Raw genomic sequence first — 57,671 nt, 5'->3', positions numbered from 1 at the left:
GCGGCGTTCGCCCATAATGAGCTCATACCGCGCATCGGGCTGATTATCCAAAGGCTCACTCAGTGGCCGAATAACGATGGGCTGAAGAACGCCCACTTCCTTAATCGACTGTGCAAGCTCCTCTAAATCATCCTCGTCGAAATTGGTACGAGGCTGTGCATGATTAGGAACAATAATAGCTATATCAATTTCGCCGTAGGTCGCACCGGGAACCGCAACAAGGTCAGCGTCCTCCGATGTTTCACGTGAAACATTGCCAGCCGCTCCACTATCACTCTTTGATTCTGATAGGACGCCATCAGTCTTGGAATTTTTACTGGCAGGTTTCTTCTTTGGCATATCAGCAGATTGTTTCGAAGCTACACGCCGAGAGCCGCCCGATGTTTCACGTGAAACATTCTCTCCTGCTGTGCCGTATCCAAGGTCTAAGGGACTAACCTCATCGGAGAGATCCTTCTGGTGCACATCCGCCGCGGGCAAGGAATCTTCCTCCGAAGCAGACAGAATACCACCTTGACCGCTGCTGAAACTCTCCGAATCCTCATCCTTATGCGAACTCTCATCCTTCTTCTTCACAGTTCCGAAAAAGATGTCGATTGGGCTTTCAGTATTCTCTGCCTGTTCCGGTGGAATGAGGGCCCCGAGTCCACTACCTAAACCGCGCCGTTTACGAGTTGCCACGATGATTCCTAACTATGAGAGAGCTGAAAATTCTTTTGCTGCCGCAAGATAGGCGATGGCAGCGCGATTTCGGGGGTCATGGGTGAGAACACTTTTCCCGAAAGACGGCGCTTCCGCCGCCGCCACAGATCGGGGAATCTCCGTGTGAAGCACCCGGTCACCGAAGTGTGAACGCACTTCTTCCGATACGTCTTTCGCAAGATTTGTGCGAGTATCTACCATGGTCACGATAAATGCCGAGATATGCAGCTTCTCGTTTCGTGACGAACGCACATCCTCAACCGTTTGTACCAATTGAGCTACACCCTGGAGAGCATAGAACTCTGCCTGAATAGGAACCAGCACCTCATCAGCCGCGACCAATGCACTTACCGGTAACAACGCCATGCTCGGGGGGCAGTCAATGAATACAAAGTCAAAGGCCTTCCCCTGCGCCGCAAAACTATCCATAGTTTCCCGGATCGCCTCGCGCAAAATAGAGTACCGCCCAGGTACCTGGCCTAATTCAAAATCAACCGCGGCCAAGGTGATACTCGAGGGCGCCACGTAGAGATTCGGGATGTCTTCAAGTTGAATAAGAACATCCTCGAGCTTCGCTTCACCCTTGAATACTTCGTAAACGTCAGTACGTTCCTCTTGCGGGCTAATTCCCAAGCCGGTCGAAGCATTCCCCTGTGCATCAGCATCAACAAGCAACACTCGCATGCCATTAAGAGCAAGGGCTGCCGCCATATTAACAGCGGTCGTGGTTTTACCAACGCCACCCTTTTGGTTAGTCACCGCAACAACACGAGTGTGCTCCGGCTTCTGGAATTTACTCGCTTTTACCTTCTTAAGGCGCTTGAAATCTTCGCGAAGTTCACGGGCGATCGGAGTGTCCCGATCCTGTGGTGCAGGGGCAGGTGCCGAACTCGGTGCAGCACGACGTCCAACTTTTTTCCGGGGATCACTCATAAATAACGCCCTCCTTACCTCAGAATATTCTAGCCGTTATCAAGCGTCCTCAGTGCCGTCGTCAGCTGGGTCACGGCCACCACTCCCGCAATCTAAGCATTACCGATACCGACCGAACATATGTTCGTTATATGGGCCTCCGAAGCTCCTCAACCTATGACTCAAGCCAAGGAACTACCCCGCTAGGACGCCTTTTTAGTTACCTCCACAACTCGGGTAGCCTCCGCAGTTCCGAAGGGAACCACCGCGTGCACTGTCACCTCCACGGCGCCGTAACGCTGCAATTGCGCTGCGGCGTCGTCAATTTCTTGGGCGGCGCGCTCACCCTTGAGAGCGACCAAACGCCCCCCGGGTTTGACCAGCGGCATCGTCCAAGGCAGTAGTTTCTTGAGAGCCGCCACCGCGCGGGCAGTCACAATATCCGCAGCGAAACGACCTTTGAGCTGTTCCGCACGGGCGGTGCGCACCTTGACATTTCGCAAGCCTAATTCGCCCACCACGTAGCGTAGCCATTCGGTGCGGCGCTCCATCGATTCAATCAGAGTCACGGTAACGTCCGGCCGCACAATCGCCAATACGATCCCCGGAAAACCAGCCCCGGAACCCACATCACCCACCGTGGCATTCGCGGGGATGAATTCCTCAATAGCTAGCGAATTGAGAAGGTGACGGGACCATAAGCGACCCAGTTCGCGCGGACCCACCAGCCCGCGTACCTCGCCTTCCTCTTCAAGCAGGCGCGCAAAATGAAGCAAGGTTCCCCATGTCGCCGTGCCGAAGTGTTCAGCACCGGCGGCAGGAGGAACCTCGATCATAGGATGTTCTTCCGCCATGTATGCGTATTAATCCTCGTCCGCGGGCTTGATAACCACGTGACGCCCCGCGCCTACACCTTCGGAGTCGGACACAAGTCCAGCAGCGGCGGCAGCATCATGCACAACCTTGCGCTCGAAGGGATTCATGGGATCCAACTCGATTTCGTCGCCTGTTTCCTGTACCTCGCGGATAGCTTCGGCAGCGATTTCTTCAATCTTGGCGCGCCGCTCATCGCGGTAGCCCGCGATATCCAGCATGAGACGCGAGCGTTCCCCGGTTTTTTCCTGAACCGCAAGGCGGGTCAAATCCTGGAGCGCGTTGAGGGTCGTACCGTGCCGGCCCACCAGGCGCCGCAGCCGCTCATCGGCTTCACCCTCGGTGACAATGGCAATCGTGGCACGATCTTCGTCAATCGAAATATCAATATCGCCGTCGAGATCAGCAATATCCAGCAGTTCTTCGAGGTAGTCAGCCGCAATATCGCCTTCGCGATCAAGCTTCTTAATATCCTCAGACGTTTCGCTCATTCTTTCTCCTGGTATCCGGGGGATCCCCTTCTGGGGCTGCCAAGATGTTGCGCAACCCGTCCGTTCCTTTTCTTTGACTAAGTTTAGCTTGTTCTACACCGGTAGCCGCGTGTTACTTACCGCGGTTTTTCTTATTCTTCTTGGCGCGGGCGCGAGCCCGTTCAGCCTGCCGGCGTTCGTAGCGCTTCCGAGCACGTTCTTCATCCGTCAAACCATCTTTACCGACGGCGGGCTTATCGTCGTCGCCCTCATCTTCCGGCCGCGGCATATACGCATCGGGACTCAGCCCGGCTTTCTTCGCGCGTTCCTTACTCATCGGCTGATAACGCTGGCCGCCCTTCTGCTCCTCAGCTTCCAGTTCGGCAATCTCTTCATCGGTGAGTCCCTTGCGCTTACGCTTTTCCAGAATGCGCTTTTCCCGCTCGATATAGGCCCGCGAACCGGGGGTGGGATTGTGCCGAATGAACCAGCTCTGCTGGCACATATTCCAGAGGTTACCGGCGCACCAGTAGATGAGCACACCCACCGGGAACACCGCACCGGAGAAGACATAAATCAGCGGCATACCGTAGAGCATCATGCGTTGCATGCGCAGAGCCGCGTTATTCGGATCCTTCTGTTCCGGCATATTCTTCGTCATGAGCTGACGCTGCGTCCAGAACATGCTGAGGATCATGATGACAACAAGAACGACGGCGACAATCCGCACCTGGGTGGCATTAGCAAATTGACCCGCGGTGGAAATGGTGGCGGACATAGGAGCACCGAAGAACGTGGTGTCCTCGAAGTCCTGCGCAACCGACTGCGTAATCGGCCCGATGGGGCCACGCTTACCCGTCGCAATGGAGGGGAAGTTAATAAGCACCCGGTACAGGGAGAAAAGAATCGGCATCTGCACGAGCATCGGCCAGCACGAGGCCATGGGGGAGGCCCCGTGTTTGCGGTAGAGCGCCTGCAGTTCTTCCTGCTGGCGCTGCATGGACACCTGATCCCGCTTCCCCTTGTACTTCTTCTGCAGCTTCTGAATATCGGGTTGCAGCACCTGCATCGCCCGCGAAGCACGAATCTGCCGGTTATACAGCGGCAAGATGAGCAGACGAACCACAATGGTCAGGCCGACAATGGCGCATACCCACGCCGGCCCGGCGCCCTGGTTCATACCCAGGAGTACGAGTCCTTCGTGGATGCCGTACATCACCCACGAGACCGCCCACATAAACGGAGCGAGAATTGTATCCACTTAGTTTCTCCTCACGCTATTGGACGATCCTGGTTGGGACTGCCCGTAGCGTTGTTCTTATCGTCTAACGCGTCTTCTTTGGCGTAAAGCTCGAGAAGCTCATCTTGGTCCAATGGTTTCTTTGGCCACTGACCCGGTGGTGGCACTCGATCTACGCCGCCCTTCGTCAATGGGTTGCACCGTAGCAAGCGCCACACGGTTAAAAGTGTACCTTTGCCGGTCCCGTGAATCTGTATGGCTTGTATCGCATAGGCCGAACAGCTCGGTGCGTAGCGGCACCGCGGGGGACGTGCGGCTGAGATGTGGCGTTGGTACCAGCGCACCGCCCGTACCAGCATGCTTTCTTTGCGTTGCTCGTGCGGTTTCCCGCTTGCCCCCGCCGCGCTCACGCTGTGCTCACCGCCCGAGAACGGTGCGCGCGTGCCTTGGCGAGCGCGCGATCCACATCCTCACCGAGTTGCGCGCTGCTGCTTCCCGCCGCGGCGGGAAAAGCGCGAACGACGACGAGATCGCCGTCGTCAAAAAAACTGAGGCGCGCACGCATAAGATGGCGCAGTTGCCGATATACCCGATGCCGCACCACGGAATTACCCACGGTTTTGGATACGACAAAACCGACCCGCACAGGGTGAGGGCCGGTTAGGGTCGATTCCGACTGGGAGCCGAGGATGACTTGGACGCGCCGCGTAGAGCCGCGCGTTCCGGAAAAGGCCGAGTCGAAATCCGCCGAACTCCGCATGCGGTGAACGGCTGGAAGCATTTACTGAGCCGAAATCTTAGCGCGACCCTTGCGACGGCGAGCTGCCAGAACAGCGCGACCCGCGCGGGTCGACATGCGCTTGCGGAAACCGTGTACCTTAGCGCGACGGCGATTATTCGGCTGGAAAGTCCGCTTAACCACGGTGATCCCCTCCACTAGATATTGACGGGCTTATCCACAACCGGTGGCGGCCCTTCCTAACAAATACGCGCGGCTGAACCACGCATGGACTAGATGACTTTACGCGAGATCCAGGCGATGAGTCAAAGGTTTTTAGCGTGCGGTGACCGTTATCTCAAGGATGATCACTGTGAGAAAACACGTACCGAAGCAATTTTTTCGGACTATACACATCTGTGGAAAAGATTGAGGATAGGTTTTTAAGGCTCCACAGCGCGCAAGTGACCTGTGAATAACAGAGGTGTAATTTCCACAGGTGTGGAGAAGCCTGTGGATAACTTGTTAGCGTGTTGCGCGTCATTCACCTACGATAGGCAGACAGAGATAGGGCATGGCCTCACCAGATACCGTGAAACTTACAGTCGTGATCATCAACGGCGCTCGGATCACCTGGCTGCGAGGCTCGCCCCCTTTTTTCTTAGAAGAGTCCTCAGGAGGATGTCATGGCGGAGATGAACCCCGCGCGCGATGCTTGGCTTGCCGCCTTGGAATTGCTGCGTATGCAGGGCGACCTCTCCGATTCACAATCCGCTTTTGTGCGCATGGCCCATCCACTCGCCACCGCCGAGGACATTTTCATGATCGTGGTGGGATCCGAATTCGTGAAGAATTGGATCGAAGAACACGTTGCTGATCTGATGACCGGGGCGCTTTCCAATATCCTTGGCCACAGCATCCGCTTGGTTATTTCCATTGATCCGAGCGTCAATGAATCCCCGCTCCCGGCTGCGGAACGCCGGGAATCCCGCCCGGTGGAGACCGCCCCGGCGCCGCGCCGCGTGGAAACTCCCACCGCTCTTTCCCCGGATTCGGAATGGAATAAGTCCGCTACCTATCGGGATTTCACCCTGGAAGAACCGGGAACTTATCCCGATGTGCCCGCCGAGCCGGTGGCCGCAGCTGCGCCGTCGGCCCGTACTACCCCGCACGTAACCGCACCGGTCGAAAAGCCTGAACCGACCTCGCTCGCAACTTTGGCGATGGCCTCCGGGGAAGAAAAGATCTATGGGAATTCCGCCGATCCTTCTTTTGCGGCGATCTCCACCGCCGCCGGTCTCAACCCGAAATACACGTTCGATAATTTTGTTATCGGCGATTCGAACCGTTTTCCTACCGCCACGTCGCTAGCGGTCTCCGAAGCGCCGGGAACCACCTATAACCCGCTGTTCCTCTATTCGGATTCCGGGATGGGAAAAACCCATCTCATGCACGCGATCGGGAATTACGCACTCTCGCTCTACCCGAATATTCACGTGCGCTATATCAGCGCCGAAGAGTTCACCAATGCTTTTATTAACGCGGTGCGTGACGGGCGGCAAAGCGAATTCAAGGATTCTTTCCGCAAGGTCGACATTCTTCTTATCGACGATATCCAATTCATTGGCGGGCGTGATACCACCGTGGAGGAGTTCTTCCACACCTTCAACGCCCTCACGAATTCCAATAAGCAGATTGTTATTACCTCCGATGTGGCCCCGAATCTGCTCAACGGCTTCGAAGAGCGGATGCTTTCGCGTTTTAACTCCGGGGTGGTGGCAAGTATTGACCGCCCAAATCTGGAAACCCGTATCGCCATTCTGGAAAAGAAAGCGCATGTGGACGGCATTAGCGTCCCGCGCGAGGTGCATGAATATATCGCCACGCATATGACCACGAATGTGCGCGAAATGGAAGGTGCGCTGCGGCGAGTCACCGCTTTCGCGGATCTATCCAAGCAACCGGTTTCACTCACGCTATCCGAGATGGTCCTCAAGGATCTCATTACCAATCCGGATTCGGTGGATATCAAACCGAGCCTCATCATGGCGCAAACGGCGAATTACTTCTCCATCACTATCGACGATCTCACCAGCGCGGATCGCTCCCGAATTCCTGTTACTGCGCGGCAAATCGCCATGTATCTGTGCCGGGAAATGACGGATCTGTCCCTCCCGAAAATCGGTTCACTTTTCGGCGGACGCGACCACACCACCGTCATGCACGCCTATCGGAAAATCGATAAGCAGATGGCCGAGCGGCAGACCACCTATAACCAGGTCTCCGAGCTCTCCGTGCGTATTAAGCAGGCGGCCAGCCAGGCCGGGTAACTTAGGTCGGATAGCTCAAGCCCGGTAACTCTACAAACCAGGCCGGGTAACTCTATACATCTGTAACGCTAACCGCGGCGCACGCCGGGGGAGAATCTGTTTGCCTTGGCACCGGGGCCGGTGCACGCGTGCGACATATTGAGTACGACGCCGCGGCCACCTGCCTCCATAGCCACCTCGTCTCGCAAGTCAGCCTGATATATATCCCTATTTCCTCGCTCACACACCAGGATCAAGGCTATCCACAGGGCTTGCGGATAAGCTGTGGATACGAGCTCAAATTAAGCGGATTGGCGGGATCTAGCGGTGGATAGCATTAGGGCTCAAGTGTCTCATCCCCCGAAAGTACTTCTTATCCACAACGCCGTCCACAGGCTCATCCACAAGCAGAAATCGCATGCGCACGCCGTTTCGAACACATTTCCACAGTGTCCACAGCCCCTACTACTACCACTACCTATTAACACTCGCATGAACAACAACCGGTCGCCGAGGGCCTGTGCACCCGCCGCGATAAACTACACCGTTGTAATTACAAAGCCGCTAAATTCTTTTCCTTCCGGGCCTTCCCTCGCGTAAAGTAGCTCTAGAAGTTCTTGTCATTGGGAGGAAGGTTCGCTGTGAAATTGCGGATTGAACACGATGTCTTCGCGGACGCCGTCTCGTGGACGGCACGCACTATCCCCACCCGCCCTTCGCTGCCCATCCTTTCCGGGATCAAAATCGAAGCTAAAGACACCGGCGTCGTTGCACTCTCCTCGTATGATCCTGATATTTCCTCCTACGCTGAAATTACCGGTGATGTAGAAGAAGCCGGAACCATTTTGGTGCACGGGCGCCTGCTGGCCGAATATGCTCGTGCACTTCCCAATAAGCCCATTGATCTCACGGTCGAAGGCACCAAACTTGATCTCCAATGCGGCTCCTCGCGCATGGTCATGACCTCGATGCCGCTGGAAGATTACCCGGCTGCCCCGCCCCTCGATGGAGTATCGGGCGTGGTAGACGGCGCAGCCTGGCAGCATGCGGTTGCCCAGGCCGTTACCGCCGCCTCCACCGATGACACCCTCCCGCTCCTCGTCTCGGTCTGCATCGAAATCAACGGCGAAAATATTGCCCTCATGGCAACTGACCGCTATCGCCTGGCCATCGCCAACCTCACGTGGGAACCGGAAGATCCGCAGATTTCCGCGCGAATTCTGGTGCGGGCCAGCCGGCTTTCCGATATTGCCAAGTCTCTCGGTTCCGTCGGTAATGTGTGCATGACCCTCGATACCACCGGCCGCACCGGCCTCATTGGTTTCCGCGCCGCGGACCGCCAGAACGTGGCTCGCCTCATTGACGGGGATTATCCGCAGGTCCGGGCGCTCTTCCCGGATACCGTCAACGGGTACGCGGTGATTGACCGCCTGATGCTGCTCGATGCCATTAAGCGCGCGCGGCTCGTCGTCGAAAAGAATAGTGCGGTGCGCCTGAGCTTTACCGAAGGTAGCGTGGTACTGGATGCCGGTCAAAATGATTCGGCGCAAACCAGCGAAGCCCTGCCGGCCACCCTCACCGGGGAAGATATTGCGATGGCTTTCAACCCGGCCTACCTGCAAGATGGCCTGACCGCGGTAGATACGCCTTTCGTGCGCCTCTCCTTCACCAGCCCCACGAAACCGGCCGTTATTACCGGCCAACCCGAAGAAAACGGCTCCGATACGGATGAGTTCCGCCTCCTCCTCATGCCGATTCGCACCTACTCCTAAGGCGCGGGTGTGAGTGTACATCTCTGACTTAGCGCTGGCGGATTTTCGTAACTACCGGCGTGAAGTGGCTCGTTTTCGCCCCGGGGTGACCATCCTCGTGGGCGAGAACGGTCAGGGGAAAACCAATTTGGTGGAGGCTATTGCCTACCTCGCCACCCTCACCTCCCATCGAGTTTCCTCCGATAATGCACTGATCCGCCAGGGCGCGACCGCCGGCGTGGTGCAGGCACGGGTGGTGCGCGGGGAATCACCGACCACCGTGGACGTAGAAATCTACGCCGGGCGCGCTAATCGAGCCCGCCTCAATCGCGGTAATGTGCGCCCGATAGAGATTCTTGGGACTATCCGCGCGGTGCTTTTCGCACCCGAAGATCTTTCCCTGGTGCGCGGGGAACCGGCGGTGCGGCGTGCTTTCCTGGATGACCTTATGGTGCAGCTTCGCCCGCGTCTCGCTGCGGTGAAAAGTGAGTACGAACGGGTGATCCGCCAGCGTGCCGCCCTCTTGAAAACTGCCGGGGCCGCCCGCAGGCGCGGAAAAAGCGTGGATCACGCCGCTATTGATGTGTGGGATGAGCAGCTGGCCGGGCTGGCCGCCCAGATCGTAGCCGCCCGCGCCGAACTGGTGGCGCGGCTCCGCCCGTACGTCACGGAAATGTACAATATTGTGTCCGGTAACCGCGGGCACGCCCGCCTTGATTACGCGGCGAATGCGTGGCGCGGTACCTTCACCCTCCCCGATGCTGCGGCGCTGTTAAACGACGACGACGCCAGCTACCACGCCGTCACCGCCCAGGAAGATGCACTGCGTGATGTAGAAACCGCTCGGGCCTTGCTGCGTTCCCAACTCGATGACCGCCGGGATCAAGAAATTGAGCGCGGCGTGAATCTGGTGGGCCCGCACCGCGATGACCTGCGTTTGTCTTTAGGGACCCTGCCGGCCAAAGGCTATGCCAGCCACGGGGAAAGCTGGAGTTACGCACTGGCGCTCCGGCTGGCCTGCTGGAAATTACTGAGCGAAGATGGCGAACCCATCCTCCTCCTCGACGATGTTTTTGCCGAACTCGATGCCCGGCGCCGGGAGCGCCTGGCTGAGCTGGTGGCCCAGGCCGACCAGGTGATTGTGACCGCGGCGGTGGGCGATGACCTGCCTGAAACCCTGCGCGGGGACCGCCTCCATATCGCGGCGGGCAGCATTACCGAGGAGGTCCGCGATGGCGCGTGAGGCTGGCGACATCTTCGCACTTCATGCTCTGGACGCCGCTCGGGAAGCAGCTTTCCGGCGCGGGGATGTGCGCACCCGCCGGCCCGCCGCGGCTCCCCGTTACCTCGCGGCGAACGGCACGGGCGCACCCGGCGAAGCCGGCGCGGCTGACCGCATCGGTGATCCGGTGGCCACTCCCGGCCCGGGCTGGGGTGATGTGGGATCCGGGGCCCGGCCCTCCTGGCGCGATCCACATCCGGTTGGTGAACTCCTGGCCCGCACCATCCGCGACCGCGGCTGGCAAAGCCACCTCGATATTGCCTCTGTTTCGGCGCGTTGGGACGACATTGTGGGACCGAATGTGGCGCGGCACTGCCGTATTGAAGATTTTTCCGACGACGGCGTGCTCACCCTGCGCGCCTCCTCCACCTCGTGGAAAACCCAGATGCGCGCGCTCCTTGCCACCCTGTCCGGGCGGATTGCCGCCGAAATAGGGGAGGGGATTGTCAAGGATATTGTTATTTTGGGCCCGAATCGGCCCAGCTGGAAGCACGGGCTTCTCTCAGTTCCCGGCCGCGGACCCCGCGATACCTACGGGTAGCTGCGCTGGCTATTCCCAGCCCAGGGAGTGCAGGGCGTCGTCGTCCAAACCGTAAAAATGCCCGACCTCGTGGATAATGGTGACCCCGATTTCCTCCACTAATTCTTCGCGTGTTTCGCACCAGCGCATCAGCGGGCCGCTGAAAATAAAGATGCGGTCGGGCAGCAAGCCGGCGTCGTCACCGCGGTCGGTTAGCGCTACGCCGTCGTAAAAACCAAGCACCGCGGGCTGGCCGTTCTCATCGTAATCTTCCGGGCGGAGCATATCGGGCTCAGGCTCTTTTTCCACTAAAAACACCACATTGGGAAGGGACGCGAGAAAAGCCTCGGGCAGCAGATCGATAGCATCGGCCACCGCCTCCTCGAATTCTTGCTCGGACATCTCCAGCACAGCGGTCCTCCGTCTCAGTTTCTTAGCTGCTTATAGGCTAGAATAGACGAGGGACTCTCCAGCGTAGGTACCTACTAGAACGGCGGTCAACGCGGGAGAGGCCCATTTTTGAGAGTTAGCCTGAAGGAGTGTTCCGCGCGTGTCGGAAACAATGAGTCATCCCGAGCCGGAACAGCGCCCGGTTCAGCAGAGCCCTGCGCATCACGTCGGTGAAGTATCCCCCGATCAGTCCTATGATGCATCGAATATTACCGTCCTCGAAGGCCTCGAGGCGGTACGTAAGCGCCCCGGTATGTATATCGGCTCCACCGGGGAACGCGGTTTGCACCATCTGGTCTACGAAGTTGTGGACAATTCGGTTGACGAAGCGCTGGCCGGCTACGCGGATACCATCACGGTAACCCTGCGTGAGGATGGCGGGGTGCGCGTGGAAGATAATGGGCGCGGCATCCCCGTGGATATGCACCCCACCGAGGGGCGCCCCGCGGTGGAAGTGGTTATGACCGTGCTGCACGCCGGCGGTAAATTCGGCCAGGGCGGCTACGCGGTATCCGGTGGCCTGCACGGTGTGGGTGTATCCGTGGTGAACGCCCTATCCACCCGGATGGAAACCATCGTCAAGCGTGATGGTTATGTATGGCGGATCGCCTATGAAAACGGGGTCCCCACCCAGGAACTTGAACGCGGGGAAGAAACCACTGAAACGGGAACCACCCAAACGTTCTGGGCCAATCCGGATATTTTCGAGACCACGGATTATGATTTCGAAACACTGCGCAAGCGTTTCCACCAGATGGCCTTCCTCAATAAGAACCTGCGTATCAACCTCATTGATGAACGTACCTCGGCTACTTCGGAAGGCGATGAAGTCACCGGGGCGGAAAGCGAAACCGCGGCGGAAGTCCCGGCGAAGCGCGAAGTATCGTATTGCTATTCCGGCGGCTTGCTTGACTACGTCAAGTTCCTCAACTCGATGAAAAAGTCGGAGATCATCAATAACGACATTATCTACTTCGAAGCTGAAGATGATGAGAAACAGATCGAAGTGGAAGTGGCCATGCAGTGGACCTCGGCCTATTCCGAATCGGTCAATACCTTCGCCAATACGATTAACACCACCGAAGGTGGGATGCACGAAGAAGGCTTCCGCTCCGCGCTCACCTCGGTGATTAACAAGTACGCGCGTGAACACGGGCTTCTCAAGGATAAGGACCCGAATCTTTCCGGTGATGATGTGCGTGAAGGTCTCACCGCGGTTATCTCTGTGAAACTAGGTAATCCTCAGTTTGAAGGCCAGACCAAAACCAAGCTCGGGAATACCGAAGCGCGCACGTTCGTGCAGCAGCAGATGTACACCCAGCTCAGCGACTGGCTCGATTCCCACCCGGGCGATGCCAAAGAGATTATTCGCAAGGGCACCCAGGCTTTTGCCGCCCGTGCCGCGGCCCGCAAAGCCCGCGAAGCAACCCGGCGTAAATCCGTGCTGGAATCGGCCTCCATGCCGGGCAAGTTGAAGGATTGCACCTCGAATAAACCCGAAGAATGTGAAATCTTTATTGTGGAGGGTGATTCCGCGGGCGGTAGCGCCGTCAACGGGCGCGATCCGGAACACCAGGCCATCATGCCGATCCGCGGCAAGATCCTCAACGTGGAAAAAGCCCGCCTGGATCGGGCACTTTCCTCAGATACCATCCAATCGCTTATCACCGCTTTCGGTACCGGCATTGGCGATGAATTTGATATCGATAAACTGCGCTATCACAAGATCATTTTCATGGCCGATGCGGATGTGGACGGCTCGCATATTGCGACCCTTCTGCTCACCCTGGTGTACCGCTACATGCGCCCGCTTATCGAAGCCGGGCATGTTTTCCTAGCTATGCCCCCGCTCTACCGCATCAAATGGACGAATGCCCCGCATTCCTACGTGTTCTCGGATCGGGAACGCGATGAGGTGCTCGACGAAGGTAAAGGGAAGGGCTGGCGGCTACCGCGCGAAGAATCCCAGCGCATCCAGCGCTACAAGGGTCTGGGTGAAATGAACGCGGAAGAACTGTGGGATACCACCATGAATCCGGAATTCCGCACCCTCAAGCAGGTCTCCATCGGGGAGGCCGCCGCAACCGACGAAACCTTCAGCGTTCTCATGGGCGAAGATGTGGATTCCCGCCGCGGCTTCATTCAACGTAATGCGCACGACGTGCGCTTCCTCGATATCTAGGATTTGTCATTATTATGAGCGAAAGCGAAACGACGTCCACGTATAATCACGGCGCGATTATGGAGGTGGATCTCCAGCGTGAAATGGAGAGCTCCTACCTCGATTACGCCATGTCCGTTATTGTGGGCCGCGCGCTGCCGGACGTGCGCGATGGCCTCAAGCCTGTGCATCGGCGCGTTATTTACGCGATGTACGACGGCGGATACCGGCCAGATTCCTCTTTCTCCAAGTCCGCGAAAATCGTGGGCGATGTTATGGGGCACTACCACCCGCACGGTGATGCCGCGATTTATGACACCATGGTGCGCCTGGCCCAACCCTGGTCCATGCGCTATCCGCTGGTGTCCGGGCAGGGTAACTTCGGTACCTCCGGTGATCTCGGGGCGGCCGCCCCGCGTTACACCGAGGCGCGCATGGCGCCCCTCGCCCTGGAAATGGTGCGGGATATCAAGGAAAATACGGTTGATTTCGAGCCGAATTACGATGGCTCACTCATGGAACCGTCCATCCTCACCTCCCGTTTCCCCAATCTCCTGGTGAACGGCTCCGAAGGTATCGCGGTGGGTATGGCCACCCGCATTCCGCCGCATAACCTCCGCGAAGTCAATGACGGTGTGCAGTGGTACCTCGCCCACCCGGATACTTCCCGGGAAGAACTCCTCGGTGAGCTCATGCGCCGCATTAAGGGTCCGGACTTCCCCACCGGGGCAACCATTCTGGGTACCCGCGGCATTGAAGATGCCTACCGGACCGGGCGCGGGTCCATCACCCAGCGCGCCGTGGTGGAAGTGGATGAGATCGGTGGGCGCACCTGCCTGGTTATCACCGACCTGCCCTACCAGGTCAATCCGGACCGGCTACTCGACAAAATGGTGGAGGGCATCAAGGATGGCCGCCTCCCGGGCATTGCCGATATTCGCGATGAAACGTCCGGGCGGGCCGGCCAGCGTATCGTCGTCGTTCTTAAACGCGACGCGGTACCGAAGGTTGTTCTCAACAATCTCTACAAGCACACCCAGCTGCAAAATAATTTCCCGGCAAATATGTTGGCGCTGGTAGACGGGGTGCCGCGCACGCTTTCCCTCGATGGTTTCGTGCGGCACTGGGTCACGCACCAGATGGATGTGATCCGCAGGCGCACCGAGTACCGCCTCAACGAAGCTCTCAAGCGCATGCATATCCTCGAGGGCTACCTCAAGGCTCTCGATGCCCTGGATGAAGTTATTGCGCTTATCCGCGCTTCGGCCACCGTGGATGTGGCCCGCACCGGCCTTATGGAGCTCCTCGATATTGATGAGGACCAGGCCAATGCGATTCTGGAAATGCAGCTGCGCCGCCTGGCCGCCCTAGAACGCCAGAAGATCCTGGACGAATACGAAGAAAAGCGGGCCCTCGTGGAGGACTACCGCGGTATTTTGGCTTCCGAGGATCGCCAGCGCTCCATTATTTCCGAAGAACTGCAGGCTATTACCGATAAGTACGGTGATGACCGGCGCACCACCATCCTCCCCTACGACGGAGAGATGAGCGTGGAGGACCTCATCCCCGAAGAGGACGTGGTGGTCACGGTCACCCATTCCGGGTACGTCAAGCGCACCAAGGTAAGTGAATACCGCGCCCAGCATCGCGGCGGTAAGGGTATTCGCGGTGCTTCGCTGCGCGTAGACGATGTGGTTGATCATTTCGGGATTGCTTCCACTCACGATTGGCATTTGTTCTTCACGAACCTCGGGCGGGTCTACCGCCTCAAGGGATACGAATTGCCCGAAGGTGGGCGTGATGCGAAGGGCCAGCACGTGGCGAATCTGCTGGCTTTCCAGCCCGGCGAAACCATCGCGGCGGTCCGTTCGATTCGCAGTTACGACGATGCGAAGTACCTGGTGCTCGCCACGAAGTCCGGGCTGGTGAAGAAGACCCCGCTCGCGGATTACGATTCCCCGCGCTCGGGTGGTCTGATCGCGATTAAGCTGCGCGAGCTGGCGGATGGCAGCAGCGATGAGGTGGTGGCCGCTTCCTTCGTGGATGAGGCCGATGACCTCTTGCTCGTTTCCCGCCACGGGATGTCTTTGCGTTTCACCGCGAATGCGGAATCGCTGCGGCCTATGGGCCGGGCGGCCTCCGGGGTGACGGGCATGAAATTCCGCGGGGATGATTCCCTCCTCACCATGGACGTGGTGCATGATGATTCCCAGGTGTTCGTGATGACGGAACAGGGCTTCGCCAAGCGGACCAGCGCGGATGAATACCGGGTGCAGGGGCGTGCCGGCATGGGTATTAAGGTGGCGAAGCTGACCGAGGCCCGCGGGGACCTGGTGGGTGCGCTCATGGTGTCCAGCGGTGACGAGGTGCTCGCTATTATGGAATCGGGCAAGGTGATGCGTGCCGCGGTTGATGAAGTGTCGCTCACCGGCCGCAACACCCAGGGCGTTACTTTCGTGCGCCCCGATAAGGGTGACAGAATTATTGCTGTCGCGCGTAATGCTGAGGTGGAGATCGAAGAAGATGAGGTCCCCGCCGCCGGTGCGCAGGCGGCAGCGGAGGAACCGGCTACCGAATCGGAGCCGGCGCAATCGACGCAAGCTGCGGAATCTGCGGAATCGACGCAACCGGCCGCTGAAACCTTGGAGAACTGAGATGACAGAAACACAACACACTCCGGAACATCAGCCCGGCCGCGGGCGTGATCGTGCGGGACTGGAGGCAACCCGGGTGCGCGGCGCCATGCCCGCGGCTGCGGAGGGTCATAGCGGTCCGGCCGTTGCTTCCGCGCCTGCGCCTGCGCATTCTTCTTCGCGGCCGGGTGGCGCAGCTGGCGCGGCGGTGCGGGGCGCCAGCGGGTCAGCCGCCGCGGCGGGGCACACGGCGGTTAGCGGGCAGCGGGCGAGCGCCTACCCGCGGGTATCCGCCCCGGAAGGTGCTGCTCCCGCGAAGCAAACGGTGGGAATCCGCCGAATCCGGATGACCATTGCCAAGGTGGAGCCGATGTCCGCCATGAAAATCGGTTTCCTGCTCTCCGTGGCGATTGGCATCATGATCGTGATCGCGATGATGCTTATCTGGTTCGTGCTGGACGGCATGCACGTGTTCTCCCAAATGTCGGATCTTTTTGACACCCTCGGCAATGAAGAATTGCTGCGGGTGGGAGAATACATGGAATTTGGCCGCTGGATGGCTTTCGCCGTGCTGGTGGGGATTATTCATATTGTGCTTTTGACCGCGCTTTCCGCGATCGCGGCTCTTATCTACAATCTCTTTGCGGCCCTGGTGGGAGGACTGCGCTTGACAGTCACCGATGAGTAGGGCGCATGCCCCGTGGTGGCTGTGGGTTATCCGCTACCTTGTGTTGGCCCTGGGCCTATTCATTATGGGCTTTGGTATCCAGCTGGCTATCGCTTCTGACCTGGGTACCTCCCCAATTTCCTCGCTCCCCTACGTGGTATCGCGCATGACGCCCATCTCGGTGGGCACCCTCACCGGGTGCATGCACGTGGTGTTCATTGCGATCCAGCTGGTGCTGCTGCGCCGGGAATTCCCGCCGCTGGAATTCCTGCAACTACCCATGGCTTTCCTTATGGCCACGGGAATCGACGCGGCCGGCGCCATCCTCGGGCCGATCACCTATTCGAGCTATACCCAACAGTGGCTGCTCTGCCTGGGCGGGGTGGCGGTGCTCGCGGTGGGAATCTGCGTGGAAGTGAGCTCCGGGGCGGTCGTCAACGCCGGCGAAGGCGTGGTGATCGCCATCTACCGGAAAACAGTGCGCCGCTTCGGCGTGCATCGCTGGACTAATTTCGGCGCCATCAAGGTCTATAACGACGCCGCCCTGGTTGTTCTGGCCAGCGCATTGTCACTCGCGGTACTCGGGGAGCTCGTGGGCGTGCGAGAAGGCACCCTGGCGGCAGCGGTGCTGACCGGCCCCGCCATCCGCCTGGTGACTCCCTGGATAGGGGTGCCGCTCCGCCGGCTGCTGCGGCTGAGTTAGCCAAGCGGGGAGCGCGCGCCGGCTTCGCCGGCGCCGGCGTCGTCGTAACAGATACGCGCGAGGGTACGGGAAAACGCGAATTGGGGTGCGGGTTCCCGTGCGTGAAAAGGGTGTTTACGCACGCCATCGGGCCGGTGTGACGCGAAACGCAAGCGAAACGATTTGGAAACAGCGGCTCGTCGGTGTAAACTCATGTGGTCACCGGGCCTATAGCTCAGTTGGTTAGAGCGCAGTCCTGATAAGACTGAGGTCGATGGTTCGAGTCCATCTAGGCCCACGGTTACGAGGAGGGTTATGAAACGGATTGTTTTCTTCCTCGGCTCACTTGCTGCTGGATGTTGTGCTGTCGCTGCCCTGGTGCACGTGATGGATGAGCATTCTCGTTGGCACCGCGTTCCGGATCCTGCACCGGAATCTTAGGGGCTATGGCGCAATTGGTAGCGCACCTGCTTTGCAAGCAGGGGGTTAGGGGTTCGAGTCCCCTTAGCTCCACCAGATTTTTTGATGCTCAGCCTTTAGTCTCCTTTGGCTTCCTCCCGTAAAATGCAACCTGTCGGCACTGGTACCGACACATAGCAACATAACAACGCGCGGGCTTGCAGGATGCAACTTCTCGACGCGGACGGTCTCAAAAAGCAACGCCACAGCACGGAGGCTCTGCAGAATGCAACGCCTTGAGTGAGGAGCTCATAGAAAGCAACGCCAGCACCCGATTTGGAAAAGTTAATGTAGTTGTGGTTGCTTTTTGTGAACCAGCCCGCGCTCCAAGGCGTTGCATACACGGATCCCCTCATTGAGATTGCCCGTGCGCTATAAACTGACGACTGGAATTCCCACAAACTGACGACTCGATTTTCGATAAACTGACGACTGTCGGGTCTATAAACTGACGACTCGGCCCTAAAAAGCGCGCGATACCGGTTTGGCGCGTGATTCAGTGCGTGAATACCTCGTTCTTTCATCAGGAGTTTTCCAGCGCCCTTCCAGGCCGCGCGGTACCCTAGAGCTACCGGGCAAGGCAGCCCGAGCTAAGAACAGTGAAGTCCAGGAAGCGATGGTGAGGAACCATGCCTAATGAGTCCCCGACTCTCGACCGCAGCGCCCCCACTCCCATTTTTCGCCAGCTCGCTACCTGGATGCGTGAACAAGTAAGTACCGGTGCGTGGCGGCGCGGCGATCAGCTTCCCATGGAAATTACCCTCGCGGAACAGCTCAATGTGGCCCGCGGAACCCTACGCAAAGCCGTGGATCAGCTCATTGACGAAGGTCTGCTGGTGCGGGTGCGCGGGCGCGGCACTTTTATCGCCCACGATATTGTGCGTTCGCCGCTCACCTCCTCCCTCACCACCCTCGCTGAAGAGCTTGAGCAGCGCGGAATTGACTACACCACCCGCGTCCTCACCCAGGAGGTCATTCCTGCCCCGCCGCCGATTGCTGCCGCGCTGGGAGTTGAAGGCAGTATTTTCCACCTGCGCCGCATGCGTGGCGACGGCGAAGGTTCCATCACCCTCCTCGATAATTGGGTGGTTCTGCCCCCGCTCTGCGCGGAACGTGCCATCCTCGTCAAACAGGATTACGCGGAAAATTCCCTCTTCGGCACCCTGGAAAGCGATCTGGGCATCGCCCTCTCGCACGGCAGCCGCACTATTTCCGCCATCGGGGCTGATCGCAATCTCGCGCGGATCCTCGGAGTTCCGCACGGATTCCCGCTCATCGATATGAAGCAGGTAACCTACGATGCTTCCGACCGCCCGGTCGAAACCTCGCGGATCTGGATTCGCCCGGATCGCTTGCGTATTCACTCCATCGTGCATCGCGCCCCGCTACCTTCCTAAACTTGTTCACTAGCTGTACCTACTTGTATATGCTTGTTCACACTGCTACCCTCGCCTTAACGCACGAGTTCGAGGGGGAGCAATGCGAATACTTGTTGTCGGCGGCTACGGTGTCGGCCTGTCATTTTTCACCGAGCGCCCGCCCGCGGATGGCGAAACCATTTCCGGGGCCCGCTTCAGCCAGGAACACGGTGGCAAAGCATCGAACCAGGCTGTTGGGGTAGCTCGCTTAGGTATCCCGGTCAGCTTACTCACCGCTGTCGGTTCGGATTGGTACGCGCATGCCGCGCGTGAAATGTGGGCGGCCGAAGGGGTGGACGCCTCCGCCGCGATCACCAAAGACGGCGTCACTATGGTCGGTGCGATTATTACGGACGCCACCGGAGAGAATCGCATTATCCTCGCCAACGGGGTTTTGGACCAGCTCAGCCCGGCGGATATCGGCGCGCACGCCGCCATTTTCGAAAGCGTGGATACCGTCCTCATTTCCTGCGAAATTCCCGCGGCGAGCGTGGCTCGTGCCATCACGTTCGGGCGCGCGGCCGGGGCGCGCGTTATTCTCAACCCGGCTCCGGTGCCGCTCCTGCCCGAGCATGTCTTGCGGCAGGTTGACGTCATCACCCCGAACGAAACAGAAGCGCTTGCGCTCCTGCACATGCTAGGGAGCGACGACGACGCCACCGCGCTCGCGGCCCTCTCACCCCAAGAAAAGGCCGCACGCATCGCTCAAGCTCTGGACTGCACCGTGGTGCTCACCCACGGGGCGGAGGGCTGCTATGTGTGCGAAAGCGGCGGCGAGCCGGAGAAAATCCCCGCGGAGAAACCGCGGGCGGTTGTGGATACCACCGGGGCGGGGGATGCCACGAATGCGGCGCTCGCGGCGGCGCTCACCTGCGGGGCCGGACCGGTGGAGGCGGCTCGCTTCGCGAATTGTGCTGGCGCACTTACCGTAGAAAAGGAAGGAGTACTGCCGGGTATACCCAGCATTGATGATCTTCACACCCGCTTCGGTGCTGAACGCTGCGCCGTCGTACTTTCACGCAACTCATAACAATCCGAACGGAAGGATAAATAATGGAAAAAACCACGCGTATTGCGCCGGAAGATATTACGAACCCGCGCGATTTAGCCCCGTATATTCAACACACCCTCATTAAGACCGGAACCACGCGGGCCGAATCGATCCGGCACGCGGAGCAGGCTATTGAATACGGATTCAACGCGGCGATGGTGGCCGGATCCCAGGTGCCCATTACCGCGAAGGTCTTGGAAGGTACCGGGATTGAGGTGGCCTCGGCACTTGATTTCCCGACCACCGGAGTGATGACCTCGGCCGGAAAAGCGGCGGAAGCCGAAGCACTGGTGAAAGCAGGCGCCACCCAAATCGATATCGGGGTGCAGATCGGGTGGCTCAAAGACGGCGAATATGACAAGTTCCGTGAGGATATTGCCGGCGTCGTCGCCGCGGGTGTGCCCGTCAAAGTGATGCTGGAACTGCCGCTGCTCACCGAGGACGAACGCCGCGCCGCGGTGGAGCTTTCCGTGGAAGCAGGTGTGAAGTACCTCAAAAACGCGTCGTCCGGTTCGGTGGAAAAGGCGAGCGTCGAATCCATTAAATTCTTGAAGAGCCTGGCACCCGCGGGCGTTCTCATCAAGGGATCAGGTGGCATCTCCACCTTTGACCATGCACTATCTTTGATCCGGGCCGGAGCGGCCCTGGTGGGATCGTCGAACTCGGTTGCCATTGTGACCGGGGAAAACGGCCACGAGAGTTACTAGGAGCACTCATGACGAAGGTACCTTTTATCCTCGATACTGATACCGCGCAGGATGATTGCGTGGCGATTCTTTTCGGCCTTCTCGATGAGCGGGCTGATTTGCGGGCCATCACCATGGTGGCCGGAAATGTTGGTTTTGAGCGGCAGATCAAAAATGCGCAGATGACACTTAATGCTGCCGGTAAGCTCGGCGAAGTTCCCATTCACGTGGGTTGTTCGCAGCCGATGCTACGCGAGTGGGTATCCGCGGAGGACGTGCACGGTGACGGCACCGGCGGGCTGAGCATTGATTTTACGACGACGCACGTGGAGGATGAGCACGCCGTTGACGCTCTTCTTCGTATCACCGCTGCCCAACCGGGTGAGGTGAGCGTGGTGGCGATCGGGCCACTGACGAATATTGCGACCGCGATTGTCAAGGACCGCAATTTCGTGAAGAACGTTAAGAGCATCTACATTATGGGTGGATCCAATAACGGCCGTGGAAATACGATTTCCGCGGCCGAATTTAATTTCTATGTGGATCCCGAAGCGGCCCAGATCGTGTTTACGGCCGGATTTGAGGATATTCACGTGGTGACCTGGGATCCCATTACCTTGCGTGATGCCACCATTACTCGCGCGGAATACAATGCGCTGGCCGATAAGGACACCACGCTCGCGAAGTTCTTTAAGAAGGTGTGCGATACCACCCTGGACTTCAATGAATCGGTGGGCGTGGATGGGTCCACGCATCCCGACTCCATGACCCTTGCCACCCTCCTGCACCCGGAACTCATCCTGAGTGAAAACCGCTACCGGGTGGATATTGAAACCAGTTCGGAGCTCACGCGCGGATATTCGGCGATGGCCTGGGAGAAATTCCCGCTGCCCGCCAATGCCTATGTAGTGGAGGAAGCGGATAAGGAGGCTTTCTTCGCGCGCCTGGATGCGCTGCTCGCGCTGGAGACCACCCCGAATCAGCCTTTCGCGGGCCTGGCTTAGTTCTGCCGGATATCGGTTCCTAATGTGAAGGAGAATTCCATGGCTGAACTTTCGAGGGAGCTCCCCTCCGAATTTATTGAGGGGACCACGGTGCGCGCTGCCGGGAATCGCGCAATCAACCCGAAACTGGTGCTCACTGCCCTCATGCTGGTGATCGCGAGTTTCCAGCTCAATGCCACAATGCTGGCACCGGCCATCGGCGATATGGCCAGTGCCCTCAATACCAATGCGGGCGTGATCGGCTGGAGTTCCACGGTCTTCCTCGCGGTGGCCGCGGCGCTCGCGATTTTCTTCCCGCCGCTGGCCGATAAAATCGGGCGGCGAGTAACTCTCCTTATTTCAGTGAGCTTTATGGTGGTCGGAACGGTGCTGGTGCTGGTAACCAGTAGCGTGGCCATGCTCATGGTGGGGCGTTTCCTGCAAGGTTTCTGCGGGGCTACTTTCGCGCTGGGCAATCTCACCTTGCGCGCCATCCTCCACCCGAAGAAATACGGTTTCTATATTGGTTTAGTTGCCGCGATTAATTCCGGGGTGGCCGGCATCGACACTCTGCTGGGCGGAGTTATTGTGGACCACGCCGGCTACAAGGGTATTTTCTGGACCATTCTGGCTCTGGAAGTGCTCGCCCTCATCTGTGTGGTGGCCTGGGTGCCGGAAACCCGAGTTCCTGCCGCCAGCCGCATGGACTGGGGTGGGGCGATGACCCTGACCGGTTCGCTATGGTCGGCGAATATGGCACTTACTTTCGGCTTTGGTTCGCTGGGCTGGGGGAATACGTGGACTATCGCTGCGATTATCGCGGCGGTGGTGCTAGCCGTAGCTTTCGTGCTGGTGGAGCGCGGGGTTGCGGATCCGTTGGTCCCGCTGCCCGAACTGGTCAAACGTCAAACCTGGGGTGTGACCGGTACGGCGTTCTTTACCCTGGCTTCTGCTTTCTCGGTACTCATGTACCTTATCCCGGCGGTATCTCAGGATGTGGAGAACGGCTTGGGTATGGGCGGTACCGAATCCGCACTGCTCTACCTCACACCCTTCTCGCTACTAGGCTGGCTGCTGGCGCCCTTCGTGGGTAAGTACGCTCCGCGCTTGGGCTACCGCGCGATTCTGCGCGCCGGGCTGCTGGGCAGCATCGTGCTCATTACCGGCGTGGTGGTTTTCGGATTCGAGAACCGCTGGGTGCTCTTCACCCTGGCCTTCCTTATGGGTGCTACCTATACCGCGATGTCCAATACCACGCTTAATGCCATGGGTGTGCTTTATGCCTCGCCTACCCGGCCGGGAGTGCTCCCGGGCCTAACCTCCGCAGCCTTCAATTTGGGTGCGGGCGTGGGTACCGGGGTGATGGCTTCCTTCGTGGCCCGTAATGCGGTGGCCGGCGATATTACCGCCGGGTACTCGCAGGCCGCGATTGTTGGTTTGGTATGCGCGGTTATCGCCTTCGCAATTTCCCTAGCGCTGCCGGCGCAGGAAACGACCGGAGGTGAGAAGATCTAATCCCCGGTAGCAACCGACTAGTAAACCCGCGGGTGGCGTTTTTCGGGAGCGCTACCCGCGGGTTTTCTCTGCCGGTAGCCGCGTGCGTAGGTATTCTCGCGGCTGCGCTTTTCTCGGTAGGGTGGAGGCGTTAACACCGCATGCACAAGAACCGCACGCAAAGGATCGTTGTGACTGAGCAGTCCTATGTTTCGCGGCGCCGCCGCCCGCCGAGTTCGCGCCACTACAGCGCTACCCAATTGCGCCATGCCCGCCTGGCTGTGAGCGCGCTCTTCTTCACCAACGGCGCGATTTTCGCCAATATTGTGCCGCGTTTCCCCGAACTCAAGCGTATCCACGAGCTCGACAACGCCGTGTACGGCCTCGCGCTCGCGGCTTTCCCAGCCGGCGGCATTATCGCGGGGATTTTCGCCGCGCCACTTATCCGTAAATTCGGTTCTGCGCCGGTGGCGGTCGCGGGCACGCTTCTCACCGCGCTCGGGCTTATTGTGGCGGGTGTGGGCCCCACCGGAATCTTCTTCGCGGCCGGCATGTTCCTTGGGGGCGCCTGCGATGCGGCCACCGACGTCGGGCAAAATGCGCACGGCTTGCGGGTGCAGCGCCACTACGGGCGCTCGATTATTAATACTTTCCACGCGACCTGGTCCGTGGGCGCGATGAGTGGTGGACTCATGTCCGCCGGCGCGATCTGGATCGGATTGCCGGTGCCCGTGCATATGGTTATGTCCGGGATAGTGTGGGCTGCGGTTGCGCTGGTGGCCCGGTGCTTCTGTTTGCCGGGGAACGACGCCGCAGATCCCGGCCCGGGCGGTGATGCGGCAGGGCACGCCGGTGCCGGGGCAGGCGCGCTGGGAGATGGGTCGGCGTCGTCGAACCTATCCGAGGCTAAGCACGGAGCCGCGCCGCTGAGTTTCCGTACCGCGGCAATGCTCGCTGCCCTTGTTCTCATTGCCACGATGGGTGGGCTTATCGAGGATGCCGGATCCAGCTGGGCGACCCTGTATGTGGGGCAGCTCGGCGCCGTGGGCGGGCTGGCCGCGGCGGGGTACGTGGGTCTGGTCGGTTCGCAATTTGTGGGGCGGCTGCTGGGCGATGGGCTGGTGGATCGCTTCGGGCGGCGCACCGTGGCCCAGGGCGGGGCGGTCCTCATTACCGTGGGGATGGGCCTGGCGTTGTTGTTCCCGAGCGTGCTGGGCACGATTGCCGGTTTCGCGGTCGCCGGTTTCGGTTCGGCCACGCTAGTTCCCGCGGCGATTCAGCAAGCCGATGAACTGCCCGGCCTCAAGCCGGGCACGGGCCTGACGGTCATTTCGTGGCTCATGCGCATCGGTTTCCTTGTTTCCCCGCCGATTGTGGGCATGGTTGCCGATAGTTTCGGGCTGCGCACCGGCCTGTGCGTGGTGCCTTTCGCCGGCATCACGGTGCTCCTCCTCAGCTGGACGCTGAGCCAGGGCGAGCGGGAGATCCCCGCGTCGCCGAGGCTCAGCGTCCGTTAGCCAGAACCCACAGCCGTGAGTGCCTGCGTTTAGTTCCCGGTAGGCGCGGCGTCGTCGTTCAACTTGGCGAGGCGTGCCTCAAGTTCGGCCGGGTTAGCGCCGCGGAAACCCGCGATAGCGCTGAGCGGGGCGTCGCCCATGAGGGCGAGCATATCCACGCCCAGGTCACCGCTATCAAAAGATCCGCGCACGAAGTCTTCGATAACGGCGCGTCCGCCGGGAACCGCCAGGGTTTCGTTGACGGTGGAGAGGAGTGTGAGGTGGACCGGCGGTTCATTTCCGGCCAGCTCGATATCCGCAACCAACGGTAGATCACGGCTGGAAGCTCCTACCGAAATCCGGTATGTTCCCTTTTCTACCAGGAAAGTGCTGTGTTCCACGGACCAGTAGGCCAGATCGGCGGCCTTTACGGTGAGGGACACCGTGCGGCTCTCTCCAGGGGAGAGCTCTACCGCGGCAAAACCCTTGAGTTCGCGCGGCGCCCGCACCACATGAGAATCGGGAACAGAAATATACACCTGGGTAACTTCCCGCCCTGCTACCGTGCCGGTATTGCGCACGGTAAAGCTCAGCTCGATATCGTTGCCGGCAGCCGTGACCTCCAGGTCGCCGTATTCGAAAGTGGTGTAGCTCAGGCCGTGCCCGAAGGGGAATGCCACGTCCAACGCCCGAGCGTCGGATCCACGATACCCCACAAAAAGCCCTTCGCCGTAGCGCACCCCGGAACGGTCACCGGGGAAATGCGGGTAGGAGGGGCAGTCCTCCAGCCGCATCGGAATAGTTTCGGTGAGCTTTCCGGAAGGATTCACCTTCCCGAAAATAATATTGGCGATAGCTTCTCCGCCGGCCTGCCCCAGCACCCAAGTTTCCAGAATGGCGGGAACTTTCTCCGCGAAGGGGAGCGTGACTGCGGATCCATTCGTCAGTACGACGACGACATTCGGATTCACCTCCAGCAGCCGATCCAAGAACTCGAGCTGTGCCGCTGGAATACTGATAGTGCGGCGGTCGTACCCTTCTGATTCCTCGGCTTCACCCAAGCCGAGGAAGGCGAGGCATACGTCAGCTCCGCGTGCCTGCTCAAGCTGCGACTCATCCAACGGCTCATAGGTGGCCTGCGGGGCCAGCGCGTGGATGGCATCCCAAGCAGTGGCAATCCGAGTAGGGTTGACCAGGCTAGATCCGGCGCCCTGGTAGCGCGGATGCCGGGCGAATTCCCCGAATACAGCGATGGCGGCATCGGCGCGGAGGGGAAGTGCGCCGTCGTTCTTAAGCAGAACCACAGATTGTTCCGCGACTTTGCGGGCCAGATCGTGGTGCGCCGCGGCGTCGAAATCTTCCCCGCGTTCCCGCGGAGCCCTCTCGATAAGCGCACTCACGCGCGCGGCCGCGGTTTCTATCACGCTTGCCTCCAGTTCACCCGATTCACGTGCGGCAAGGGTTTCCTGTTCGTGGATATGATGCGCGGGCATCTCTAAATCGAGTCCGGCTCGCAGCGCGGCACGGCGATCACGCACCGCACCCCAATCGGATATCACCACACCGTTATAGCCCCATTCCTCGCGCAGTACCGTGGTGAGTAGCCAGTGGTTCTCGGAGACGAGCGTTCCGTTGAGAGAATTGTAGGAGCACATGATCGTCCACGGGGCCGCCTCCTTGACCACCTTTTCGAAAGCACGCAGGTAAATTTCGCGCAGAGTGCGCTCATCAACCTGCGAATCGCGCCGCATCCGGTCGGTTTCCTGGTTATTCGCCGCGAAATGTTTGAGCGAAGTACCCACGCCGCGGCTTTGCACGCCGTTTACGTAAGCCGTTGCCATAGACGCGGTGAGGAAAGGACCCTCGCTGAAATACTCGAAGTTGCGGCCGCAGCGCGGGTCGCGTTTGATATTAATTCCGGGTCCTAGCACGACGCCGACCCCCTGCGCCCGCGCTTCCTTGGCAATCGCGGTTCCTACGGCGTGCGCCGCTTCCGGGTTCCACGTGGAACCGAGGGCCACGGCGGGAGGAAAGCAGGTAGCTGGCAGAGAGGCGCCGGAGCCAAGATGGTCGCCCTCGCCGGGCTGCACCCGCAGGCCGTGCGGGCCATCAGAGACCATAATCGAATGCCCATGCTCGTTCTCATGGGTGTGCCAAAAGTCTTTGCCGCCGGTCAGCAGGACCGATGTTTGCTGGTTTTTCTGGATTTGTTGGGATTCGGGTGTTTTCTGGGGGTTCTCTATTTTCTCGGTCATGGTGTTGGCCTTTCTACGTCGTTGTAAGCGTGGCTGAGGGAATCTATGACCACCATATGCGTAATGGTGACGTTGTGATAAAACGGGGGCCTCCGGATTTCCCCAAACGGAAGGCCCCCGTTACGACTTCCCACGCGGAGAAGCCAGCTTTTTAGTTGTGCACCTCCACCGGGGTGGTCAGCACGCGGCCTTCCGGAACGACCCGCCGTTCACCTACCAGGGTGATGTGCAGTGGGCTAAGGCGCTGCTCAGAGGAGCTTCCCGCAGAGAGGAGAATCTCTCCCGGCTCGACAATGCGCTGCATATCGAGTCCGGTGAAGGAGAATCTATCAGCGTGAATCTGGAACGTCACCTGCTTAGTTTCGCCCGCATCAAGGTGAACCTTGGTGAAGCCAATGAGTTGCTTGAGGGGGCGCACCACTTCCGCGCAGGGATCAGTAGCGTAGAGCTGCACAACGTGTGAACCCGCCCGTTCACCGGTATTACTCACCGAGATGGTGTACCTAAGTTCGCCATCCACCGGGACTTCCGTTGCGGACACCTGCGGATTGCTCAAGGCAAATGAGGTATAGGAGAGTCCGAAACCGAAGGGGTAGAGCGGGCGGGGGTCTAGGTTGGAGATTCCGTCGGAGAACCAGCCAAGTGCGGGAGCGAGATAGGTACCGGGCTGCCCTCCCTTGGTACGCGGAATAGCGATGGGAAGTCGGCCTGAGGGGTTCGTCTTTCCAGAAAGAACATCGGTCAGTGCCTGAGCGCCTTCGACGCCAGGCATAAAAGCCTGAATAATCGCCGCACATCGATCAGCATATTCTCCCAGTGCGTACGGGCGTCCTGTCACCAGCACTGCCACGGTAGGTGTTCCGGTGTCGAGAATTGCGTTGAGGAGTTCGCCCTGGCGTCCGGGCAGCGATAGGTCGACGACGTCGCATCCTTCTCCCGAGGTACCTCCCCCGAAGAGTCCCGCGATATCTCCCAGCGTCACCACTGCGATATCTGCCTCACGAGCGGCCGTCACTGCACGGTCGAAGGCGTCGTCGTCCCCATCGAGGAAACCAGTTCCCTTCTCAAAAATAGGGGGCTGGGTAAATATTGTGGGTAACGTGTTTTCGAGGGAGACAATATCGAGTCCGGTTCCCTGGTCCTCGTACCGCGAGAGCACATGGTTGGGGAAAGAGTAGCAACCAAGGAAGGAACGTACCTCTGTCCAGGTGGGACCGATAACCGCGGCCTTCTGTGATGCATTGAGTGGCAAAATGCCATTGTTCTTGAGGAGAACAATAGATTCATCTGCCATCTCGCGCGCAATGTCGCGGTTGTGGGGGGAGTCGAGATCACGTTCTTTGTCGATACGATCCTGGCTCCAAGGTTCATCGAGTAGACCTAGCTCAATTTTCTGAGTTACGACACGACGAACAGATTCATCGAGATCGGCTTCGCTGAGTAGACCAGCACGGACAGCTGCTGGAAGATCGTTGTATGCTACCGTTTCCGGAAGCTCGACGTCTAAACCAGCTCGCACTGCAAGTGCGGCAGCATGCGGAGAATCCTTGGCAATACGGTGCATAGTCTCGAGGAATTTAACAGACCAATAGTCAGAAACAACGGTTCCTGTGAAACCCCAGCGCCGGCGCAAAACATCCGTCAATAGGTGCCGTGACGCGGCTGCCGGTTCACCGTCAATATCCGAGTAGGAGTTCATAACACTGGAAACCTTGCCCTCGCGCACCGCCATCTCGAAGGAAGGAAGGATAATATCTTCAAATTCGCGCGGACCGATGGATACCGGTGCGTGGTTGCGGCCCGCTCGGGCAGCCGGGTAACCCGCAAAGTGTTTCAGCGTTGCGAGTACACCGGCCGATTCCAGCCCGCGTACATAAGCTGTACCGAGCATACCCACGAGATAGGGGTCTTCTCCGCAAGTTTCTTCTACGCGACCCCAACGGTAGTCACGCACCACATCGAGAAGAGGGGAAAGACCTTGGTGCACTCCAATAGCGTGCATATCCTCACCGATAGCCTTCGCCATTTTCTCGATAAGATTCGGATTCCACGTTGCTCCCCACGCAATAGCTGCCGGGAAAACAGTGGCGCCCAGGCAGGTAATACCCGTCAGGCATTCTTCGTGAATGATCGCGGGGATATTGAAACGCGAGCGGGAAATAACCCCGCGTTGTAGACGATCCATTTTGTCGGCACCGTCTGATACCGAAATCGGATCTGCACCGTAAATCCGCGATAGGTGACCAAGCCCGTAGCGAGCGGTTTCTTCCCAGCTCAGGCGGTTCTGAGCAAATTCATGCTCCATCGGGGCGACATCCCCGGTAGCCGCAGGCTCGGTGTCATCATCGGGGTGGCCTGAGTTGAGGAGGGAATCGTCATGTTGTTGGCGTTCCCAATAGCTGCCGAGCTGTCCGGCTTTATCTTCCAGGGTCATTTCACTCAAAAGAGCATCCACCCGTTCAGAAGTGGGGAGGCTTTTATCGTTCCATGGTTTCATGATGTGCTACTTTCCGAAGCCGGCGGTAAGGCCGGCAACCATCTGGCGGCGCCCGATCACGTAGGCGACGAAAAGGGGGATAACAGAGAGGACAACTGCGGCAAGTATTGCGGGAACATCCGCGGTGAATTCGCCCTGATAGGTCCACAATGACAAGGGAAGAACCCGTTTACCGCTAGATTGCGTGAGGATCAAGGGGAAAAGGAACCCATTCCACACGTTGAGGGCGTCGTAAATTCCTACGGTGATGAGCGCAGGAGCGGACATCGGTAAAACCAACCGGCGCAGTATTTGCATATTCGTAGCGCCGTCGACCGTCATCGATTCGAAGAGCTCACGCGGAATATCTCGCATGAAGTTCGTCAAAATAAGGATTGTAATAGGAATGGCGAAACCAACCGAAGGGAAGATCAGCGCCCATAGGGTGTCATAAAGTCCAAGCTGGACAATCATGAGGTACACCGGAACGATCGTGGCCTGGATAGGAATCGCAATTCCAAGGAGGAAGAAACGGAAGGTTCGAGTGATTCCACGGGTACGACGGCGAATAATAACGAAAGAGGCCATCACACAAATCGTGAGGGTGACCGCCACCGTGATAATTGTGACGAATAGCGAATTACCGAGGTATAGCCCAAAATCATTCTGAATAACTTCGTTATACGCGCGCAGTGATGGATCACTGGGGATCGCGAAAGCGCCTTCCGTGTAGTAATTCTCGCGTGGGCGCAGCGAGGTCACGATGATGTAGTAAATCGGAATGATCGTGACGAATAGCCAGATCCAGCCGAAGAACCCAGAAACAATGCGGGGCCGGTGCCGCGTCGACATTTTCTTGGTCGCGCGCATGATTAGACTCCCTCCATCTGAGATTCCATATTTTCGGCGCCACTGAGCTTGTTGAGTGCCAAAGAAAACGCCAAGCCAAGTACCACGAGGATGACACCGATAACGGCTGCTGCTCCCATCTCATAGGAACGGAAGCCCGTAAGATACATGTGGAGTGGCAAAATGCGTGTTGCGTGTCCCGGCCCGCCGTTCGTCATCACGAAGATGAGGTCGAAGTACGTAAGTGAACCAACGATCATGAGCGTTGAGGACGTCACAATGGTGTACTTCAACTGCGGGAGAGTAATGGTAAAGAATTGACGTATCGGTCCTGCTCCATCGAGTGTTGCTGCTTCGTACAACTGGATGGGGATCTGTCGTGCACCTCCCTGGTATAGCAAGGAATGCAGCGGGATAAAACACCATGAGATGACGAATAGCACCGTGAAGAACGCTAAATTCGGGTCACCCAGCCAATCCTGTTTGAGGAAAGGTAGGCCCAGGGTTGAAATGCCGAAGTTCGGATCAAGCAACGCTTTGAAGGTAATACCTACTGCCGCTGATGAGAACAAGAGCGGAAGGAAATAGATAGCGGCAAGAACCGCACGGTACCGCTGTTTTCCGGCCATGAAGACGCCTAGTAACAAACTAATGGGAGTTTGAATAAGCCAGGTGAGAACCGTGAGCAGCATGGTCAGTTTGAACGAGTGCATGGTGATGGGATCGCTCAAAACGCGGCGCCACTCACCCAGCCCGACAAATTGTGGAGTTCCGAGGCCGTCCCACTGAGTAAAGGACAGCACGAAAACACCAATCAGCGGTATAACTGCGAAAAATACGAAAAAGGCGAGAGCGGGGACCAGCAGCCAGAGCGAAGGTCCGTAGCTGCTGGTCCGCTTCGCGCGATGCGCTATAGCTTTCATAGCGTCGCATTCATATTGTCAACGAACTGCTGCGGGGTGAGCTGAAGAAGGAACACCTGGCTGAGGTTCGTAAGAAGAGCTTGAGATTGCTCGGAGGGAAGTGCCTGATCCCAGGAAAGCTGGAAATGCTCGGCGTCTCCAAGTGAGCTGTAGATAAAGGATAGGTAATCTGAATCCTTTGCCTTGGCGATCTTGTCATCAATTCCCTTTACGCCGGGAACTGCACCGATCTCGAGCAAATGATCAACATACGCATCGTTGAGATTAATGGTGTTGAGGTAGTCGGTCACGGTCTTCTGCGCATCCTCGGAAGCCTTGGCGGAAACCGACCAGTAGTTTGCGGGGTTACCCACGAGGTTCTTCGGATTTCCCTTTCCGCCAGCAATAGTTGGGAAGGTGGAATAAAGAAGATTTCCAGAGGTAGCAAACGTTGGGTTATCTTCATGGAAGGAGGTCCAGACCCAGGCGCCCTGCAAAACCATGGCGGCCTTCCCGGTATGAACCATGGCAATATCTCCACCCGCATCCGCTGTCACAGAGCCGTAAGCATCACCGAAAGCACCGAGCTCAACAAGTTCCTGGATCATTTCGAGAGCCTTGAGAATTGCGGGATCCGACCATGCTCCCGGTTCTCCATCAAGAACTCTCTGGAAGACTTCCGGACCACCGATACGATCAGTGAGGTACTGGATCCACATGAGATAAGGCCATTGCGATTGCCCCGCTAAGGCAATGGGGGTGACACCTGCAGCCTTGAGAGTTTTCACCGCGTTGAGAAGATCATCCCAAGTTTGGGGAACGGAAAGCCCGTGGGCGTCAAGAACTTCCTTATTGAGGTAGAAGTACACACCCTGCGCCTGGTTAACGGGGAGTGCGTAGACCTTACCGTCAACCTTTCCGGTTTCGAGGATTGCGGGGAAGAGCTTGTTCTGAAGGTCAGCGGTGGAATCTGTTAGGTCAACGACCATGCCGTTATTAACGTAATCACGCAGCGTGCCGCCACCCCAGCTCCACACCAAGGTGGGGGACTGAGGAGTATTGACTGCTGTGCGAATCTTTTCCTTGTATGCGTCATTACCCATGTACTCCACGGCGATCTGACGGTCAGGATTATCGGAATTCCACTTATCGAATGCTGCACGGACTACTTCTTGAGCACCGCCGGTGAGCGCCCAGGCGCTCGCGCCATCACCACCGGCGGAAGGCTTGGAGCCTCCACAGGCACCCAATCCAAGTCCAAGAGCCGCCAAAGCGGCGACTCCTGCGCGGAGAAGACCACGTTTCATCGTTGAAACTCCTGTTCCGGGGATTGCTTTCAACCCTCGTTGGTCGAAACTGTTTCGCGAATCCACCATCAACATGTTTAGTTTCTATCGAAAACAAAGTCCAACGCAAGAGACGTGACTCACACTTTGTTTAGGGTAAAGTCCAGAAAATACGAAAACTCTTTCAAATGGGTGAGCATATCTTTGCTTTTTGCCATTCATAAGTGCGAAACTATTTCGAGAGGAGGTGTGCGGTGTCAAAAAGTAATGTGCAGAGTGCTCGGGTGACACTTCATGATGTAGCCGCGAAAACAGGATTGTCACGCGCAACAGTGTCCAAGGCTTTGAATGATCGCCCCGATGTTTCGGTTGCTACGCGCCTCGCGGTACGAACGGCGGCGGAAGAATTAGGATACCTACGTTCTACTCAGAGCGGGCCGTCCACATTTCCGCATATCGCACTAGTGTCAGATTCCCTTAAATCTCCTTATACAATGGAAGTCATTTCCGGGGCCGCTGTGGAGAGCCAACATATGGGTTTCGGATTGACCGTATGGCAATTAGACGAGACGCCGGATGATTCACCTCTAACACCTCGCGCGATAGAACCACTCTCAGAGGATTGGTTGAGGCTCATCGCATCGCGCGGGTACCTAGGTATAGTCCTCGTAACTGCACCGATTTCCGAAGGTCTTGTATCACTAGCTGAAGATCTCAATATTCCTATTGTTTCCGTTGATTCACCCCAGGTTCCTCCCAAAGGTGTGCGTGAACTTGGAGCGACTAATTGGCGTGGAGGCAAGGATGCCACGGGGTATCTCTTTTCTCTAGGTCATCGTCGTATTGCATTTGTTTCAGGTCCGCCTCGATCTGTCCCCTCGCAAGACCGGATGCAGGGATACCTTTCCGCGCATCAAATTGCTGGTGTGGCAGTGGATGACACGCTTATTGTTGAAGGAGGCTTCACGTTCGAGTCGGGATTTACGGCAGGACGTAAATTATTTACCCAGCCTCGATCACAATGGCCCACTGCAGTTTTTGCCGCATCTGATCAGTCTGCATTAGGAGTAATCGAGGCTGCGCGAGCAACCGGTCTGCGAGTTCCGCGGGATTTGTCAGTTATTGGCTTTGATGACACCCTTATGGCGTGGTCATCATCGCCCCAGCTCACCACGGTACGTCAACCCATTCGCCAGTTGGGCGCTCTTTCGATCCGTACTCTTTTGGATGCTCGGAAAGGTATTGATACGGGAGGAGCGCTTCAGCTCACTACCGAGCTCATTGTCCGCAGCACAACCGCACCTGCTCCTGAACTTATGTAATTACGGAGTTTGCGGTGCCCATGTGTAGGCAACCATTCCCGCCAAAAAACATGTCGTAGGCACCGGGTAAACTGATGGCATGAGCGACAACGGAGCCCCAACTCAGCAAGAACCGCGCGGTCGTGCCACTCGCACGTCCCTGATCGCGGCGCTTCTCGTCCTTGCGCTTGGCCTGGCCGGAGGGCTCTGGTGGTGGTTCAACGGGAGAACTTCCTCAACTCCGGCAGCGGGCCCCTCGGCTAGCGCAACGGCATCGTCTGAAGCGGGCGGAGCAGCAGCTGCGTCGTCGTACCCAAGCGCGGAACCAAGTCCCACGCCGGTGCCCGGTCCCACGGATAAAGAAATGCGCAACGGAACCTATATCCTTCCGGACGTGTGTTACAGCAAACGCAACCCGCCCGCGCCCGTCACGGTAGCGCACGGGAAGATTCTTCCAGACCGTCAAACGGGGATGCAGCCAGGCACCATTTACCTCACTGAGCCGCTGGTGCTGGGAGGCGTGGAATATCGCGCGGTCGCGATGTCCTGCGGGGTGGGCGATCCTGCCATCGGTGCCATCGGGATTTATGACGCGAACCTCAGGCTCGTTTCTTCTATTGGCAACCACCAGTGGGGTGCGGAACAGGGTATCCGCGGCACCCATATCACCCAAGATTATGACGGCCTGTGGTCCTTCAACGTGAGCTCCATGGATTTTGAGGCCGGCCAGGCGCGGATTACGTACACGTCCTATACGCCCGTCGGTGGCGTGACGCGAACCATGGAACGCGCGTATCCGCCGCATTCCACCACCGTGAACTTCGTGTGGAACGGCAGTCAGTTCGTGCAAACGGGGGAGGTGTCCTTCCAGTTCGAGTACGGGCATTCCGTCACCGCACCCTCCGAAGAACGCGCCCAGGCCGACCGGCGCACCCTCGCCACGGCGGGCTCAGAATGGGAAAATCTGCTCCCCGAACTCATCAGCGATCCGCGCCTTGCGGACGAAGAACAACGCACCGCCTCCGCTGCCGCGCACCCCGTCTTCCGTGGGTGCAACGCGCGCGAACCCCTGAGCACCGCAGTCAGCGGCGGGCATGTGAAAGACACCGGCGGGTACGTGAGGGAAACCGACCGCTTTGATGGAAAAGTGCCCGGTGAAGGCGATATCAAACCGCGCCCCACCGATATTCTCTGCGTCTTTTCCGTGGATAACCCGGGAGTTGAGAACGGTCTAGCGGACTACACCTACTACCTTGTGTACGACGGCGCCACCTCCGGCACCCCGCCTCTCATCAACGTAGGGATGCGTCCCTAGCTGCGCGCATATATAGGGGCACCCCAGCAGCGTGCCGCTCAGGATTTTCCGCAGCCGATCCTAACCGCGGCGCTCGCGAGGCACCGCCACAATATCCACCGGCCAATCGGCCAACTCCAGGCGCTGCCCGAAAGCAACGCCGCCCGGCTCCAGCAGCGGGGCATGCTCGGCGCTAAGCTCCACCGGATCAAAACCAATCGCATCGATAAAAGCAGCCACCCGGGAACGCGCGGCGGCGTCGTCCCCCGCAACGCCCACCGTGCGCCGTGCCGGTGCTCCATGCGGGCGTGCCTCCGCACTCAACTCCGTATACCCCGCGTGATTAAGACTCTTGACGATAGCCAGCTCCGGATAACGCGCTTGCAGCGCGGCGGTGGTGTGCCGGGCAGGCGCGGCGCTGGTATTCGATGTGCCGTTGGCCGCGGCGCCATCGGTCGCCTCCCACGCATTCGTGGCATCAACAACAACGCCGCGCACCCCGCTCAAATCAATCGAGGCAAGCGCAGGCTGCGGTAGCGCCAAAATCAAAATATTCGCCGTGCGGGCCAGCTCCTCGAAAGGCACCAGGCGAGCCGTTGGCAGCAACGTGGGCAAAGTGAGATCGTAGAGCGGATTACCCGCGCGCACACTCACCGCCAGCGGGAAACCCGCCTCCGCGGCCAAGCGCCCGATAGCGGTGCCAAGCTTGCCCGCCCCCAGCAGGCCGATCAGATCTTTATCCGCAGTGGTGTTCATGAAGAAAGAACGGAAAGGCTGCGTCGAAGTATTCCCGCGGCTGCGGGCCCTCTTGTGTGGCCACGGCAAGCAGCGATACGCGCCGCTCCGCAACCGATCCGCAACCGATCGGCCAATGACCCACCAGCGCCTCGCCAGCACTCCAAAAATAAAAGCCATTATATCTAAGTGAGTGTAGCCTGACCTTCCTATCTTTTCCGCAACTCCCGCATGACAATAGGGGTAGAAGTGCGATCAATGGAGGGCGTAGTTGTGGAGAAGTGTGCAATTGAAGCATGTCAATTCAAGCATGGGGACATGGGTCTCCTAAAGTCTCCCGATGTCACGCCGGGTATCCCGGGTGTGTTGGGTGCCGAAGCGATGAACCGGCTGCGGGCCGGGGTGCTCGGCGCGAACGACGGAATCGTCTCCGTGGCCGCGGTGGTGATCGCCATGGGTGGCGCGCGGGCCTCGAGCACCGCGATTCTGCTGGCCGGGCTCGCCGCCCTCATTGGTGGCGCAGTATCCATGGCGCTCGGTGAATACATTTCCGTTTCCTCCCAGCGTGATGCGGAACTTGACGCACTGCGGCGCCGGGCGGGTGTAGCGTGTTGGCGCGCCGGGGTAGGCACACCGGGCGCGGAACATGAAGTGGAACATGCCACGGAACATGACATCGTCTCCCCCGTCGGTGCGGCCTTCTCTTCTTTCTTCTCCTTCCTTGCCGGTGGCGCGGTTCCCTTCGCCGCCAGCTTGCTCGCCCCGCTCGGCGCCATCGCCCCGCTCTGTTTCGTGGTCACCATTGCCGCGCTGGCGCTCACCGGTTGGATCGCCGCGTGGATCGGCCAAGTCCCGCCGCTGCACCCCACCATCCGCACCGCCGTGGGCGGTACCCTCGGTCTCGCCCTCACTTTCGGGATGGGAGCGCTTTTCGGTCAAGTAGTGTAGGATTCAATCAGTGGGTGGCTCCGGCTGGTTCTGCGGCGAAGCGCAGCCCGGCCGCGTGGCCCCGACCCACCGGATCTCACCCGGCCCTCGAAAGGACCTGATATGACCTACACCTTCGGAATCGATACTTTTGGCGATGTCACTGCCGATCCCTCCGGCACCAAGCTCAGCCACGCTCAGGTGGTGCGCAATGTGGTGGCCGAAGCGGTGCGCGCCGAAGAAGTCGGCGTCGACATTTTCAATATCGGTGAACATCATCGCGACGATTACGCAATCCCCGCCCCCGATGTGGTCCTCGCCGCGATCGCCACACGCACGCAACGCATCCGCCTCTCCTCCGCGGTGACCGTCCTCAGTTCAGACGATCCGGTCCGGGTGGTCGAACGTTTCGCCACCGTGGATGCCCTTTCCAACGGCCGCGCCGAACTCATGGTGGGCCGCGGTTCCTTCACCGAATCTTTCCCGCTGTACGGCTACAACCTGGCCGATTACGAGGATCTCTTCAACGAAAAACTCTCCCTGCTCACGGAGCTCCTCGCCCGCAACGGCCAACCCGTCACCTGGAAGGGCGGGCACCACACCCAAGCGCTGAACGCCGTGACGCTCTACCCACCACTCGAACACGGTCCACTGCCCACCTGGGTCGCCGTGGGCGGCAGCCCGGAATCGGTGGTGCGCGCGGCACATTACAAGCTGCCGCTCATGCTCGCCATTATTGGCGGCCCCACCTCACGTTTTGTTCCGTTCACGGATTTGTATCGGCGCGCCTGGGAACAGTTCGGGAACGACGGCGCAGCTGAAGTCGGCTACCACTCGTACGGGTATGTTGCTCGCACCGATGAGGAAGCCGTGGCTGACTTCTTCGACTACTACGTGGAAACAAATTCCCGGATAGGGCGGGAGCGCGGCTGGCGCCCGCCCTCGCGGGAGGCTTTCCTCTACGAGGTGCAGAACGGGGCGATGGCGGTGGGATCCCCGGAAACGGTGGCCCGTAAAATCGCCACCGGGATGCGTGAACTGGGAGCCACCCGCTATGACCTGAAGGTCTCCTACGGCTCGCAGCCCCATGAGCAGAATCTTTCCTCTATTGAACTCTTCGGTACCGAGGTGATCCCGCGGGTCAAGGAACTGCTGGCCGCGGCCGAGTAGCAGGACGGCGCGGCCCGGGCCGTTCATGCCCGAGCCGCGCCGCCGTTCACGCTAGTGCTGCCCTTATTAATTTCGCGAAAGTGTGAGCCTGTTGCGAAAGCTCTACTTCTCCGCGATATCTTCGACGATATCCTTGGCCTGGTCAGCCGCGTGCTGTGCGGCTTCCTTGGCCTTATCAGCTAAGTCCTCAGCCGCATCCTTGGCTTCGTGGGCGCCCTCCTTGACGGCGTCCTCCGCCCGGGAGCCAGCACGCTTGGCCTTATCGGCTACGTCCTCAGCTGCGCTTGCGGCGTCGTCCACAACATGTTCCGCAGTTTCCGCAACTTCCTCGGCACCGGCCTTGGCGGTATCTTCCGCGGGAGCCTTCACGCCGTCCACATCCTCCCAATAGGCTTCCGCCCAAGGATCTTCCGTGGGCTGGGAGCGCTTCCACAGGTAGTAGACCGCAACCCCGAGGCCGCCGACCAGTGCGATAGTGCCGATAACCCGGCCCTTCCGGCGGGACTTCTTCACCGGTTCGGGAGTCTGAATCTCGCGCGAAGCCACCCGCGCGATCTTCTGACCGCGTTCGGCCACCGTGCCTTCCCCCTTGGCTGCCTCAGCGGCAGCATGCAGGGCGCGCTGGGCGCGCGGGAGGTAATCGTTACGGACGTTCTCCACGAATTCCGACGCATTATCGCGAGCCTGCTCCACGTAGGGCTTGGCCTTCTCCGCAAGATCGCTGCCCACCGACTTCGCCTGCTCCACGTAAGGCTTCGCCTTCTCGGCTAGTTCCTGGGCGCGTGGTGCCGCCCATTCGTAACCTTGATTTGCGTAATCGCTCAGGCGTTCACCAGCCTGCTTCGCGTAATCCTGGAAATCAGAAGCGGCGCTCTTCGCCTTATGTTCCCACTTCTTTTGGTGCCGCTTCCCCTTGAGCTGGGCTTTCTTTGCGGTGCGTTCGGCCTGGCCGCGCAGGTCATCGATCTTCGCCATAATGGCGTCAACCTCCCGCTGCGCTTTCTTGGCCCGCTTGTCCGCGCGGCTTCGTCCACAAGCCATCGTTGACCTCCTACCGTTGAACCACAGAATTTTCCTGCGATTGAGTACCCCTCTATTGTTTCACTTTTCGCACCCTATTTGTCACTTGAATCACGTTTGCTTTTCGCGTGGCATAAAACCATGAGGTGTGCGAGACTTGAGCGCATGGAAGCAATTTTTCACACAAGCGAAGGCGATATTCGCGTCGAACTCTTCCCGAACGAAGCGCCCGAAACGGTCGCTAATTTCACCGGACTAGCTCGCGGTGAACGCGAATGGACCAATCCCGCCACCGGTCAGGCTTCGACCGATCCGCTGTACAACGGAACGATCTTCCACCGCGTGATCTCCGGTTTCATGATTCAGGGCGGGGATCCGCTCGGTAACGGCACCGGTGGTCCCGGTTACACGTTCGACGACGAAATCGCCCCCGGCCTCAACTTTGACGCCCCCTACGTGCTGGCCATGGCCAATGCCGGCACCCGCTTCGGCAAGGGCACCAACGGGTCGCAGTTCTTCATCACGGTGGCCCCCACCCCGTGGCTGCTTGGCAAGCACACCATCTTCGGGAAGGTAGCCGATGAGGAATCCGTCAAGGTTGTGGATAAGATCGCCGCGGTTCCCACCGGAGGGAATGATCGCCCGCTCAATGACGTGGTGATTTCCTCCGTCGAGGTTATCGACTAAGTAATAGCGAAGTTTCCGCATACGTGATGAGCGGGGTGGTACTCAAGTGCCACCCCGCTTTTGTATGTCCGCGCCGCCGCCCGCTCCATTGCTGCCCGCTCCGCTGGCCCTTCTGTTACACGCGCCGCTGCCCACCGCGCCGGAACACTCAACTCAACACTCACATACATGAGTGTTGAGTTGAGTGTTAAGTTGAGAGCTTGCGGGTGCGCCCAGATTTTTACTTGGGTTAGGAATGGATGAGAGGGCGGATAAGGCGCTAAATGACCAGGTCAAATCGACTATAGCCAGATTTTTCGCGCTCGCGAGCCGGTTACGTAATACGTGCCGGTAACACTCATCCCAACACTCAACTTAACACTCACATACATGAGTGTTGAGTTGAGTGTTAAGTTGAGAGTTCGTAGGATGGCAGTATGCACATCCCCACAACAAGCGAGGAAACGGACCGCCTTGTTGCAGATTTTCGCCAGCAAGGGCGCGATTCTCAGCGCATCGAGGTGAAAGCAGCCGCGCATGGCTTGCCGAAAAGTATTGTGGAGACGCTCTCGGCATTCAGCAATGGATCAGGCGGTTTGATTGTTCTTGGGCTTGATGAGGCGCATGGTTTCACACCGGTTCCTCATTTCTCAGCAACACGAATCTATGATGCGCTCGCGGGTGTGTGTAGCGATAACCTCACGCCGCCGGTGCGCGCGGATATTTCCATGGTTCCGTACGGGGACATCACGCTGGTCATGGCCGTTATCCCACCGCTCCAGCCACGAGATAAACCCTGCTACGTCACCGCCCGCAATGTATACGGCGGTTCCTTCATTCGCACCGGCGACGGTGATCGCAAACTATCCGCCTACGAAATTGATCGCCTCCTGGAAAACAAAACACAACCGCATTGGGATACCGACCTGGTGGAAGAAGCCGGCCTCGACTCCCTCGATGATGATTTAGTCCACGCGGTTCTGGAACGCGAACGTCTCAACCATCCGCGCATTTTCGGGAAACTACCGGACGAAACCGCGATGGCACAGTTGCGTATTATCGGCACGGGCGTGGACGGGAAGCTCCATCCCACCCTTGCAGGCCTCCTCTGCCTCGGCACCTATCCCCAGGAATTCTTCCCGCGCCTCACGGTCACCTACGCGGTATATCCGGGATCAACGAAAGCTTCCTCGCTTTCCGGGCAGCGGCATCTGGACTCGGGGACTCTGGCGGGTCCCATTCCGAGCCTGGTGGCCGACGGTGTCGGCGTCGTCGCAAAAAATATGCGCGTGGGTGGCGTGGTGCGCGGTGCTTTCCGGCATGACCTTGTGGATTATCCGCTCGTTGCGGTGCGTGAGGCGCTCACGAATGCGCTGATGCATCGCGATTATTCTCCGGTGGCGCGCGGTACGCAGGTGCAGTTGAACCTCTACGCGGATCGTTTGGAGGTAATCAATCCGGGCGGGCTATTCGGCACGGTCACCATTGATTCCCTAGGTACAACCGGACTCTCCTCCACCCGGAATCAATTCCTGGCTCGGTTGCTGGAATCTACGCCCTTCGAAGAAGGTGGTTTTGTGGCGGAAAACCGGGGGAGTGGCTACCAGGAAATTATGACTCAGCTGGAGCGGGAAATGCTTCCTCCCGCGCGGCCTGTCGACCGTCTGGATAGTTTTAGTCTGACTTTCGAGCGCCGCCGCATGACACCCGCGGAGCAGGGTGCCGCTGCGGGGACCTCCTCGCGTGAACGTATTCTCGACTATTTGCGCACGCATGCCAGCGCCACCAGTCGTGAACTGGCCGGAGCTGCCGGAATTAGCCTGGGCGGCACCCGAGCGGTTCTTAATACGCTGGTTACCGAGGGTGAGGTGCAGCGCACCGAACCGAAGACGAGCCCGAAGCAGCGTTACCGCCTCGCCAAGCCCGGCGCTTAGCTGCCTTATCGCTCACACCCGCGTGCTGTCCGGTACGCTTAATGCAGAGTTGTCGAGCGGGATGACCGCGCAGAGAGGCCGAAAGTGCACAACGTTCCCAAGAAGCGCCGTCTTCAGATCCGCAAACCCGTTCCCTACGTCACCATCACGCTTATCGTGGTAAACGTGGCGGTTTTGCTGGCCCAATGGCTCGACGCGCGCGTGGGGCAAGTCCTCATTTTCGCCCCCGGTATCGCCCACGAAGAGCCCTACCGTTTCATCTCCTCCACGTTCATGCACGCCGGCTTCACGCATTTGCTTTTCAATATGTATGCGCTGTGGCTGATCGGTTCGGTGCTCGAGCGCATGATCGGCTGGTGGCGTTTCCTGGGGTTGTACCTGCTCAGCGCGGTGGCCGGGAACGTCATGGTCCTTTACACGGTCTCCACCGACATCGACTACTACACCGGCACCGTCGGCGCATCCGGCGCGGTTTTCGGCATTTTCGCGGCGATGTTCGTGGTGCTGCGGCGTTTCGGCGGCAGCTTCACCCAAATGGCCGTGGTCATCGGGATCAACCTGGCGATCAGCTTCCTGCCCGGCACCAATATTTCCTGGCAGTCCCACGTGGGCGGGCTCCTTATGGGTGCGCTGCTCATGGCTTTTATTTCCCGTCGGCGTCACGTCTCTCGCGCGCTCACCGCCCGCGACATCGCGATTTTGCTGCTCGGCGCGGCATTCCTGGTGGCCGCGGTTTTCTTCGGGTACCGGTAGGGGTGCGGCACGCTGCGCCGTCGTTCTTTTTCTTGGTACGACGACGCCGCCACCTCGCAATTCGCACCCAAATAACATCGATGTAATTATCCACAGGGTTATCCCCGGTTGGGGATAACGGGGCCCTGAGCTGGGTATGCGCTCCGGGCGGTTTCGCGGACTTCGCGATAGTGCGCAGGGTCACTTATTTTTCAATGTGCATGCCTATATTCTGAAAATTACCTGGGAGTATAGCGCTGATCGAAGGAGACATATATGCGCACAACAGCACTCATGTTGGCGGGAACGCTTCTCGCCCCGCTGGCAGTCCAGGCCCTGCCCGCCGCACCTGCGCAAGAGCCAGCCCGGCTGGTGTGCGGCGCGGGAAAAATGACCCCGGATCAGATGCGGGCCTGCCTGGCCAAAGCTATTAAAGATCGCGACGCCATCGTCGCTGAGCTGGAAGCCAAGGGGATTGATGTGGCCGAAGCGCGTAAGCTCGCGCAGGAATGGGCCAAGGCAGATAAGGACCGCAGCACCTGGGAAGCGCGGTATAACCAGGAAAAGTACTACGTCGATAACTTTGATCAGGTGAAGAAGACGTACGACGATGCCGCAACCCAGCTTGCGGCGGCTCAGCGTGAATTCGATCAGGCTCAGGCGGAATATAACGCTGCCACGCAGCCTGATCCGGCGGCCGTAGCGGCGGCGCAACGCCAGATGGATAGCGCGAATGCTGCGCTCGAGGCTTCCAAGCGGGAAGCCCAGGCCCGTTGGAATCGCGGCTCGCTCGGATTCTTCGAGGCGATGGGGGATACGGCCGCGGTTGAGGCTTTCTCTGAGACGGGTACCGTCAATGACGTTCCGATTCCGCAATACACCAAGCTTGGGCAACCCGGGGATGCCACCAATCTGGATCTCATGCGCGAGTCGATTCACCGGGTCGATAAGCTCAATGAGCTGCGGGCGCGCCACGGGCTCGCCCCACTGAAGATTTCTTCCGGTCTCATGGCTCACGCTCAGATCAATGCCAATGTGAATGTGCATGGCGGCTTCTTCGATCACGTGGGTGGTTTCAATTACGGTGAGAATATTGCCGCCATGCCCAGCCGCAATGGGGATCCCTTCACCTTGTGGTATGACAAGGAAAAAGCAGAGTATGACCGGGGCGTGCGTGGCCCGAGTGTGAGCCACTACATCAATATTATTGATCCGGGCTATGTGACCACCGGCTTCGCCATCGCGGATCCCGATCAATTGCCCTATTACTTCTTCGGGAACACCTTCGCGAGGAAGGGCATGATTGGCGATCAGTTCCTGCCCGGCTACACCACCGCTGAGTACCTGGCCCGCCTGGATGGATATATCGGGAGTGCGCGGGAAAATATGACCCATGGGACTCCCGAGGCGCGCCGCGCGGTGGTGGAAGCACAGGATGCTTTCCAGCGCGCGAATGCGGGTAAGGAAGATCCGGCCGCGCGGGCGAAACTCGATCAGGCCAGGGATACTTTGAAGAGCGCTCGCAGCGTCCACTTCGTTGCCAAGCACTCCTACGACGAAGCGCTCAAAGCCCAAAAGAGCTTCCCGGAAACCAAGAAGTCCCGCGCCGAGGCCCTGGCGCATTTCAAGGATATTGATGCCAAACTTTCCGAAGCTAGCGATCTTATCGCGAAGCTCGCCAAGGCCGAAGCTGAGGTGCTGCGCGCCCAAGAGTGGGTGGACCGGATCGATACCCCGGGGCGCCCGGCAGATACCGGCAACGTGTTCTACGTGTCGAATGACTGGACATCCACCCAGGCATCCTCGGTGTTCTCCTATGGCCGAGCCCGCGATGAAGTGCTTGTCGGTGACTGGAATGGCGACGGTACGGATACTTTCGCGGTGCGCCGCGGCAATATGATCTACGTGAAGAACTCCGTGGACGGGGGCGCCGCCGATATCGCCTTCAGCTACGGACGGGTGGGCGATGAGATCCTCGTCGGTGATTTCGACGGCGATGGCCGCGATACTTTCGCGGTCCGGCGCGGCAACACCTTCTATGTTCTCAACTCGCTCCACAGCGGGAACGCGGACCAGGTCATTAACTACGGCCGCTACGGCGACACCGTGTACGCCGGTGACTTCAACGGAGACGGTATCGATACTTTCGCGGTGCGCCGCGGTAGCACCTACTTCGTGAAGAACCACATCTCCTCGGGAATCGCGGATCATGTATTCGCTTACGGGCGCGCTGGAGATGCCACCATCCTGGGTGATTTCGACGGCGATGGCCGTGATACTTTCGCGGTGCGGCGGGCCAACAACATCTACGTCAAGAACTCGCTGGGTACTGGTGATGCTGATGCTGTGCTCACCTACGGGCGCGTGAGCGACGAGCTCTACGTGGGCGATTGGGACGGAAACGGAACCGATACCCCGGCGGTGCGCCGCTAGCGATCAGCCGCCGTGGCACATATACAGCGCGGGCCGGTTGTTTGGATCAGTTCCAAACTTCCGGCCCGCGGTTGTGTCTACATGCGCCACTTCTCGGTCAGTGACGCGAGGGTTTGTCGCTTAGAGCGCCTCACCCAGGCTGGTGCCGACGGCGCGCGCCGCGGCCACCCAGGGGTGATCCACCGGGACCAACTTGTCCTTCCCGGCCACATCCTCGAGCGGCACCGGCACGGCCTGCCCGTTCTGGGAGGCGATCATCACGCCGGATTTCCCGTGCGCCACCACATCGGCGGCCGCGCTCCCCAGCACGGTTCCCAGCAGCCGGTCCGCGGCGTCGGGAATTCCCCCGCGCTGCACGTAGCCAAGGATGGTTACGCGTGCCTCCAAGCCAGTGGCCTCCTCCAGCTGCTGCGCCACCAGGAAAGTAGATTCGCGCTCGTTTTCCTCAATGGAACGCCGGTGGCTCTTCGCCGCCTCCTTCGCCTCCGGGGTGGGGGCGTGGCGTACTAGGTCATTGGCGGCGGCCAGCTGGGCTGCCACCGGAATAGAATGCGCGCCTTCGGCCACGGCCACCACGGAGAAAGGCCGCCCATTTTCCGCCCGCCGCCGGATCGACGCCGCACACGACTCAATCGAATACGGGATCTCCGGGATGAGAATAATATCGGCCCCTCCGGCAATCCCGGCACCCAGCGTAAGCCACCCGGCCCGATGCCCCATCAGCTCCACCACGATAATGCGGTGATGGGAATGGGCGGTGGAATGGAGCCGGTCAATAGCATCGGTGGCGATAGACAGCGCCGTCGAAAAACCGAAGCTGGTGTCCGTGTGCATGATGTCGTTATCGATGGTTTTGGGCAGGTGGATAACGGGCAGCCCGGCCTGCGCCAGCCGATTCGCGTTCTTCGCGGTCCCGCCCCCGCCGATGCACACCAGCGCATCGATATGCTCATCTTCGAGGTTCTGGGCGATCTGCGGAATCATATCCACGTACCCGCCGTTGCCGTCCGGGAACTTATGGACCTTATCGCGCGAGGTGCCCAGCATCGTGCCACCCTGCGTCAAAATCCCGGCCAGCGAATCCGAATCCAGCGGCATATAGCGGTTATTGACGAGCCCGGTAATACCGTTGCGGTACCCCACCAGCTCCATGCCGTACTTGCCCATCGCGGCTTTACCAAACCCGCGGATGGCGGCATTGAGGCCAGGGGCATCACCGCCGGCAGTGAGGATACCGACCCGCTTCACTGCTTTCCCCATCGGCTACTTCCACCCCATCGTCATGAGGAAGCCCACGATCATGAAGCCGAAGCCGAGGAACAGATTGCCGTTATTCCACCCCGGAATGGGGAAACGGCCACCCGTCACGTAAGCGAGCACCACCACGATAAGGCCAATGATCATGAGCGTGCACATGACCGGCGCCCACCAGCTCGGCGAGCGGCGATCCTTCTGCGCGACCTTACGGGAGCGCTTCGCCTCATCCTTTTCCCGAGTGGCCTGCGCTGCAATATCGCGCTTGGTGCCGGGGCGGCGCACGTCCTTCGCCGAGGGAGCAGAGCTCTTGCGCGACTTCCGAGCCGGGGCAGCGTTGCCGGTGGCTTCCGAAAGTTCGGGTTCGTCAAACTGTTGATCTGTCATGTTCTACCTTCCGCGGTTCCTTCCGCCCCTAAGCCTAACGAAGTAACGCGCCCGGTGGCGCGCTCAATCGCGCGATTCCTCTGGTATTTTTTCACAAAAGCCGGCGCGGGGCCATGTGCGCGGCCGCTGGCGGGTGGCGCGCGGGCGTAGCGGCGCCGTCGTTCCTAAAAATGAGGGGAGTTATCTCACCGCATTTTTCGAGCCGAAACCACTATTCTGTTTCTAGTACGAATCCGGTGGCAGTGGAAGGTGAGACTATGCGCGAACAGCAGCCCGAACGAGGGCGCCGTGCGGGAAGGCGCGCGGCAGAAGGAAACGCCGCTCGCGCTCCGCGGCACGAAGCTGTGGGGCGGTACCGCCCGGCTACCGCCAGTGCAGGTACGCCGCCGCAGCAGCCTGCCGCACCGGCCGCCACCGCCACCATCAACGCAACCCGGGCAGGCGCACCCGCCCGGCGCCGCGGCGGCATCCTCAACGCAATTATCGGCGTGATCGGGGAGCTACTCATTACCGCGGGAATCGTGGTGGGCCTCTTTATCGTGTGGCAGGTCTACTGGACTGACCTGGGCGCGAACCGCGATCAGGCCCAGCAGATCGAAACCGTCAATAAGCAATGGGGCGATCCGCGCGGCACCACCAAGGTGGGGACCCCGCGCACCGATGCCCCGCCGGCCCCGGATCACGTGAATCGCACGGGTGACCTGGAAGGCATTATTTACATCCCGCGCTTCGGTGCCGATTGGCGCTATACCGTCAAATACGGCGTGGACCTGGAAGCCGTGGTGGATACCGGGAGTTTTGGGCATTACCCGGATACCCAGTACGTGGGGGAGATCGGTAATTACGCGATCACCGCGCACCGCCAGACCTACGGCGCGGCCATGCGCGATGTGCCCGAGCTCCAACCAGGCGACCCGATTATTGTGCAAACCAAGAACGCCTACTACGTCTACAAGGTCACCGAGCACGAGGTTGTGCCGCCTACACAGGTAGGCGTGCTGGCGCCGGTACCGAATAAGCCGGAGGAGGCGCCCACCCAGCGCATCCTCACCATTACCACCTGCCATCCGCCCTTTGTGTCCAGCGACCGCTGGATTACCTACGCCACCCTCGATCACTGGGTCGACGCCGCCGAGGGCGCCCCGGCGGAGCTGGTGAAGTAAAAAGTAGGCGGCCGGCTCGCCCCGGGGTGGGCACTAGCAGATATACGTGAAGAAGAAACGGAGCATGCAATGTACGGATTTATTTGGCGGCACCTGCCCGGCCCGACGTGGTTGAAGGTCATCGAGGCCCTTATCATTATCGCCGCGATTGTTTTCGCGCTCTTTGAGTGGGTTTTCCCCTGGATAAATACCGTTTTCCGCCCGCAGGACACCACCATCACGCAGTAGTTGGCCACGGGGTTGCCGGAACCTGATAACTGGCTATGTGGCTAGCCGGACCACAGCTAGGACGCAGTGGTTGGCCACGGGGTTAGTCGGACCACAGCTAGCACACGATAGCGCGGTACCAGCCCCTGCGGGGGCGGTACGTGTTGTCAGAGCTGTACTTCGCATGTACGACATCCGCAGTACATCCCGGAAAAAACACCCCGCCCCGCCGGCTAGAAAATAGGAAAGCGGAAAGCCGGCGGGCGGGGTGCTCGGATAATGCAACCTCTCGGCATGAGCGCCCGCAAATAGCAACACCACAACGCGATGGCTTGTAAAATGCAGCTTCTCGACGCGGAAGGTCTCAGAGAGCAACGCCTCAGCACACAGGTGCCGCAGAAAGCAACACTCTGGGCCAGGAGTTCACAAAAAGCAACGCCAGCGCACGATTTGGAAAAGTTAATGTAGTTTTGGTTGCATTTTGCGGACCGGTCCGTGAGCAACCCGGTTTCCGGTAGCTACTTACCCGTTCCCCTGCCCGGTGGGTGCGGGGTTGGGGTGCGCGCCGCCCGCGCCACCGTTACCTCCCGATCCGCCAGAGCCGGAACCACCAGAACCGGAGCCGGCGGGCGGAGTACTCGGGGTGGGAGTGGGCGCCGGGGCGATGCCCACGGTAATACGCATCTCGGTATCGCGCTGAACCACGGTACCCGGAGCAATGCTCGCATCCACGACCTTGCCGACCTTCGCCGGGTCGGTGACCTCCTGCTCGCTTTGGCCCACGACCGTGAGGCGAGCATCGCGCAATGCCGCCCGCGCTTCATCTACGCTCATTCCGCGTACATCCGGAACTGCCACATTGCCGCTGGCTACCTGCAGCTTCACGGTACTGCCGGGCTTCACGCTTTCGCCCACATTCGGGCTGGTAGACACCACCCGGTCGCGGTCCTCGCTCGGGTCATTAACCTGCTCCATACCGCCCACGGTCAGCCCCGCCGCGCGTAGCGCCTGGGATGCCTGATCCGTGCTCATCCCCACCACATCGGGAACCTGCACGGCGGACGGACCGGAGGAGAAATGCAAGGTCACGCGGCTGCCTACATCCACGGTGCTCCGCATCGCCGGATTGGAGGACACAACCAGCCCCTTGTCCACGGTATCGCTGGACACATCCGTGCCGCGCACGAATTCCAGGCCCAAGCTGGTGAGCTGTTGGCTGGCCTGCACCTCGGTCCACCCCACCATATCGGGGATCGCCACCTGCGCCACCGCGGTTTCGGTGGGTTGCGGTTCGGCGGAGTCGCCCCGCCCGGACAGGAAGAACCAGCCCAGGATCCCCAGGGCAATAACAAGCAGAGCCACCCCGCCCCAAATGAAGGGCGCACTGGACTTCTTCTTTACCGGCGGTTGCGCTCCGGTTGCCGTGGGGTCATAACCGGGATAGCTCCCGGTGGGGTAGCTGCCCGTGGGGTAGGCCCCGGGGTAGGCGCCCGTCGGGTACCCACCCGGGTAGGTGGGCGCGCCGCCCGGCTGCGCCGTCGTACTAGAAATCGCACCCGCACCGGCACCGCCCGCGGCACCCGCACCGGCACCGCCGGCGCCCCCAGCGGTCGCGGTGGGATAAGCGGTGGTGGAGGCGGGGCGGGCGTTAGTGGCCGAATAGGCTTGCGTAGCGGCCGTCGCGGCATTTGCCCCGGCCGCGCCAATACCAGCAACACCGGCACCAGCAACACCGGCCGCACCAATCGCCCCCGTCCCGTAAGCATTCCAGGAGGAAACCGCCGGGGCGTCCACGCCTTCCCCGCGTGCCGCGGCCAACAGGTCCGCGCGGAATTCGGCGGCGTCCTGGTAGCGGTCCTCGCGGCTCTTCGCCAGGGATTTCATGACCACGCGGTCAATGGCGTCCGGGATATCGGAAGCGATCTGGGAAGCCGGCTTGGGAGTTTCAGAAACGTGCTGGTAGGCCACCGCCACCGCGCTATCGCCCACGAAGGGCGGGCGCCCGGTGAGGAGCTCATACAGCACGCAGCCGGTGGAATACAGGTCGGAGCGCGCATCCACCACTTCCCCGCGCGCCTGCTCGGGGGAGAGGTACTGGGCGGTGCCCACCACGGAGTTCGTTTGCGTCATCGTGGCAGCGGAATCGGCAATTGCGCGGGCGATCCCGAAGTCCATGACCTTCACCTTGCCGCCGGTGGTGAGCATAATATTGCCCGGCTTGATATCGCGGTGAATGATGCCTTCGTGATGGGAGTATTCCAGCGCGGAAAGCACCCCCACCACGATCTGCACGGCCTCCCCGATGGGTACCGGGTCCCCGCCGTGCAGCAGGGAGGCCACGGTGCGGCCCTTGACGTACTCCATGACGATATAGGGCAGCGCCAGCTCGGTGCCGCCCGCAGAAGTCACGGTTTCTTCCCCGGTGTCATACACGGACACGATGGAGGGGTGGTTGAGCGCGGCCGCCGATTGCGCCTCACGCCGGAAACGGGCCAGGAAGGTGGCATCCTGCGCCAGGTCGGTGCGCAGGATCTTAATCGCTACCGTGCGTGAGAGCCGGGTGTCGTAGCCGAGATGTACTTCGGCCATACCGCCTCGACCGATGATCTCGCCCACCTGGTAGCGGTTGCCGAGTACGCGGGGGATATCATTCACGTCGCGTCACCTTTCTGCTGAGCATCTGCTTAGTTCACCTTAGCTTCAAGTACTGTGCGGGCAAGGGGGGCGGCAACGGAGCCACCGTCGCCATTCCACACGGCATTGCCCGAATTCTCGACCACCACGGCCACGGTATAGGCAGTGTCCCCGATGGTCGCATTCCCCACGAACCACGCGTGCGGGGGGATATCGTTCGTGATTTCCGCGGTCCCGGTTTTCCCGGAGGTTTCAATCCCGGGGAGGGTGAAGAGGTACCCGGTGCCGTTCTTGACCTCGTTGACCATCATCTGGTGCATATACCCCGCGGTTTGCTGGCTCATCGCGCGGGAGAGCACTTCCGGTTCGCTTTCGCTCACGGGTTCGAGATCCGCGGTGAGGGTGCGGCGCACCAGATTCGGTTTCATCACCACGCCGTCATTAGCGATCGCCGCACCGACCATCGCCATCTGCATCGGGGTGACCCGAATATCGCGTTGGCCGATGGAATCCATGGCGAGCGCCGCGGCGTCCGCGGGGGCGGGGAAACGCGAAGCGGAAACGGGTAGCGGCGTGGAAAGCTCGCTGTTGAAACCGAATTTTTCGGCCTGCGCCACCATTTTTTCCGGGCCCACCGCGATCCCGCCGATCGCGAACGGCGTATTGCACGATTGCGCGAATGCCTCGGTGAGCGTAACTTTCCCGGAGCCGTCCCCGCAGGCGGCCTGCCCCGGGTTCCACATATCGTGCGTGGTCCCCGGCGGCACGAAGGTGCGGGGGGCCTCCACCAGCGAATCTGGGCTCAGCCCGAGGTTCTCAATCATCGCGGTGGCGGTGAGCAGCTTGAACGACGAGCCGGGCGCGTACTGATCCCCGCCGGTAGCCCGGTCGATGAGCGGCGTGGTGGGATCGGTTTCGAGAGCCTGATAGTTCTCGCGCGCGGCCGCGGTATCGTGCGTGGCCACGCCGTTCGGGTCAAATCCGGGGGTGGAGACCTGCGCCAGAATATCTCCGGTGCGGGAATTAAGTACGACGACGGCGCCGCGCTGGTTACCCAGCGCGGCGGCTGCGGCCTCCTGGAGCTGGGGATCAATAGTGAGCTCAACGCCCCCGCCCTGAGGTTGGGAACCGGTAATAAGCTCTTCGATACGTTGACCGGCCAGGGAGGAATCCGAGCCGCCCAGGACCGGGTTCATGGCGCGTTCCAAGCCCGTCATCGAGTTATGGGCGATGGAGTAGTAGCCGGTGAGATTCGAATAAATCTCCGGGCGCTCGTAAACGCGCAGGTAGTTGTAGGCATCGTCGATGGGCTGGGAGGAAACAATAGATTCCCCGGCCACGATAATGGGACCGCGCTGGGTACCGTATTCGCGGTAGAGCGTCCGCACATTCCACGCATTGGCGTTGAGGCTGGCGGCCTGGAAGAACTGGATCGCGGTGGTGGAGCCGGCCAAACCTAAGAACATGACCGCGAGGACCGCGACAAGCTGGCGGATAGGGCGATTCACGGGCGCACCACCTCCGTGCGGGCATCGTCGCTCTCACTATCGCCCTCACTAACGCGCTCATCGGCGTTCCCGCGCAGGATCGCGAGTTCATCGGTGGTGGGCAGCGGGCGTGCTTCTTCCGGGCGGCGGGCGGTGTGCGACATGCGGATCAACAGCGCGATAATGATCCAGTTCGTCAGCAGTGCCGAGCCGCCGTGCGCGAGGAAAGGCAGGGCCAGGCCGGTCAGCGGGATAATGCGCGTCACCCCGCCGATAACGATGAAGCATTGCAGCCCGAGCACGAAAGACAGCCCGGAAGCGAGGAGTTTGCCGAAGCCGTCGCGCGATTCCAGGGCAACCCGCATGCCGCGACTGATGAGAAGCAGGTAGATGCACAGGATGGCACCCACGCCCACCAGGCCGAGTTCCTCAGCGAAAGAGGCGTAAATGAAATCGGAATGCGCCGCGTAAACCAGGTTCGGGTAGCCGCGCCCCAGCCCCGCCCCGAAGAGTCCCCCGGAGGCCATGCCGAAGAGCCCCTGAACCACCTGGTAGGAGCCGCCGACGGCGTCGTACAGTTCCGGGTCGAAGGGGTCGAGCCAGATCGCGAAACGGGCCTGCACATGGGATACGGTTGTTGAAATGAACCACACCCCGCCCACGGTGAGGAGCGCGCCGATGGCCAGCCAGGAGACCTGCTCGGTGGCCACCCACAGCATCGCCACGAAAAGCCCGAAGAAGAGCAGCGCGGTGCCGAAATCGCGTTCAAAAACAAGGACTCCCATGCACAGCGCCCAGGCGATAAGAACCGGGAGGATATGGCGGGCCTTAGGGAGGCGAATTCCCAGGATTTTCGGGCCGGCGAGCGCCAGGTTATCGCGTTCGGTCACGAGGTAGGCCGCGAAGAACACCGCGAAACAGATTTTCGCGACTTCGGCCGGCTGGAAGGACATCCCGCCCACCGCGATCCACAGGCGCGAACCGTTGAGGGTGCGGCCCAGCGGGCTGAGCGGGAGGAGGAGCAGCACCACCCCGGCGATGAGCGAGGTCCACATGTAATTTTGCAGCACCCGATAATTGCGCACGAGCAGCACCGTGACGGCGAAAAATACCAACGCGCCAGCGGTGAGGATGAGCTGGCTGCGGGCGTGATCGGTATCCGCCGCGGCATCCACCCGGTAGATCATGGCCAGGCCCAGCCCGTTGAGGGCGATCGCGCAGGGGAAAAGCACCGGGTCCGCGTAGGGGCACAGTGCGCGAATAAGCAGGTGGCAGGCGAATACCAGGGCGGCGCCGGCACCCACCACCAGCGCGAAGCTGGGCGGCAGCCCGGTATTATCCAGCCCGGTCCACACCAGGTAATAGGCACCCACCCCGATGGCTCCGGCCAGGAGCAGCAGGGTGATTTCCGGCCAGCGGCCGCGGCGCGTGCGCGGGGGAACCACCGTACTCATCGGTTCTCTCCCGGGTTCGCGGGCGTGGGTGTTGCCGCGGTGCCGGGCGTAGCGGGCGCCGGCGTTGGCTCGTTGTTCTGGGCTTTTTGTTCTCGGAGTGCGGCGACGACGGCGCGCGCTTCGCGCAGCGAAGCGCGCGTGATGGGCGTGGCAAGGCGATCTTGGGCCACCGGGGTGAGGTCGCGGACCTGGAGATCAGTAGCTTCCGCCGCGTGGGAGAACTCCAGCGGGCCGAGCCGCTGCGGAATTCCCTGATAGATCGTGACGATGCCATTGTTATTGGCCACGTAGTAGCGGCTCTGGGTCCAGCGGTAAGCGCCGACAAGGCCGGCCACAGCCAGGGCCACGACGGTCAGAATAACCGCCAAACGCGCTCCCCAACGCGCGCGAGGAGCGCCCTCCGCGCCCGAATCCCCGCGGCCCACACCGGACGTGCCGCGGCCCACGCCGGACGCGCCGCCGGCGGCCCCGCTCGCCGGGCTAGTTTTTGCGGATTTATTCTTGGGGCCGGTGCCCGAAGATGTGCCAGCGCCGGACACGGCGCAGCTTCCCGACCTATCTTTTCCAGCCGGAGCCACTGACCCGTTTGTGCCCGCGCCACCATCAGCGCCACCATCAGCCGCAGTCGCAGCTGCAGCACCCACGCCAGCGCCGGCCCCGGCACGAGCATTTTGCGTCAACGTCGCCGCCTTGGCCGCGGCGGAATTACCCCCGCGGGTGGGCCGGCGGTAATCACGCGCCGCCGAACCGACCACAATGGGTTGGGAGGGCAGCGGGCTGGTGAGTGCGGCGTCGTCCACAACATCCGCAAGAATCACGGTGACGTTATCGGGGGCGCCGGCCGCCAACGCTAAATCGATGAGGTGTTCGCCCAGCTGGTGCAGGTCGGGGATCGCGGACATGGCGTGTTCGATGGTGTCGTGCGCAACCACGCCAAATAGGCCGTCCGAGCACAGCAGCCAGCGGTCGCCCACCCGGGCTTCCCGCACGGATTCATCCAGTTCCACCTCGCCGGGGGTATCTCCGAGCGCCCGCATAATCACATTGCGCTGCGGGTGGTGTTCGGCTTCCTCCGGGGTGAGCCGGCCGTGATCCACGAGGTACTGAACCAGAGTGTGATCATGCGTGACCTGGCCGAGCTTGCCATCCCGCAAAAGGTAGGCGCGCGAATCACCGATATGAACCATCGCGAGCTTATTCGAGGCACGCAGCATGGCGATGCAAGTGGTACCCATACCCGCCATTTTCGGGTTCTCCGCAACAAGCTCGAGCATATCGTCATGCGCGGCTTCCACCGCGCGGCGCAGCAGCGGCAGCAAATCATCGGCGGCGTGCACATCATCGACAGCCACCAGATGCCCCACCGTGACCGATGACGCGATATCTCCGGCGGCCGCCCCGCCCATTCCATCTGCCACAACGAGCAAATGAGGCGAGGCGTAGCCACCGTCCTGGTTATTGGAACGAACCAGGCCGACATCGGAAAACGCCGCGTAGCGTAGCTGAATACTCAAACTTGTAGCTCCATCGTGGTTTCCCCCACCTGAATGACAACGCCGGGGTCCAGCGCGGCCGTGCCGTTAATGCGGATCCCCCCTACCAGGGTACCGTTTGTTGAGCCCAGATCCTCCACCCAGCGCCGGCCCTCCGCCGCGAAAATACGGGCGTGATGCCCGGAGGCGTAGGTGTCATCCAGGACGAGAGTGTTATCCGGGGCGCGCCCGATATATACCGGTTGCGAGCTGAGCGGCACCGCGGTTCCCAGCAGCGGACCGCCGGTCACCACCAGGTAAACGGGCCGTTCAACCGGCGCGGCAGGCGGTGCGGGGGAGTCGTTTTCCGCGGGGGCGGGCGCGTGCATGCTGCGGCGTCGTGCCGAAAGAAGAGAAGAACGACGCCGCACGTCCGTTCCCAGCACATCGCGGCGCACCGTTAGCACGACGGCGAAAATAAACAGCCACAGCAGCGCTAGAAAACCGAAGCGCAATAAGGTTATTGCGAGATTCATGAGGCGGAAGCCGTTCCAGTCCAGAACATAATGTGGGTGCGGCCGATGGTGATGGTATTGCCGTCCACCAGGGTGGCCGCGCTAATGCGGTGACCTTCCACGAAGGTGCCGTTGGTGGAGTTGAGATCCGTGGCGATCACGCCATTCGGGGTGACTTGCAGCTCGAGGTGGTGCCGGGAGATGCCCGAGTCGTCCACGCTGATATCGCAATCGGAACCGCGGCCGATAATCGCGGTGGTGCCGGTGAGGAGGTAGCGGTCCCGACCCACCTGGATGAGCGGGTTCTCCTCTGTGCCGGCGCTGCGAGTGGCCGGGGCGATGGCTCCGCGCTGCGTGGTTGTCCGGGTGCGTGCTGTTCCTTCGCGCAACTGGGGATCCTCCTCGAATGTGATCTCAATGGGGCCGACGAATAGATAGTCCTGTTCGGTGGCGTATTCCACCGCGGAGCGGGCGAGTTCCTCGCGGAGGGCCTCCTGGCCCCAGGAATCCACCCGGGCCAGATCCGCCGGGGCGAGCGCGACCGTGAAAATATTGGGGGCAACGGTGCGCTCGCGGGAGAGTTCGGCAGCGTCGCGCGTCATGGCCTTTTTAATATCGGTGAGGATCTCCACCGGTTTTAGCTCGGACTGGAAAACACGAAACGCCCCGGCGACGGCGTTCTCCACTCCCTTTTCAAACTTCCCGAGGGCACCCATGGCCCTGCCCCTTCCCTCTGCAATGTCGGTTCTGCTGTTCTATAGGCGACTGTAATCGCCCGCGCCGGTGCGCCGCTACCTTCCGCGCCGTGAGCGGAGCGGGTGGCGGGGTGGTGGGGGGATGGGGGGTGAGGACCGTGTGGAGCGCGCGGACCGTGCGGGGGCGCTGGTGGTGGCGCGACGGCGCAGCGCTGACGGGGCGGCGCTACGACCCGCTGGTGCTCCGGCTGTGAACGACTGCCGGCGCTGGGATGGCGAAAATGCCGCGCTGCGACGCGTCTCACGTAAATTCGTGCTGCAAAAACTTGGACTAAACGGGGATGAGACGATAAGCTCATACGTGCACTTGCTCAAGTGGCGGAATAGGCAGACGCGCACGGTTCAGGTCCGTGTGCCCGTGAGGGCGTGGGGGTTCAACTCCCCCCTTGAGCACCACAGTTGAACAGATGATATGAGCACCGCTGGTATTTCTCATAGCGGTTTTGGCGATATCGCTCCAATTGGCATTGCCCCATTTCCATTGTGCTCTGGAGCGTTGTGCCGTACACTTGCTGCCGGATAGTTCCTTTGTCTGATGGGAATATCCTTTCCGATAGGTACCCCGGCGCTCTCACCGCCGGGGTCCTTCATCTCAACTCTGGACGGCAGTACCGCGGGCTGCGCTACTTAATACATAGCTGGCCTCGGACTAAACCGGCACCCAGCTTCCCGCCCGCGGAAGCGGTAGCGGTTAAGGCGACACTGATTTTCGCCTTTACAAATCACGAGCCGCATCTCCGGATGTGGCTCTGTGCTTTTCGCATGCCGGCTCCGGGTCGTGTTGCTGAGGGTTCAACAGCGATCCCACAACAGGGTGCAAATCTACGCACCATTTCGGCCTGATTTCTGCACTGGGCTTGCACTACGCGACCCCGACCGTCCGGAATTTGCACTATGTTTACCTCGGACTCGGTGACGAGCCTTCATCGCGAACAAAGTGTGCGTGTGAGTACCGTTTTCACCTGATTTCATGTTCCTCACGCACACTTTGCGGGCTGCGAGGTTCGGGACGCACACTTTGCGGGGCCTGCTGGATTTTGGCACGCGCGCGGGCAATATCGCGAGCGCGTAGACCGCCGAACCTGGTATGTATTTTCCGGGGTGTACTGCGGATGTTGTACATGTGAAGTACAGCTCTGACAACACATGCCCCCTCCCCGGGGGCTGGTGTGAATTTTGAGGTTCGAGTTATAGGGGCCTATAGGACACCCGGCTTATGATGCCTTGGTTTATGGCTAGCTCGACTCACGAAACGCTTGGACTTATTGGGAACGTGGTTGGTTGCGTCCGTTAGTGTGGTGTATCTGTATCCCGCGGTGATCCTCGTGTCGGTATACACAAAGGCGACCATCGCGGGTACCTTTCGAATCAACTCCTACCTATCCTCGAAAGGAGATACCCCGCAA

The 57,671-nt window shown here is 60.0% G+C and carries 49 protein-coding genes and 3 tRNA genes (1 of these 52 running past the window's edge); 28 read left to right on the top strand and 24 right to left on the bottom strand.

The features are described from left to right. The 8 genes from DDD64_RS03805 to rpmH all read right to left on the bottom strand — a co-directional run. A protein-coding gene (locus DDD64_RS03805) for a ParB/RepB/Spo0J family partition protein (protein WP_126135096.1) crosses the window boundary here: on the bottom strand, positions 1–681 show its 5' portion. Its footprint begins 648 nt before the window's first position; only the first 681 of its 1,329 coding nucleotides appear in the window; its start codon is at positions 679–681; the stop codon falls past the left edge of the window. A 12-nt stretch (positions 682–693) separates the two neighbouring features. Beyond that, a complete protein-coding gene (locus DDD64_RS03800) occupies positions 694–1,635 on the bottom strand; it encodes a ParA family protein (protein WP_126135095.1) in 942 nt (313 codons plus the stop codon). A 182-nt stretch (positions 1,636–1,817) separates the two neighbouring features. Further along, positions 1,818–2,450: a 16S rRNA (guanine(527)-N(7))-methyltransferase RsmG gene (gene rsmG, locus DDD64_RS03795; RefSeq protein WP_126135101.1), complete on the bottom strand. Its 633-nt coding sequence runs from the start codon at positions 2,448–2,450 to the stop codon at positions 1,818–1,820. A 27-nt stretch (positions 2,451–2,477) separates the two neighbouring features. Continuing rightward, the gene (locus tag DDD64_RS03790; RefSeq protein WP_126135094.1) at positions 2,478–2,978 is read right to left on the bottom strand and encodes a Jag family protein; all 501 of its coding nucleotides are present in this window, start codon (positions 2,976–2,978) and stop codon (positions 2,478–2,480) included. Between the two features lie 112 nt (positions 2,979–3,090). Beyond that, complete coding sequence (yidC, locus tag DDD64_RS03785) at positions 3,091–4,218, bottom strand: membrane protein insertase YidC (protein WP_126135093.1); 1,128 nt, start codon at positions 4,216–4,218, stop codon at positions 3,091–3,093. Between the two features lie 11 nt (positions 4,219–4,229). Continuing rightward, on the bottom strand, positions 4,230–4,556 hold the full coding sequence (gene yidD, locus DDD64_RS03780) for a membrane protein insertion efficiency factor YidD (RefSeq protein WP_126135100.1): 327 nt from the start codon (positions 4,554–4,556) through the stop codon (positions 4,230–4,232). A gap of 47 nt (positions 4,557–4,603) precedes the next feature. Continuing rightward, entirely contained in the window at positions 4,604–4,978 is a 375-nt protein-coding gene (rnpA, locus tag DDD64_RS03775) for a ribonuclease P protein component (RefSeq protein WP_126135092.1), read from the bottom strand. Next, positions 4,979–5,119, bottom strand: coding sequence for a 50S ribosomal protein L34 (gene rpmH / locus DDD64_RS03770; RefSeq protein WP_039898524.1), 141 nt, complete (start codon positions 5,117–5,119; stop codon positions 4,979–4,981). A 482-nt stretch (positions 5,120–5,601) separates the two neighbouring features. Between rpmH and dnaA the strand changes: the two genes are divergently transcribed. The 4 genes from dnaA (at position 5,602) to DDD64_RS03750 (ending at position 10,798) form a co-directional block, all read left to right on the top strand. Beyond that, positions 5,602–7,245 (top strand): chromosomal replication initiator protein DnaA, encoded by a 1,644-nt coding sequence (gene dnaA / locus DDD64_RS03765; RefSeq protein WP_126135091.1) that lies wholly within the window; start codon positions 5,602–5,604, stop codon positions 7,243–7,245. 620 nt (positions 7,246–7,865) lie between these two features. Continuing rightward, entirely contained in the window at positions 7,866–8,996 is a 1,131-nt protein-coding gene (gene dnaN / locus DDD64_RS03760) for a DNA polymerase III subunit beta (RefSeq protein WP_126135090.1), read from the top strand. Positions 8,997–9,009: 13 nt separating this feature from the next. Continuing rightward, positions 9,010–10,218, top strand: a complete 1,209-nt coding sequence (recF, locus tag DDD64_RS03755; RefSeq protein ID WP_126135089.1) for a DNA replication/repair protein RecF — start codon at positions 9,010–9,012, stop codon at positions 10,216–10,218. Beyond that, entirely contained in the window at positions 10,208–10,798 is a 591-nt protein-coding gene (locus tag DDD64_RS03750; RefSeq protein ID WP_126135088.1) for a DciA family protein, read from the top strand. Before recF ends, DDD64_RS03750 begins: the two co-directional genes overlap by 11 nt. Before the next feature lie 9 nt (positions 10,799–10,807). Here the strand turns inward: DDD64_RS03750 and DDD64_RS03745 are convergent, their stop codons facing one another. Beyond that, positions 10,808–11,179 carry a metallopeptidase family protein gene (locus tag DDD64_RS03745; RefSeq protein WP_164545905.1) on the bottom strand — a complete coding sequence of 124 codons (372 nt, stop codon included), beginning with the start codon at positions 11,177–11,179 and terminating at the stop codon, positions 10,808–10,810. A 148-nt stretch (positions 11,180–11,327) separates the two neighbouring features. Here DDD64_RS03745 and gyrB point away from each other — a divergent pair, with 148 nt between their 5' ends. The 13 genes from gyrB to DDD64_RS03685 all read left to right on the top strand — a co-directional run bounded on the left by gyrB (position 11,328) and on the right by DDD64_RS03685 (position 24,978). Further along, positions 11,328–13,409 carry a DNA topoisomerase (ATP-hydrolyzing) subunit B gene (gyrB, locus tag DDD64_RS03740; protein WP_126135086.1) on the top strand — a complete coding sequence of 694 codons (2,082 nt, stop codon included), beginning with the start codon at positions 11,328–11,330 and terminating at the stop codon, positions 13,407–13,409. Positions 13,410–13,423: 14 nt separating this feature from the next. Then, positions 13,424–16,042, top strand: coding sequence for a DNA gyrase subunit A (gyrA, locus tag DDD64_RS03735; protein ID WP_126135085.1), 2,619 nt, complete (start codon positions 13,424–13,426; stop codon positions 16,040–16,042). A gap of 1 nt (position 16,043) precedes the next feature. Beyond that, positions 16,044–16,709: a DUF3566 domain-containing protein gene (locus DDD64_RS09020; protein WP_241227357.1), complete on the top strand. Its 666-nt coding sequence runs from the start codon at positions 16,044–16,046 to the stop codon at positions 16,707–16,709. Further along, on the top strand, positions 16,702–17,391 hold the full coding sequence (locus DDD64_RS03725) for a YczE/YyaS/YitT family protein (RefSeq protein WP_126135084.1): 690 nt from the start codon (positions 16,702–16,704) through the stop codon (positions 17,389–17,391). The genes DDD64_RS09020 and DDD64_RS03725 overlap by 8 nt, the downstream gene beginning before the upstream one ends. Before the next feature lie 203 nt (positions 17,392–17,594). Next, positions 17,595–17,668: transfer RNA gene (locus DDD64_RS03720), tRNA-Ile, on the top strand. Positions 17,669–17,685: 17 nt separating this feature from the next. Next, a complete protein-coding gene (locus DDD64_RS09095) occupies positions 17,686–17,811 on the top strand; it encodes a hypothetical protein (protein WP_276330025.1) in 126 nt (41 codons plus the stop codon). Beyond that, positions 17,811–17,886, top strand: a tRNA-Ala gene (locus DDD64_RS03715). The genes DDD64_RS09095 and DDD64_RS03715 overlap by 1 nt, the downstream gene beginning before the upstream one ends. A gap of 572 nt (positions 17,887–18,458) precedes the next feature. Further along, a complete protein-coding gene (locus DDD64_RS03710; protein WP_126135083.1) occupies positions 18,459–19,226 on the top strand; it encodes a GntR family transcriptional regulator in 768 nt (255 codons plus the stop codon). Between the two features lie 82 nt (positions 19,227–19,308). Then, positions 19,309–20,277: a ribokinase gene (locus tag DDD64_RS03705; protein ID WP_126135082.1), complete on the top strand. Its 969-nt coding sequence runs from the start codon at positions 19,309–19,311 to the stop codon at positions 20,275–20,277. A 23-nt stretch (positions 20,278–20,300) separates the two neighbouring features. Continuing rightward, on the top strand, positions 20,301–21,005 hold the full coding sequence (gene deoC, locus DDD64_RS03700; RefSeq protein ID WP_126135081.1) for a deoxyribose-phosphate aldolase: 705 nt from the start codon (positions 20,301–20,303) through the stop codon (positions 21,003–21,005). An 8-nt stretch (positions 21,006–21,013) separates the two neighbouring features. Next, positions 21,014–21,988 (top strand): nucleoside hydrolase, encoded by a 975-nt coding sequence (locus tag DDD64_RS03695; protein ID WP_126135080.1) that lies wholly within the window; start codon positions 21,014–21,016, stop codon positions 21,986–21,988. Between the two features lie 39 nt (positions 21,989–22,027). After that, the gene (locus tag DDD64_RS03690) at positions 22,028–23,482 is read left to right on the top strand and encodes an MFS transporter (protein ID WP_126135079.1); all 1,455 of its coding nucleotides are present in this window, start codon (positions 22,028–22,030) and stop codon (positions 23,480–23,482) included. 170 nt (positions 23,483–23,652) lie between these two features. Beyond that, the gene (locus DDD64_RS03685; RefSeq protein ID WP_126135078.1) at positions 23,653–24,978 is read left to right on the top strand and encodes an MFS transporter; all 1,326 of its coding nucleotides are present in this window, start codon (positions 23,653–23,655) and stop codon (positions 24,976–24,978) included. A gap of 29 nt (positions 24,979–25,007) precedes the next feature. Here the strand turns inward: DDD64_RS03685 and DDD64_RS03680 are convergent, their stop codons facing one another. The 5 genes from DDD64_RS03680 to DDD64_RS03660 all read right to left on the bottom strand — a co-directional run bounded on the left by DDD64_RS03680 (position 25,008) and on the right by DDD64_RS03660 (position 32,746). Then, on the bottom strand, positions 25,008–27,212 hold the full coding sequence (locus DDD64_RS03680; RefSeq protein ID WP_126135077.1) for a glycoside hydrolase family 3 C-terminal domain-containing protein: 2,205 nt from the start codon (positions 27,210–27,212) through the stop codon (positions 25,008–25,010). A gap of 151 nt (positions 27,213–27,363) precedes the next feature. Continuing rightward, positions 27,364–29,709, bottom strand: a complete 2,346-nt coding sequence (locus DDD64_RS03675; RefSeq protein ID WP_126135076.1) for a glycoside hydrolase family 3 N-terminal domain-containing protein — start codon at positions 29,707–29,709, stop codon at positions 27,364–27,366. Positions 29,710–29,715: 6 nt separating this feature from the next. Continuing rightward, the gene (locus DDD64_RS03670; RefSeq protein WP_241227356.1) at positions 29,716–30,558 is read right to left on the bottom strand and encodes a carbohydrate ABC transporter permease; all 843 of its coding nucleotides are present in this window, start codon (positions 30,556–30,558) and stop codon (positions 29,716–29,718) included. 2 nt (positions 30,559–30,560) lie between these two features. Continuing rightward, on the bottom strand, positions 30,561–31,460 hold the full coding sequence (locus tag DDD64_RS03665; RefSeq protein ID WP_126135075.1) for a carbohydrate ABC transporter permease: 900 nt from the start codon (positions 31,458–31,460) through the stop codon (positions 30,561–30,563). Next, complete coding sequence (locus DDD64_RS03660) at positions 31,457–32,746, bottom strand: extracellular solute-binding protein (protein ID WP_126135074.1); 1,290 nt, start codon at positions 32,744–32,746, stop codon at positions 31,457–31,459. The genes DDD64_RS03665 and DDD64_RS03660 overlap by 4 nt, the downstream gene beginning before the upstream one ends. Positions 32,747–32,979: 233 nt before the next feature. Between DDD64_RS03660 and DDD64_RS03655 the strand changes: the two genes are divergently transcribed. Continuing rightward, positions 32,980–34,047, top strand: a complete 1,068-nt coding sequence (locus DDD64_RS03655; protein ID WP_164545902.1) for a LacI family DNA-binding transcriptional regulator — start codon at positions 32,980–32,982, stop codon at positions 34,045–34,047. A gap of 79 nt (positions 34,048–34,126) precedes the next feature. Beyond that, entirely contained in the window at positions 34,127–35,341 is a 1,215-nt protein-coding gene (locus DDD64_RS03650; protein WP_126135072.1) for a hypothetical protein, read from the top strand. Between the two features lie 60 nt (positions 35,342–35,401). Here the strand turns inward: DDD64_RS03650 and DDD64_RS03645 are convergent, their stop codons facing one another. After that, complete coding sequence (locus tag DDD64_RS03645) at positions 35,402–36,076, bottom strand: NADPH-dependent F420 reductase (protein ID WP_164545901.1); 675 nt, start codon at positions 36,074–36,076, stop codon at positions 35,402–35,404. A gap of 297 nt (positions 36,077–36,373) precedes the next feature. Between DDD64_RS03645 and DDD64_RS03640 the strand changes: the two genes are divergently transcribed. Both DDD64_RS03640 and DDD64_RS03635 read left to right on the top strand, forming a co-directional pair. After that, entirely contained in the window at positions 36,374–37,003 is a 630-nt protein-coding gene (locus DDD64_RS03640) for a VIT1/CCC1 transporter family protein (RefSeq protein WP_241227355.1), read from the top strand. 102 nt (positions 37,004–37,105) lie between these two features. Then, positions 37,106–38,152: an LLM class flavin-dependent oxidoreductase gene (locus DDD64_RS03635; RefSeq protein ID WP_126135069.1), complete on the top strand. Its 1,047-nt coding sequence runs from the start codon at positions 37,106–37,108 to the stop codon at positions 38,150–38,152. 102 nt (positions 38,153–38,254) lie between these two features. On the opposite strand, the gene DDD64_RS03630 is transcribed toward DDD64_RS03635, so the two are convergent. Then, complete coding sequence (locus DDD64_RS03630; protein WP_126135068.1) at positions 38,255–39,193, bottom strand: hypothetical protein; 939 nt, start codon at positions 39,191–39,193, stop codon at positions 38,255–38,257. Between the two features lie 144 nt (positions 39,194–39,337). On the opposite strand from DDD64_RS03630, the gene DDD64_RS03625 reads away from it, so the two are divergent. From DDD64_RS03625 to DDD64_RS03610, 4 genes are all read left to right on the top strand, one after another. Beyond that, positions 39,338–39,859: a peptidylprolyl isomerase gene (locus DDD64_RS03625; protein ID WP_087070133.1), complete on the top strand. Its 522-nt coding sequence runs from the start codon at positions 39,338–39,340 to the stop codon at positions 39,857–39,859. Positions 39,860–40,275: 416 nt separating this feature from the next. Then, positions 40,276–41,772: an ATP-binding protein gene (locus DDD64_RS03620; RefSeq protein WP_126135067.1), complete on the top strand. Its 1,497-nt coding sequence runs from the start codon at positions 40,276–40,278 to the stop codon at positions 41,770–41,772. 84 nt (positions 41,773–41,856) lie between these two features. Continuing rightward, a complete protein-coding gene (locus DDD64_RS03615) occupies positions 41,857–42,525 on the top strand; it encodes a rhomboid family intramembrane serine protease (protein ID WP_126135066.1) in 669 nt (222 codons plus the stop codon). Between the two features lie 255 nt (positions 42,526–42,780). Then, on the top strand, positions 42,781–44,937 hold the full coding sequence (locus DDD64_RS03610) for a CAP domain-containing protein (protein WP_126135065.1): 2,157 nt from the start codon (positions 42,781–42,783) through the stop codon (positions 44,935–44,937). A 120-nt stretch (positions 44,938–45,057) separates the two neighbouring features. Here DDD64_RS03610 and DDD64_RS03605 read toward each other — a convergent pair whose 3' ends face one another. Beyond that, positions 45,058–46,197 carry a 6-phosphofructokinase gene (locus DDD64_RS03605; RefSeq protein WP_026428940.1) on the bottom strand — a complete coding sequence of 380 codons (1,140 nt, stop codon included), beginning with the start codon at positions 46,195–46,197 and terminating at the stop codon, positions 45,058–45,060. Positions 46,198–46,200: 3 nt separating this feature from the next. Beyond that, entirely contained in the window at positions 46,201–46,578 is a 378-nt protein-coding gene (locus tag DDD64_RS03600) for a cell division protein CrgA (RefSeq protein ID WP_126135064.1), read from the bottom strand. A gap of 257 nt (positions 46,579–46,835) precedes the next feature. On the opposite strand from DDD64_RS03600, the gene DDD64_RS03595 reads away from it, so the two are divergent. Together DDD64_RS03595 and DDD64_RS08740 are read left to right on the top strand one after the other, a co-directional pair. After that, the gene (locus DDD64_RS03595; RefSeq protein WP_126135063.1) at positions 46,836–47,741 is read left to right on the top strand and encodes a class E sortase; all 906 of its coding nucleotides are present in this window, start codon (positions 46,836–46,838) and stop codon (positions 47,739–47,741) included. Between the two features lie 69 nt (positions 47,742–47,810). Further along, complete coding sequence (locus DDD64_RS08740) at positions 47,811–47,969, top strand: hypothetical protein (RefSeq protein WP_164545900.1); 159 nt, start codon at positions 47,811–47,813, stop codon at positions 47,967–47,969. Positions 47,970–48,470: 501 nt separating this feature from the next. Here the strand turns inward: DDD64_RS08740 and pknB are convergent. The 6 genes from pknB to DDD64_RS03565 are packed head-to-tail and all read right to left on the bottom strand — an operon-like array spanning position 48,471 to position 56,226. Beyond that, positions 48,471–50,603, bottom strand: coding sequence for a Stk1 family PASTA domain-containing Ser/Thr kinase (gene pknB, locus DDD64_RS03590; RefSeq protein WP_126135062.1), 2,133 nt, complete (start codon positions 50,601–50,603; stop codon positions 48,471–48,473). 29 nt (positions 50,604–50,632) lie between these two features. Next, on the bottom strand, positions 50,633–52,090 hold the full coding sequence (locus DDD64_RS03585) for a penicillin-binding transpeptidase domain-containing protein (protein WP_126135061.1): 1,458 nt from the start codon (positions 52,088–52,090) through the stop codon (positions 50,633–50,635). Then, the gene (locus tag DDD64_RS03580) at positions 52,087–53,523 is read right to left on the bottom strand and encodes an FtsW/RodA/SpoVE family cell cycle protein (protein ID WP_126135060.1); all 1,437 of its coding nucleotides are present in this window, start codon (positions 53,521–53,523) and stop codon (positions 52,087–52,089) included. The genes DDD64_RS03585 and DDD64_RS03580 overlap by 4 nt, the downstream gene beginning before the upstream one ends. Then, positions 53,520–55,037: a PP2C family protein-serine/threonine phosphatase gene (locus tag DDD64_RS03575; RefSeq protein WP_126135059.1), complete on the bottom strand. Its 1,518-nt coding sequence runs from the start codon at positions 55,035–55,037 to the stop codon at positions 53,520–53,522. The genes DDD64_RS03580 and DDD64_RS03575 overlap by 4 nt, the downstream gene beginning before the upstream one ends. Then, entirely contained in the window at positions 55,034–55,531 is a 498-nt protein-coding gene (locus tag DDD64_RS03570; protein WP_126135058.1) for an FHA domain-containing protein FhaB/FipA, read from the bottom strand. Before DDD64_RS03570 ends, DDD64_RS03575 begins: the two co-directional genes overlap by 4 nt. Further along, entirely contained in the window at positions 55,528–56,226 is a 699-nt protein-coding gene (locus DDD64_RS03565) for an FHA domain-containing protein (RefSeq protein WP_126135057.1), read from the bottom strand. Before DDD64_RS03565 ends, DDD64_RS03570 begins: the two co-directional genes overlap by 4 nt. A gap of 348 nt (positions 56,227–56,574) precedes the next feature. Between DDD64_RS03565 and DDD64_RS03555 the strand changes: the two genes are divergently transcribed. Next, positions 56,575–56,661, top strand: a tRNA-Leu gene (locus tag DDD64_RS03555). Positions 56,662–57,671 lie beyond the last annotated feature (1,010 nt).

This window comes from Actinotignum sanguinis (assembly GCF_003957255.1).
GTDB classification, from domain to species: domain Bacteria; phylum Actinomycetota; class Actinomycetes; order Actinomycetales; family Actinomycetaceae; genus Actinotignum; species Actinotignum sanguinis.
Note: the sequence above shows the minus strand (reverse complement) of the source record. Positions and strands in the feature narration are given on the sequence as shown.

What these genes read in the sequence shown, in the direction of transcription:
- DDD64_RS03645 (WP_164545901.1), bottom strand. Translation starts at nt 36,076, where the DNA reads ATGAACACCACTGCGGATAAAGATCTGATCGGCCTGCTGGGGGCGGGC.
- DDD64_RS03630 (WP_126135068.1), bottom strand. Translation starts at nt 39,193, where the DNA reads ATGGCTTGTGGACGAAGCCGCGCGGACAAGCGGGCCAAGAAAGCGCAG.
- DDD64_RS03565 (WP_126135057.1), bottom strand. Translation starts at nt 56,226, where the DNA reads ATGGGTGCCCTCGGGAAGTTTGAAAAGGGAGTGGAGAACGCCGTCGCC.
- DDD64_RS03580 (WP_126135060.1), bottom strand. Translation starts at nt 53,523, where the DNA reads ATGAGTACGGTGGTTCCCCCGCGCACGCGCCGCGGCCGCTGGCCGGAA.
- DDD64_RS03640 (WP_241227355.1), top strand. Translation starts at nt 36,374, where the DNA reads ATGGGTCTCCTAAAGTCTCCCGATGTCACGCCGGGTATCCCGGGTGTG.
- DDD64_RS03725 (WP_126135084.1), top strand. Translation starts at nt 16,702, where the DNA reads ATGAGTAGGGCGCATGCCCCGTGGTGGCTGTGGGTTATCCGCTACCTT.
- rsmG (WP_126135101.1), bottom strand. Translation starts at nt 2,450, where the DNA reads ATGATCGAGGTTCCTCCTGCCGCCGGTGCTGAACACTTCGGCACGGCG.
- rnpA (WP_126135092.1), bottom strand. Translation starts at nt 4,978, where the DNA reads ATGCTTCCAGCCGTTCACCGCATGCGGAGTTCGGCGGATTTCGACTCG.
- DDD64_RS03570 (WP_126135058.1), bottom strand. Translation starts at nt 55,531, where the DNA reads ATGAATCTCGCAATAACCTTATTGCGCTTCGGTTTTCTAGCGCTGCTG.
- DDD64_RS03620 (WP_126135067.1), top strand. Translation starts at nt 40,276, where the DNA reads ATGCACATCCCCACAACAAGCGAGGAAACGGACCGCCTTGTTGCAGAT.
- DDD64_RS03595 (WP_126135063.1), top strand. Translation starts at nt 46,836, where the DNA reads ATGCGCGAACAGCAGCCCGAACGAGGGCGCCGTGCGGGAAGGCGCGCG.
- DDD64_RS03680 (WP_126135077.1), bottom strand. Translation starts at nt 27,212, where the DNA reads ATGACCGAGAAAATAGAGAACCCCCAGAAAACACCCGAATCCCAACAA.
- DDD64_RS03610 (WP_126135065.1), top strand. Translation starts at nt 42,781, where the DNA reads ATGCGCACAACAGCACTCATGTTGGCGGGAACGCTTCTCGCCCCGCTG.
- DDD64_RS03690 (WP_126135079.1), top strand. Translation starts at nt 22,028, where the DNA reads ATGGCTGAACTTTCGAGGGAGCTCCCCTCCGAATTTATTGAGGGGACC.
- DDD64_RS03745 (WP_164545905.1), bottom strand. Translation starts at nt 11,179, where the DNA reads ATGTCCGAGCAAGAATTCGAGGAGGCGGTGGCCGATGCTATCGATCTG.
- DDD64_RS03600 (WP_126135064.1), bottom strand. Translation starts at nt 46,578, where the DNA reads ATGACAGATCAACAGTTTGACGAACCCGAACTTTCGGAAGCCACCGGC.
- DDD64_RS09020 (WP_241227357.1), top strand. Translation starts at nt 16,044, where the DNA reads ATGACAGAAACACAACACACTCCGGAACATCAGCCCGGCCGCGGGCGT.
- deoC (WP_126135081.1), top strand. Translation starts at nt 20,301, where the DNA reads ATGGAAAAAACCACGCGTATTGCGCCGGAAGATATTACGAACCCGCGC.
- DDD64_RS03660 (WP_126135074.1), bottom strand. Translation starts at nt 32,746, where the DNA reads ATGAAACGTGGTCTTCTCCGCGCAGGAGTCGCCGCTTTGGCGGCTCTT.
- DDD64_RS03635 (WP_126135069.1), top strand. Translation starts at nt 37,106, where the DNA reads ATGACCTACACCTTCGGAATCGATACTTTTGGCGATGTCACTGCCGAT.
- DDD64_RS03605 (WP_026428940.1), bottom strand. Translation starts at nt 46,197, where the DNA reads ATGGGGAAAGCAGTGAAGCGGGTCGGTATCCTCACTGCCGGCGGTGAT.
- DDD64_RS03750 (WP_126135088.1), top strand. Translation starts at nt 10,208, where the DNA reads ATGGCGCGTGAGGCTGGCGACATCTTCGCACTTCATGCTCTGGACGCC.
- DDD64_RS08740 (WP_164545900.1), top strand. Translation starts at nt 47,811, where the DNA reads ATGTACGGATTTATTTGGCGGCACCTGCCCGGCCCGACGTGGTTGAAG.
- yidD (WP_126135100.1), bottom strand. Translation starts at nt 4,556, where the DNA reads ATGCTGGTACGGGCGGTGCGCTGGTACCAACGCCACATCTCAGCCGCA.
- DDD64_RS03800 (WP_126135095.1), bottom strand. Translation starts at nt 1,635, where the DNA reads ATGAGTGATCCCCGGAAAAAAGTTGGACGTCGTGCTGCACCGAGTTCG.
- dnaA (WP_126135091.1), top strand. Translation starts at nt 5,602, where the DNA reads ATGGCGGAGATGAACCCCGCGCGCGATGCTTGGCTTGCCGCCTTGGAA.
- DDD64_RS03665 (WP_126135075.1), bottom strand. Translation starts at nt 31,460, where the DNA reads ATGAAAGCTATAGCGCATCGCGCGAAGCGGACCAGCAGCTACGGACCT.
- DDD64_RS03710 (WP_126135083.1), top strand. Translation starts at nt 18,459, where the DNA reads ATGCCTAATGAGTCCCCGACTCTCGACCGCAGCGCCCCCACTCCCATT.
- DDD64_RS03675 (WP_126135076.1), bottom strand. Translation starts at nt 29,709, where the DNA reads ATGAAACCATGGAACGATAAAAGCCTCCCCACTTCTGAACGGGTGGAT.
- gyrA (WP_126135085.1), top strand. Translation starts at nt 13,424, where the DNA reads ATGAGCGAAAGCGAAACGACGTCCACGTATAATCACGGCGCGATTATG.
- DDD64_RS03650 (WP_126135072.1), top strand. Translation starts at nt 34,127, where the DNA reads ATGAGCGACAACGGAGCCCCAACTCAGCAAGAACCGCGCGGTCGTGCC.
- DDD64_RS03670 (WP_241227356.1), bottom strand. Translation starts at nt 30,558, where the DNA reads ATGCGCGCGACCAAGAAAATGTCGACGCGGCACCGGCCCCGCATTGTT.
- DDD64_RS03705 (WP_126135082.1), top strand. Translation starts at nt 19,309, where the DNA reads ATGCGAATACTTGTTGTCGGCGGCTACGGTGTCGGCCTGTCATTTTTC.
- DDD64_RS03695 (WP_126135080.1), top strand. Translation starts at nt 21,014, where the DNA reads ATGACGAAGGTACCTTTTATCCTCGATACTGATACCGCGCAGGATGAT.
- DDD64_RS09095 (WP_276330025.1), top strand. Translation starts at nt 17,686, where the DNA reads ATGAAACGGATTGTTTTCTTCCTCGGCTCACTTGCTGCTGGATGTTGT.
- DDD64_RS03790 (WP_126135094.1), bottom strand. Translation starts at nt 2,978, where the DNA reads ATGAGCGAAACGTCTGAGGATATTAAGAAGCTTGATCGCGAAGGCGAT.
- DDD64_RS03625 (WP_087070133.1), top strand. Translation starts at nt 39,338, where the DNA reads ATGGAAGCAATTTTTCACACAAGCGAAGGCGATATTCGCGTCGAACTC.